General features: G+C 62.7%; 52 protein-coding genes and 1 pseudogene (2 of these 53 cut by a window edge). 28 read left to right on the forward strand and 25 right to left on the reverse strand.

Annotated features, from left to right (window positions below):
* On the reverse strand, positions 1-467 hold the 5' portion of the coding sequence (locus EC912_RS08020; protein WP_132142617.1) for a YceI family protein. It extends 175 nt beyond the left edge of the window; the window shows 467 of its 642 coding nt (coding positions 1-467); it begins with the start codon at positions 465-467; its stop codon lies beyond the left edge, outside the window.
* A gap of 193 nt (positions 468-660) precedes the next feature.
* On the opposite strand from EC912_RS08020, the gene EC912_RS08025 reads away from it, so the two are divergent.
* A complete protein-coding gene (locus EC912_RS08025) occupies positions 661-1,605 on the forward strand; it encodes a winged helix-turn-helix domain-containing protein (RefSeq protein WP_132142619.1) in 945 nt (314 codons plus the stop codon).
* 149 nt (positions 1,606-1,754) lie between these two features.
* On the opposite strand, the gene EC912_RS08030 is transcribed toward EC912_RS08025, so the two are convergent.
* Positions 1,755-2,636 carry a LysR family transcriptional regulator gene (locus tag EC912_RS08030; RefSeq protein ID WP_132142621.1) on the reverse strand — a complete coding sequence of 294 codons (882 nt, stop codon included), beginning with the start codon at positions 2,634-2,636 and terminating at the stop codon, positions 1,755-1,757.
* A gap of 182 nt (positions 2,637-2,818) precedes the next feature.
* Here EC912_RS08030 and EC912_RS08035 point away from each other — a divergent pair, with 182 nt between their 5' ends.
* From EC912_RS08035 to EC912_RS08045, 3 genes are all read left to right on the forward strand, one after another.
* Positions 2,819-5,149: a S9 family peptidase gene (locus tag EC912_RS08035; protein WP_207906789.1), complete on the forward strand. Its 2,331-nt coding sequence runs from the start codon at positions 2,819-2,821 to the stop codon at positions 5,147-5,149.
* 94 nt (positions 5,150-5,243) lie between these two features.
* Positions 5,244-6,023, forward strand: a complete 780-nt coding sequence (locus EC912_RS08040) for a TetR/AcrR family transcriptional regulator (protein ID WP_243649189.1) — start codon at positions 5,244-5,246, stop codon at positions 6,021-6,023.
* Positions 6,007-7,449 carry a nitrilase-related carbon-nitrogen hydrolase gene (locus EC912_RS08045; RefSeq protein WP_132142623.1) on the forward strand — a complete coding sequence of 481 codons (1,443 nt, stop codon included), beginning with the start codon at positions 6,007-6,009 and terminating at the stop codon, positions 7,447-7,449. The genes EC912_RS08040 and EC912_RS08045 overlap by 17 nt, the downstream gene beginning before the upstream one ends.
* On the opposite strand, the gene EC912_RS08050 is transcribed toward EC912_RS08045, so the two are convergent.
* Positions 7,433-8,410, reverse strand: coding sequence for an AraC family transcriptional regulator (locus EC912_RS08050; RefSeq protein WP_207906790.1), 978 nt, complete (start codon positions 8,408-8,410; stop codon positions 7,433-7,435). The two genes, EC912_RS08045 and EC912_RS08050, sit on opposite strands and share 17 nt — an antisense overlap.
* A 114-nt stretch (positions 8,411-8,524) precedes the next feature.
* Here EC912_RS08050 and EC912_RS08055 point away from each other — a divergent pair, with 114 nt between their 5' ends.
* Positions 8,525-9,724, forward strand: coding sequence for an MFS transporter (locus EC912_RS08055; protein WP_132142627.1), 1,200 nt, complete (start codon positions 8,525-8,527; stop codon positions 9,722-9,724).
* A gap of 51 nt (positions 9,725-9,775) precedes the next feature.
* Here the strand turns inward: EC912_RS08055 and EC912_RS08060 are convergent, their stop codons facing one another.
* Positions 9,776-10,129 carry a hypothetical protein gene (locus tag EC912_RS08060; RefSeq protein ID WP_132142629.1) on the reverse strand — a complete coding sequence of 118 codons (354 nt, stop codon included), beginning with the start codon at positions 10,127-10,129 and terminating at the stop codon, positions 9,776-9,778.
* 213 nt (positions 10,130-10,342) lie between these two features.
* Between EC912_RS08060 and EC912_RS08065 the strand changes: the two genes are divergently transcribed.
* Entirely contained in the window at positions 10,343-10,720 is a 378-nt protein-coding gene (locus EC912_RS08065) for a UDP-N-acetylglucosamine-peptide N-acetylglucosaminyltransferase (protein ID WP_132142631.1), read from the forward strand.
* An 83-nt stretch (positions 10,721-10,803) separates the two neighbouring features.
* On the opposite strand, the gene EC912_RS08070 is transcribed toward EC912_RS08065, so the two are convergent.
* Positions 10,804-11,709 (reverse strand): AraC family transcriptional regulator, encoded by a 906-nt coding sequence (locus EC912_RS08070; RefSeq protein WP_132142633.1) that lies wholly within the window; start codon positions 11,707-11,709, stop codon positions 10,804-10,806.
* A 99-nt stretch (positions 11,710-11,808) separates the two neighbouring features.
* Here EC912_RS08070 and EC912_RS08075 point away from each other — a divergent pair, with 99 nt between their 5' ends.
* Positions 11,809-12,555 (forward strand): SDR family oxidoreductase, encoded by a 747-nt coding sequence (locus tag EC912_RS08075; protein WP_132142635.1) that lies wholly within the window; start codon positions 11,809-11,811, stop codon positions 12,553-12,555.
* 302 nt (positions 12,556-12,857) lie between these two features.
* Positions 12,858-13,496 carry a class I SAM-dependent methyltransferase gene (locus EC912_RS08080; protein WP_243649190.1) on the forward strand — a complete coding sequence of 213 codons (639 nt, stop codon included), beginning with the start codon at positions 12,858-12,860 and terminating at the stop codon, positions 13,494-13,496.
* Between the two features lie 14 nt (positions 13,497-13,510).
* Here the strand turns inward: EC912_RS08080 and EC912_RS08085 are convergent.
* A pseudogene (locus tag EC912_RS08085) lies at positions 13,511-13,842 on the reverse strand (YnfA family protein).
* 146 nt (positions 13,843-13,988) lie between these two features.
* Between EC912_RS08085 and EC912_RS08090 the strand changes: the two are divergent.
* Positions 13,989-15,482, forward strand: coding sequence for a serine hydrolase domain-containing protein (locus tag EC912_RS08090; RefSeq protein ID WP_132142637.1), 1,494 nt, complete (start codon positions 13,989-13,991; stop codon positions 15,480-15,482).
* Between the two features lie 78 nt (positions 15,483-15,560).
* Here EC912_RS08090 and EC912_RS08095 read toward each other — a convergent pair whose 3' ends face one another.
* Positions 15,561-16,457, reverse strand: a complete 897-nt coding sequence (locus EC912_RS08095; protein WP_132142639.1) for a LysR family transcriptional regulator — start codon at positions 16,455-16,457, stop codon at positions 15,561-15,563.
* A gap of 111 nt (positions 16,458-16,568) precedes the next feature.
* Between EC912_RS08095 and EC912_RS08100 the strand changes: the two genes are divergently transcribed.
* Positions 16,569-17,444 carry an aldo/keto reductase family oxidoreductase gene (locus EC912_RS08100; RefSeq protein WP_132142642.1) on the forward strand — a complete coding sequence of 292 codons (876 nt, stop codon included), beginning with the start codon at positions 16,569-16,571 and terminating at the stop codon, positions 17,442-17,444.
* A gap of 63 nt (positions 17,445-17,507) precedes the next feature.
* On the opposite strand, the gene EC912_RS08105 is transcribed toward EC912_RS08100, so the two are convergent.
* Positions 17,508-17,960 (reverse strand): nuclear transport factor 2 family protein, encoded by a 453-nt coding sequence (locus EC912_RS08105; protein ID WP_165973537.1) that lies wholly within the window; start codon positions 17,958-17,960, stop codon positions 17,508-17,510.
* A 61-nt stretch (positions 17,961-18,021) separates the two neighbouring features.
* The gene (locus tag EC912_RS08110) at positions 18,022-19,143 is read right to left on the reverse strand and encodes an ATP-binding protein (protein ID WP_132142646.1); all 1,122 of its coding nucleotides are present in this window, start codon (positions 19,141-19,143) and stop codon (positions 18,022-18,024) included.
* A 169-nt stretch (positions 19,144-19,312) separates the two neighbouring features.
* On the opposite strand from EC912_RS08110, the gene EC912_RS08115 reads away from it, so the two are divergent.
* Together EC912_RS08115 and EC912_RS08120 are read left to right on the forward strand one after the other, a co-directional pair.
* Complete coding sequence (locus tag EC912_RS08115) at positions 19,313-19,762, forward strand: helix-turn-helix transcriptional regulator (RefSeq protein ID WP_243649191.1); 450 nt, start codon at positions 19,313-19,315, stop codon at positions 19,760-19,762.
* 34 nt (positions 19,763-19,796) lie between these two features.
* Positions 19,797-20,207, forward strand: coding sequence for a VOC family protein (locus EC912_RS08120; protein ID WP_132142650.1), 411 nt, complete (start codon positions 19,797-19,799; stop codon positions 20,205-20,207).
* A gap of 142 nt (positions 20,208-20,349) precedes the next feature.
* Here EC912_RS08120 and EC912_RS08125 read toward each other — a convergent pair whose 3' ends face one another.
* A complete protein-coding gene (locus tag EC912_RS08125) occupies positions 20,350-21,402 on the reverse strand; it encodes an NAD(P)-dependent alcohol dehydrogenase (protein ID WP_132142652.1) in 1,053 nt (350 codons plus the stop codon).
* Between the two features lie 163 nt (positions 21,403-21,565).
* Here EC912_RS08125 and EC912_RS08130 point away from each other — a divergent pair, with 163 nt between their 5' ends.
* The 3 genes from EC912_RS08130 to EC912_RS08140 all read left to right on the forward strand — a co-directional run bounded on the left by EC912_RS08130 (position 21,566) and on the right by EC912_RS08140 (position 23,395).
* A complete protein-coding gene (locus EC912_RS08130; protein WP_132142654.1) occupies positions 21,566-22,489 on the forward strand; it encodes an AraC family transcriptional regulator in 924 nt (307 codons plus the stop codon).
* A 130-nt stretch (positions 22,490-22,619) separates the two neighbouring features.
* On the forward strand, positions 22,620-23,114 hold the full coding sequence (locus EC912_RS08135) for an ankyrin repeat domain-containing protein (RefSeq protein ID WP_132142656.1): 495 nt from the start codon (positions 22,620-22,622) through the stop codon (positions 23,112-23,114).
* Entirely contained in the window at positions 23,111-23,395 is a 285-nt protein-coding gene (locus EC912_RS08140) for a hypothetical protein (protein ID WP_132142658.1), read from the forward strand. Before EC912_RS08135 ends, EC912_RS08140 begins: the two co-directional genes overlap by 4 nt.
* Positions 23,396-23,402: 7 nt before the next feature.
* Here the strand turns inward: EC912_RS08140 and EC912_RS08145 are convergent, their stop codons facing one another.
* A complete protein-coding gene (locus EC912_RS08145; RefSeq protein ID WP_132142660.1) occupies positions 23,403-24,158 on the reverse strand; it encodes a DeoR/GlpR family DNA-binding transcription regulator in 756 nt (251 codons plus the stop codon).
* 80 nt (positions 24,159-24,238) lie between these two features.
* Here EC912_RS08145 and EC912_RS08150 point away from each other — a divergent pair, with 80 nt between their 5' ends.
* A complete protein-coding gene (locus EC912_RS08150; RefSeq protein WP_132142662.1) occupies positions 24,239-24,871 on the forward strand; it encodes an NUDIX domain-containing protein in 633 nt (210 codons plus the stop codon).
* 31 nt (positions 24,872-24,902) lie between these two features.
* Entirely contained in the window at positions 24,903-26,108 is a 1,206-nt protein-coding gene (fabV, locus tag EC912_RS08155) for an enoyl-ACP reductase FabV (protein WP_132142664.1), read from the forward strand.
* Between the two features lie 262 nt (positions 26,109-26,370).
* On the opposite strand, the gene EC912_RS08160 is transcribed toward fabV, so the two are convergent.
* The gene (locus EC912_RS08160) at positions 26,371-26,661 is read right to left on the reverse strand and encodes a metal/formaldehyde-sensitive transcriptional repressor (RefSeq protein ID WP_243649192.1); all 291 of its coding nucleotides are present in this window, start codon (positions 26,659-26,661) and stop codon (positions 26,371-26,373) included.
* Between the two features lie 35 nt (positions 26,662-26,696).
* On the opposite strand from EC912_RS08160, the gene dmeF reads away from it, so the two are divergent.
* Complete coding sequence (gene dmeF / locus EC912_RS08165; protein WP_132142668.1) at positions 26,697-27,629, forward strand: CDF family Co(II)/Ni(II) efflux transporter DmeF; 933 nt, start codon at positions 26,697-26,699, stop codon at positions 27,627-27,629.
* A 3-nt stretch (positions 27,630-27,632) separates the two neighbouring features.
* Here the strand turns inward: dmeF and pbpC are convergent, their stop codons facing one another.
* The 3 genes from pbpC to EC912_RS08180 form a co-directional block, all read right to left on the reverse strand.
* Positions 27,633-30,014: a penicillin-binding protein 1C gene (gene pbpC / locus EC912_RS08170; protein ID WP_132142670.1), complete on the reverse strand. Its 2,382-nt coding sequence runs from the start codon at positions 30,012-30,014 to the stop codon at positions 27,633-27,635.
* A 48-nt stretch (positions 30,015-30,062) separates the two neighbouring features.
* Positions 30,063-36,119 (reverse strand): alpha-2-macroglobulin, encoded by a 6,057-nt coding sequence (locus EC912_RS08175; protein WP_132142672.1) that lies wholly within the window; start codon positions 36,117-36,119, stop codon positions 30,063-30,065.
* 150 nt (positions 36,120-36,269) lie between these two features.
* Entirely contained in the window at positions 36,270-37,454 is a 1,185-nt protein-coding gene (locus tag EC912_RS08180) for a GAF domain-containing sensor histidine kinase (protein WP_132142674.1), read from the reverse strand.
* A gap of 167 nt (positions 37,455-37,621) precedes the next feature.
* Here EC912_RS08180 and EC912_RS08185 point away from each other — a divergent pair, with 167 nt between their 5' ends.
* The 5 genes from EC912_RS08185 to EC912_RS08205 all read left to right on the forward strand — a co-directional run bounded on the left by EC912_RS08185 (position 37,622) and on the right by EC912_RS08205 (position 41,931).
* On the forward strand, positions 37,622-38,650 hold the full coding sequence (locus EC912_RS08185) for a sensor histidine kinase (RefSeq protein ID WP_132142676.1): 1,029 nt from the start codon (positions 37,622-37,624) through the stop codon (positions 38,648-38,650).
* Positions 38,651-38,870: 220 nt separating this feature from the next.
* Positions 38,871-39,287 (forward strand): YciI family protein, encoded by a 417-nt coding sequence (locus tag EC912_RS08190; RefSeq protein WP_132142678.1) that lies wholly within the window; start codon positions 38,871-38,873, stop codon positions 39,285-39,287.
* Positions 39,288-39,315: 28 nt separating this feature from the next.
* Positions 39,316-39,759: a VOC family protein gene (locus EC912_RS08195; protein ID WP_132142681.1), complete on the forward strand. Its 444-nt coding sequence runs from the start codon at positions 39,316-39,318 to the stop codon at positions 39,757-39,759.
* Positions 39,760-39,769: 10 nt separating this feature from the next.
* A complete protein-coding gene (locus EC912_RS19370) occupies positions 39,770-40,540 on the forward strand; it encodes a YciI family protein (RefSeq protein WP_165973538.1) in 771 nt (256 codons plus the stop codon).
* Between the two features lie 119 nt (positions 40,541-40,659).
* Positions 40,660-41,931 carry an RNA polymerase sigma factor gene (locus tag EC912_RS08205; protein ID WP_132142683.1) on the forward strand — a complete coding sequence of 424 codons (1,272 nt, stop codon included), beginning with the start codon at positions 40,660-40,662 and terminating at the stop codon, positions 41,929-41,931.
* 24 nt (positions 41,932-41,955) lie between these two features.
* Here the strand turns inward: EC912_RS08205 and EC912_RS08210 are convergent, their stop codons facing one another.
* The 6 genes from EC912_RS08210 to modA are packed head-to-tail and all read right to left on the reverse strand — an operon-like array spanning position 41,956 to position 46,779.
* The gene (locus tag EC912_RS08210) at positions 41,956-42,435 is read right to left on the reverse strand and encodes a T6SS immunity protein Tdi1 domain-containing protein (protein ID WP_132142685.1); all 480 of its coding nucleotides are present in this window, start codon (positions 42,433-42,435) and stop codon (positions 41,956-41,958) included.
* A 26-nt stretch (positions 42,436-42,461) separates the two neighbouring features.
* Positions 42,462-43,622, reverse strand: a complete 1,161-nt coding sequence (locus EC912_RS08215) for a serine hydrolase domain-containing protein (protein WP_132142687.1) — start codon at positions 43,620-43,622, stop codon at positions 42,462-42,464.
* Positions 43,623-43,639: 17 nt separating this feature from the next.
* On the reverse strand, positions 43,640-44,620 hold the full coding sequence (locus EC912_RS08220) for a lysylphosphatidylglycerol synthase transmembrane domain-containing protein (RefSeq protein WP_132142689.1): 981 nt from the start codon (positions 44,618-44,620) through the stop codon (positions 43,640-43,642).
* Positions 44,617-45,339, reverse strand: coding sequence for a sulfate/molybdate ABC transporter ATP-binding protein (locus EC912_RS08225; RefSeq protein ID WP_132142691.1), 723 nt, complete (start codon positions 45,337-45,339; stop codon positions 44,617-44,619). The genes EC912_RS08220 and EC912_RS08225 overlap by 4 nt, the downstream gene beginning before the upstream one ends.
* The gene (modB, locus tag EC912_RS08230; protein WP_132142693.1) at positions 45,336-46,016 is read right to left on the reverse strand and encodes a molybdate ABC transporter permease subunit; all 681 of its coding nucleotides are present in this window, start codon (positions 46,014-46,016) and stop codon (positions 45,336-45,338) included. Before modB ends, EC912_RS08225 begins: the two co-directional genes overlap by 4 nt.
* A 7-nt stretch (positions 46,017-46,023) precedes the next feature.
* The gene (gene modA, locus EC912_RS08235) at positions 46,024-46,779 is read right to left on the reverse strand and encodes a molybdate ABC transporter substrate-binding protein (protein WP_132142695.1); all 756 of its coding nucleotides are present in this window, start codon (positions 46,777-46,779) and stop codon (positions 46,024-46,026) included.
* Positions 46,780-46,998: 219 nt separating this feature from the next.
* Here modA and EC912_RS08240 point away from each other — a divergent pair, with 219 nt between their 5' ends.
* Positions 46,999-47,427, forward strand: coding sequence for a DUF2946 domain-containing protein (locus EC912_RS08240; protein ID WP_132142697.1), 429 nt, complete (start codon positions 46,999-47,001; stop codon positions 47,425-47,427).
* Between the two features lie 41 nt (positions 47,428-47,468).
* Entirely contained in the window at positions 47,469-49,748 is a 2,280-nt protein-coding gene (locus tag EC912_RS08245) for a TonB-dependent receptor (protein ID WP_132142699.1), read from the forward strand.
* Between the two features lie 54 nt (positions 49,749-49,802).
* On the opposite strand, the gene EC912_RS08250 is transcribed toward EC912_RS08245, so the two are convergent.
* Positions 49,803-50,633 (reverse strand): PhzF family phenazine biosynthesis protein, encoded by an 831-nt coding sequence (locus EC912_RS08250; RefSeq protein ID WP_132142701.1) that lies wholly within the window; start codon positions 50,631-50,633, stop codon positions 49,803-49,805.
* A 268-nt stretch (positions 50,634-50,901) separates the two neighbouring features.
* Between EC912_RS08250 and EC912_RS08255 the strand changes: the two genes are divergently transcribed.
* Both EC912_RS08255 and EC912_RS08260 read left to right on the forward strand, forming a co-directional pair.
* Entirely contained in the window at positions 50,902-53,064 is a 2,163-nt protein-coding gene (locus EC912_RS08255; RefSeq protein WP_428993091.1) for a glycoside hydrolase family 3 N-terminal domain-containing protein, read from the forward strand.
* 87 nt (positions 53,065-53,151) lie between these two features.
* Positions 53,152-53,937, forward strand: coding sequence for a 3-hydroxybutyrate dehydrogenase (locus EC912_RS08260; RefSeq protein WP_132142705.1), 786 nt, complete (start codon positions 53,152-53,154; stop codon positions 53,935-53,937).
* Positions 53,938-54,233: 296 nt separating this feature from the next.
* On the opposite strand, the gene EC912_RS08265 is transcribed toward EC912_RS08260, so the two are convergent.
* Positions 54,234-54,482: a hypothetical protein gene (locus EC912_RS08265; protein ID WP_132142708.1), complete on the reverse strand. Its 249-nt coding sequence runs from the start codon at positions 54,480-54,482 to the stop codon at positions 54,234-54,236.
* Between the two features lie 410 nt (positions 54,483-54,892).
* Between EC912_RS08265 and EC912_RS08270 the strand changes: the two genes are divergently transcribed.
* Complete coding sequence (locus EC912_RS08270; protein WP_132142710.1) at positions 54,893-55,954, forward strand: alpha/beta hydrolase; 1,062 nt, start codon at positions 54,893-54,895, stop codon at positions 55,952-55,954.
* A 44-nt stretch (positions 55,955-55,998) separates the two neighbouring features.
* Here the strand turns inward: EC912_RS08270 and EC912_RS08275 are convergent, their stop codons facing one another.
* Both EC912_RS08275 and glnA read right to left on the reverse strand, forming a co-directional pair.
* On the reverse strand, positions 55,999-57,192 hold the full coding sequence (locus EC912_RS08275) for an OprO/OprP family phosphate-selective porin (RefSeq protein ID WP_132142712.1): 1,194 nt from the start codon (positions 57,190-57,192) through the stop codon (positions 55,999-56,001).
* Between the two features lie 265 nt (positions 57,193-57,457).
* On the reverse strand, positions 57,458-57,671 hold the final stretch of the coding sequence (gene glnA, locus EC912_RS08280; RefSeq protein ID WP_132142714.1) for a type I glutamate--ammonia ligase. The gene runs 1,199 nt beyond the window's last position; 214 of the gene's 1,413 nt are visible here — the last part of the coding sequence; its start codon lies beyond the right edge, outside the window; its stop codon occupies positions 57,458-57,460.

The following is a 57,671-nucleotide window of genomic DNA, read 5'->3' on the forward strand; positions in this document are numbered from 1 at the left end:
GCTTCAAAACCCACCGCGGGCAAGTTGAGCCTCGGATTCGTTCCAACCTTGTTGATGGTGACGTCGAGCGTCACTGGCCTGGTCACGCCACGCACGCTGAAGTTGCCCGTGACCTTGAGTCGATCCGGCATCGAGGTTTTCTCTACCCTGGTGCTTTCGAAGGTCGCGGTCGGGTACCTGGCCAGGTCGAAGAAAGCGGTCGAACGAAGATTTTCGTCCAGATCGGGCACGCCGCTGCTCACGTTGGCCATCTGGATCGTGGCTTTCACGAACGACCTGGCTGGATCGGCCGGATCGAATTCCAGCGTGCCCTCGACCCGGCTGAACTGCGCGGTCGGATACGAGAAGCCCAGATGGCCCCAGCGAATGGTCCCCTCCGCATGGTTGGACTCCAGCGTATAGGTCGTGGCGCAGAGCGAGAAGGATGCGAGGGCGAACACGGCGGCGAAAGCAGAACGGCGGATCATGCGGCGAACTCCTGTGATGGATAGAGACGTGCCGAAGCACTGTGCTCATGTGCCCACGGGAAGTCCTGAAATCGCTCTGAATCGGCCTGAAGGCTTCTGAATCGCTCATCGCGGATCGTGGTTGTTGTCGTCCAGGAACGTTGATGCGAAGATCGGCGAGCCATACGTTTATGGCGATAACTTATTGAGTTATATGCCGTCTGAAAGGGAGCGCCCAGCCAAGGCAACGCTGCGCATCGGCGATTGGACCGTCCATCCGATGGCCGACAAGATGTCGCGCGGCGAAGAAACCATTCGGCTGGAAACCCGCACCATGCGGCTCCTGCTATGCCTGGCCGACAGGGCCGGCGAAGTGGTCAGCATCGACGACTTGCTGAGCGAGGTCTGGGCTGGCGTTATCGTCACGCCCGACTCGGTCTATCAGGCGGTGACGTCGCTGCGACGCCTTCTGGGAGACGATTCCAGGAAACCGACCTATATCGCGACGGTACCGCGACGCGGATATCGCCTGATCGCGCCCGTCGACGCGCAAGCGGATGAATCCGTTTCGCACGCCGACGCACCGGCCGTCCTCGTCGGAACATCCATGCCGCCGCGTGATGGCATATCGGGAATGGGCGCACGCCCTCTTATGCGTATCGCACTGATCGCCGGAGCCGTTCTGCTTCTGGGCGCCCTTGCTACTTCGTATCTGTTCCTCCGCGACCGCTCCTCCGCCCAGGCCGTTGCCTCGACCGAGGTGGCGCGGAGTTCAAAGTCGATTGCCGTACTGCCCTTTCTCGATCTGACCGATGCCATGAACGAAGAGCCCTTTGCCGATGGCATGACGGAGGAGCTGATCGACAAGCTGAGCAAATATCCAGGCCTGCACGTATCGGCGCCGACTTCTTCGTTCTATTACAAGGACAAGCAGGTGCCGGTGGCCGACATCGCCAGATCGCTCGGCGTGATCTATGTGCTCGATGGAAGCGTGCGTAAATCCGGCAGCACCATGCGCGTCTCGGCGCGACTGGTTCGTGCCGGCGACGGTTTCGTGGTTTGGTCTGAAACCTATGATCGCCCCTTGGGCGATAAGCTGAAGGTGCAGGACGAGATTGCCAATGAAGCCGCCAAAGCGCTGAAGCCGTCCATCGAATGACGATCCCCGGCATACGGCAATGTTCCCTACCCTGAAGCAATGACTTTGCCTGCTTGAAAGGCACCGTAGTCATTCGAATCCGCACCCGGCACTCAGGGATCGCGATTGAAAGCGCTCCTATAAAAGAATCGTCCGCGTTGTCGACCGTTTTATCGGTTACGCATTCTGGCGGCCGCGCAAAAATGTGCCGCTACGGGTGAAAGGGCTTGTCGTGGGTACGCCAGAAGCAACTCGGCACGCTCCGGGATGTCCGGCAGCGCCTTGAAGACAACGCCGCCCGGCAGCACGGCCCTGGCCGAATCGGGTGCGATCGTAATACCCAGGCCCGCTTTGACCAGACTGATGACGGATGGCCAGGAACTCGCCTCATGAACGATATGAGGTGAGAAGCCAGCTTCGATACACAGGCTCGTGATGGTGTCGTGCAGACTGGGCGCCACGTGCCGCGGAAACAGAATGAAGGGCTCAGCCGCCAGCGCGGTAAGCGTTACGCGCTTTTTCTTCGCTAGTGCATGCCCCGCTGGCACCGCCAGCACAAAGCGCTCCCGCGACAACAATTCGACATCGACACCAACGTGTTGAAACGGCGCGCGAACGATCGCGATGTCCAGGTCGCCATTGACGAGTGCCGCACCGATGTCGAGTGCATCGCGATCGTCCAGCCGCAGTACGACATGAGGATGTCTGGCGCGAAAACGTTGGACGATTCCCGGAAGTACGCCGAATGCGGATGACGCACCGAATCCGACGCGCAGCAGACCGGCCTCCCCTTCGGCCACGCGCTGCACGAAGGCTACAACTTCGGCTCGCTTGGCGAGCAACGCCCGTGCCTGTTCCAACAGATGCGTGCCGGCTGGCGTCAGCGTGACGCGACGACTCGAGCGCACCAGCAGCTGCGTTCCCAGCTCCATTTCCAGTTTGCGGATCTGCTGACTGAAAGGCGGCTGAGCCATGCGGACGCGCTCCGCCGCCCGGCTGAAGTGCAGCTCCTCGGCTACCGCAACGAATAACTGCAATTGGCGGAACTCCACGATCCATACTCCCTGAGTATCGATAGATACTCGAGGATATATTGGTACTACATGATGGGTCCACCTAGAATGATTCGCATATCGGGCGAATCGGGGCTGAGTGTCGGTGACGTGTGCGATGCCCACGCCGGTCGACGTGCACCGGTGCGTCGACCGTCACACTTATGCCGTCGGGATTCCTTATGAAGCCTCTACTTTTCGCCAGTTTGTGGATGGCCCTTCTTGGCGCGGTGTCGCCGCCTGCACTCGCCGACACCGGTCCGGTCTCAAGCGCTTCCGCCATCGGCAATAGCGCCGACAAAGACAAAGCACTGCAGGCACGCCTCGACTTCGCCGAGCAGCACTATCGCTACCCCGAGCGGATCAAGGACACGCTGATCAATCCCCAGTGGCTTCGCGACAGCGACCGCTTCGTGTACTGGTCGGCAACAGGGTCGCATCCCGATACCTGGGTGATGGTGGATGCGCGCACCGGTGCGGACGAACCGTTGATCGATGTTGCCGATCTGCACGCGCAGTTGAATCGCATCGCCGGAAAGCAGATAGCGGCGCCGAGCAATCCCCTCTATGCAATATCACCCGACCAGCAACAGATCGTCTTCCGGCATCTGAATCGCACTTATGCGCTGACTCTCTCCAACCGACGCATCATGGCGCTCGCGCCGACCGATCCGCTTGCCCTGGCGCTGTCGCCCGATAGCGTCGCCTCCTCCGACCGGAAGGCCTTCGCGATACAACGAGAGACAGGATTCGCTGTAGTGAACGCCAATGGCCATGCGCTTGTCGAGCGCACCGGCCAGGAAAACCATGAATGGCAGATTCCCCCAAAAGCCTGGTCGCCGGATAGCCGGGTGTTGATGGCCTGGCGCAACGACAGTCGCGCCGTGCACAAAATACCGATCGTCGACTACTCCAGCGCCATCGAGAAGGTAGCGATGGTGCCGTACGCCAAATCAGGAACACCTCTTGTTCGTCAGGAGCTCTATGCCGTCGATCCGGCAACCGGGCGAGTCGCACGAATGTCGATGCCCGATGGTGAAACCTACAACTGGTTAGCCGGATGGCGTCCAGATGGTAGCGAAGCCTTGCTGCTCCAACTATCGCGTGACGGCAAACGGCTGGATCTGTCGGCGGTCGATCCTCGTAGTGGCAAGACTCGCCTTGTACTGCACGAAGAACGACCGCAAAGTTTTGTGGGCGCGCTCGACTTCGCCACGGAAGGCTGGGCGATGCAGGTGACCCCGCTGGATGACAATCGGCACTTCCTGTGGATATCGGAACGTGACGGCTGGCGCCACGTTTATTTATACGACTACAGCGGCAAGCTCATACGTCAGGTCACCCACGGAGACTTTCCGGTGCATCGGGTGATGGGGCTGACACCGGACAAGCAGGCCGTTCTGGTGGTTGCTTCCGCCGACAAGAGCGCTCCCTATGATCGCCTGCTGTATCGGGCGGCCCTGGATGGAAGCGCCATGGAACGGTTGACGCCGGATCCAGGCATCCATCGCATTATTCCATCGCCATCGATGCGCTATTACATCGATGGCCATGCCACGCGTACGCAGCCGCGGGTATGGGATGTGAACGCCGTCGACGACAAGACGTCATTTCGCTATGCGAAGGCGGATGCCAGTGCTTTGGCGAAAATCCACTATGCGCCGCCCGAAGGCATCACCGTACTTGCCGCCGACGGCGTGACACCGTTGTATGGCGTGCTGTACAAACCGTGGAACTTCGATCCGCGCAAACGCTATCCGGTCATCGATTGCATCTATGCCGGTCCGTTCATCGCGGTAGTGCCCTGGTCTTACGCGGGATCGGGCGAAGCCAGCCCTAATGCCGCCGCCGCACTGGCTCAGCTGGGTTACATCACATTGGTGCTCGATGCGCGCGGTACACCGGGGCGCGGCAAAGCCTTTCAGGACGTGAATTACGGCCGGGTGGGTCAGACGGAAATTCCCGACCACGTCGCCGCGTTACGGCAAGCGGCGGCAAGCCGGCCTTATATGGATATGGACAAGGTCGGTATTTATGGTGCTTCCTGGGGTGGTTATTTCGTCCTGCGCGGCATGCTCACCGCACCGGATTTTTTCAAAGCCGGTTACGCGGCAGCACCCGGCGCGCCGGACGAAGATGCGTTGGTCAACGAACCCAATCTCGGGCTCCCGGGAGTCAATCCGGAAGCTTATAAAGCCGGCTCCAACGAACTGATCGCCGACCGCCTTCGTGGCGCGCTTCGCATCATGCACGGCACCAGCGATATCGACGCACCGCTATCGACCACGATGCGCATGGCCGATGCCCTTATCCGTGCGGACAAACGATTCGAGTTGCTGATCATGCCGGGCCAGCCGCACAACGCTGTCGGCCCCGCACGCCGGTATGCCAACGATGACGCGAGGATGTTCTTCCTCAGAACGCTACCGCCGCCTGAAGCTGGGCCCGATATATCTTCTTCGAGCGACGCGGTGACAGTTCTTGAACGCGATGGCGGGATGCTAACCCGATAGCGATCCCCTTGTAGGAGCGCTCTTGAGCGCGATAGCCGACGGAGCGGAGACGCCATGCGTTGCAACGCCAGCCCGTAGATCGGAGCTAGCGAATGTGAGCATCCGTTTCTACGCTCCGTCGGCTATCGCGCTCAAGAGCGCTCCTACGGGGAATCCGGATGCCAGGACTGTGACGGCAAGCAAGCCTTTCACCGATGCCCTCACCCTCAAACAACGCGTGCTACCGACGATTCAGCAGTCGACGCCCGGGGGATTGCATCTCTCTGGCTTTCAAGTATACGCTGTATACATGACTCGCTTAACCACCGCCGAGAAGATCCTTCGGGTTGCGCACAGGCTATTCGACCGCAAGGGCGCGGAAGCCGTGACCATGCGCCGCGTAGCCGACGCGGTAGGCATCACGCCGATGGCGATCTATCGTCATTTTCCTACCCGCGAAGCGCTACTGAAGAGACTCTCCGACGATAGCTTCAATGCGGTCGCACACGAGTGGGAAGCGCGCCGCGCACATAGCCCCGATGTGCTCACGCGGCTGACGGCGCTGGTGGAGCCTTATCTCGATTACGCGCTGGCGCATCCGCACCTTTTCGACCACGCTTTTTCTGTGCGTCGCGACGATGCGCGGCGCTATCCCGAGGATTTTCGTGCGGGCCTTTCACCTACCTTCAATGTCGCGCTCGACGCGGTCATCGAAGGCATGGCTCAGGGCGTGCTGAAACAAGACGACCCGTACGACGTCACGATGGCTATATGGGCGCAGCAGCATGGCCTGATCGCCCTCTATCGCGCCGAGCGCTTCAGTTTCGACGAGGCGCAGTTCCGCGCCTTCTATGCACAATCGCTGAGGAGGCTGATCGATGGCATCAAAGCATGATGGTTTCGTACGGCCGGCCTGGTGGATAGCGACAGCATTGGCGGCGCTGGGCTGGTGGTTCGGGAGTGGGCTGCAACCGATATGGTGGCTGACCTGGCTCGCGCCGCTACCGGTGTTGTGGCTTGCCCCCCGGGTTCGTGCACCCTGGGCGGCGCTGGCAGCCCTTGTGGCATTTGCGGTCGGCGGTCTCAATCAGTGGGCTTATCTGCACACGTACATCGGGCTGCCCCTGCCGATCATCGTGAACGCCATCGGCATGCCCAGTGTCGCGATGACGTTATGCGTTCTGCTGTTCCGGCGACTGCTTCTACGTGGCCACATCGTGGCGGCGGCATTGGCTATGCCGACGGCATGGATCGCCGTCGAATACGTCAACAGCCTGCTTTCGCCGCATGGCACGTTCGGCAGCATCGGCTACACGCAGATGGATGCTCTTCCCATTCTTCAGGTTGCCGCCGTCACGGGCATCTGGGGCATCGGCTTCCTCGTGTTTTTGTTGCCGACCGCTATCGCAGTGCAAGTGGCGCCGCAAGCCACGAAACGCGGCCGCCTCGCGGTCGCCGCGATAGCCGTGTTATCGATCGTCGTTACCGTCGCCTGCGGCAGCTGGCGGCTGCACGCGCCGCCTTTGACGACGCTGCGCATCGGATTGGTGTCGCTGGAAAAACCGATCCGGCCCTCCTTGAGCGATACGGATGGTCAGACGCTGGCAGCGCGCTACGTCGACGCCATCGACCGCCTCGCGAACGAGGGTGCCCGAATAGCAGTGATTCCGGAAACATCCTTCGCCACGACCGATGCGACCGTCCCGATGTTCGTGGCGCTGGCGACGAAGCACAATATGACCGTGGGCGTCGGCATCGATTTCAAGGGCGATCCGCGCGCCGAACGCAACATGCTGACGGTATTCCAGCCCGGCGCCATCTCGCCAGTCACATACGACAAACATCATCTGATACCCGGGTTCGAACACCAGTACACACCGGGCGACAGCTATAGCTTACTTGCCGGCACTCCGCGCATCGGATTGGCGATTTGCAAGGATATGGATTTCCACGATACCGGCCGCGCCTATGCGTTGCGCGATGCGCAATTGCTGCTCGTACCCGCATGGGATTTCAGCATAGACGGCTGGCTTCATAGCCGCATGGCGATCATGCGTGGCGTGGAAAGCGGTTTCGCCATCGCACGTGTGGCCCGTTCCGGCCGCCTTACGCTGAGCGACGATCGCGGTCGCGTGGTGGCAGAGGCTTCCAGCGAGAAGCACGACGCCGAACTGGTGGGCGATCTGCCCCTACACGAAACGCAAACGCTGTATGCGCGATGGGGCGACTGGTTCGTCTGGCTCGACCTGATCGCCCTGGTGGCATGGCTGGTACTGGCCTTAAGGCGCCAGAGTCCGCCAGGGACTAGTCCGCCGCGTTAGCCTGAGTACGCAATGCACCGGGCGGCTGACCCACGATGCGTTTGAAGGCACGACTGAATGCGGCCAGCGAGCCATAGCCCAACCGGAACGCAACGGTTTCGATCGATTGCCGGTCGTGACCGATCCATTGCGTTGCCAGACGCATGCGCAACTCCGTCAGATAGCGAACGGGAGTCATGCCGGTCACGGCAAGGAAGCGCTCCGCGAACACGGAGCGGGAACTATCCATTTCCGCAGCAAGCTCCGCGACGGTCCAGTTTCTCCCCGGATCGCGATGCAGCGCGAGGATGACTTTGCCCAGCCGGGGATCGCGCAACGCTTGCACCCAGCCAGTGGCATCGCCGCAGCCGCACTCCACCCATCCGCGCACGATGAAAGCGGACACCACGTCGGCGAGCCGGGCAAGGATGCCGGCAAAGCCCGCGCGCCTGAACTGCGATTCGCGTTCCATCGCATCGAGCATCGCGCGGAGCTCGGGATAGCGATCCAGAAGCGTGCCGACCAGCATCACCTCGGGCATGGAGGCCACGAGCAGTTGCATGCCGCCCAGATCGAACTCCATGCAACCGCTGAAGATCAGCGCACCGCTGCTGCATGAGGCCGCGTTGTCCGTGTTCGACCTGACGGCGCGAACGGTGGCGCAGAGATCGGTCGTCTCGAACACCGCGATGTCCTGGCAGGAAACCTCCGGGGACGAGAGAAGCGCGTGCGCTCCGCTATGCGGTAACAACGCGGCGTCGCCCGTTTCCAGGCGATGAAGCGCCCCGCTGGCACTCCGCAGAAACACCGGGCCACGGCCGATGAAATGAAATTGCGCGCGCCCCGGCACGGTGCCGAAACCAAGGCCGAACGGCGGTGCCATCTCGATCCGTTTGTACTGCACGCCAACCAGTCGCATCCCCAGGAGCAGCTCGCTGGCCAGGTCGTAGGTGTCGGAAGGCTGGGACAGGGGTGTGGCCATGGGAATCGGACGATTAATCAATAATTGCGGAGTCCACATCATAGACCGTCCGACGACCGCCTCCTACCCTTCGACTTCTTTTTTCGCAAACGCTTTAGAAATGGAAGCCCATAGATGAATGCATGCGTGCAAGCCACCGTGACCCCCGCGGAGGAAAAGCCCGCCTGGGGCGCCGTTTTCTCATTGTCGCTTGGCGTCTTCGGACTGGTTACGGCAGAGTTTTTACCGGCCAGCCTGCTGACGCCGATGGCGTCGAGCCTGGGTGTCACCGAAGGCATGGCGGGCCAGACGGTGACCACGACCGCCGTCGTCGCCATGGTGACCAGTCTGTTGATCGCCACGGCGACGCGAAAGATCGACCGGCGATGGGTGTTGCTGGCTTTCTCCGTGCTGCTGATCGTCTCGAATCTGCTGGTCGCTTTCGCGCCGAACCTTTGGGCCATTCTGGCTGGCCGCGTGCTGCTTGGCGTCGCGATCGGCGGGTTCTGGACGATGTCCGCGGCAACGGCCATGCGTCTGGTGCCGGAGGCATTGGTGCCCCGGGCGCTGTCGATCATGTTCAGCGGCGTGTCCCTCGCCACGATTGCCGCCGCGCCGCTCGGCAGCTACCTCGACGGCATCATCGGCTGGCGCAATGTCTTCCTGCTGGCGGTGATTCTGGGCGTGCTGGCCCTGGTGTTGCAGCTTCTGACTCTTCCCAGGATGGCGCCCAATGGTGCGACGCGCCTGGGCACGCTGATCGAAGTGCTGCGGCGTCCCGGCATGGGACGGGGCATGATCGCCTGCACCCTGGTGTTCACGGGCCACTTTGCCTTCTTCACCTATCTGCGTCCCTTTCTCGAAGGCGTGACAGGCGTGGGCGTGACGGGTGTTTCGGCCATCCTGCTCGGGTTCGGCGTGGCGAACTTCCTCGGCACCTCGCTAGCCGGCCTGCTGCTGGAACGAAGCTTGCGCCTGACACTGATGGTCATGCCGTTGGCGATGGCCCTCATCGGGTTCTGCCTGGTCGCGATGGGGCGGATTCCCGTTGCGCATGCCGTCCTGGTATCGCTGTGGGGCATGGCGTTCGGCGCGGTGCCCGTTGCCTGGTCCACCTGGATTACACGGACTATTCCCGATGAGGCGGAAAGCGGTGGCGGCTTGTTCGTCGCAGCGGTGCAATTCGCCATCTCCATGGGTGCGGCCGCCGGCGGCGTCCTGTTCGACATGAGTGGCGCGAAGGGCGTATTCGGCGGAAGCGCGCTGGTTCTTTTCGCTGCGGCCCTGATCATCTCGCTGAAATTCAGAACCCAGCCGGCGCTTGCTACGTCATGAATGAGGCAAACGCGATCTATTGGGTCAAGGACTTCGCTATCGACGCGTACTTTAGCGATCCCGTGGGTGAAGGGTAATAGTGACGCTTGCCAACTTTACTGCCTGAAAATCCACCTCGCTGTCCGGCCGATAGGCGATATCGAGGTGTTGCGGATTGATCCAGGTCATTGTCACGGCTTCAAGCACAGGATACGCAGCCTTTATATGGGAAAAACTGGCGATCAGCTGATAATCGTCGCGCCCCTTCTGCACGAGCGTAACTTGGGTGGAAACCCAAGCGTTACCCGGGCCGCCTTGCTGGACGGTTTCGGCGTGCGACGTCCATCTTCCATCCTGCGATGTCGAATCCGCTTTCCAGATAACTGCCTGATCGGAGTAGCACCCCGTTAAAAGGGACGACAGCATGATCGCTGCCGCTGCACAGAGAAGTAGCCGGCCAACTGTCGCGCAACTCTTCTTCATACGATTCACATTACCGCCCTGGGACGCGACAGAGCGTCCCGTTCCATTGGTCATTGTAGCCGTGGGTGATGTTCCTGACATTGTCTGCTGGAATGGAAAACCGGGACGCGAATAGTTAAGCCATCTTTACCACCTTCGCCCCTTTTGGGAGAGGCCATGGAAGAAGAAAGAACCAGCGTGACGTCGGCCAGGGCGCTTGTGAATCAGGCATGGTCCAGTCCGATGAGCTACGAACCCTTATGGGAAGCTCGCACCTTGCTTGAGAACGCACTAAAGGTCGATCAAGACAATGTGGTTGTTCTGACGTGTCTCGGCGCCGTGCTCTGCGATCTCCACCTGCACCCGGAAGCACGGACAGTCCTGGAGCGAGCAGTGCGGTTAGGATCAACCGATCGAAATACATTCTTCAATCTTTTCGTTGCAACGATCGATTCCACGACCCGGAAAAATGCGCGCGCCGTACTCGACCGAGGCGCGCATCTCGATCGCAACGAAGCCACCTGGGAGGCGTATTTCGATGCGCAAGCGCGGTAGTTCATCGCGGGGATGGAAGGCTTGCTACCTGGACGAGTTTGGGCTTCGCGTTCGATCCGAATGCGGACATTGCATTACACGCATCACGACTCCATCTGCTCCCGCGCATACCGCGCGGGCGGCCGTCCGACATAACGGGTGAATGCAACACTGAACGTGCTTGCGGAGCTGTAGCCAACGCGTTCCGCAACTTCGGCGATGCCACCTTCCTTCCGACGCAGCAGGTTCTTTGCCAAAGCCATGCGCCAGGCGAGCAGGTACTCCATTGGGGGGACGCCTACTGCGCGGTTGAATCGCTCGAAGAATGCCGAGCGGGAAAGGGCTGCCTCTTTCGCCAGTTGCACAACTGTCCATGACCGGGTCGGACTTTCATGCATCCGTCGTATCGCGACCGCGAGGCGTTCGTCGGCAAGCCCGCGCAACAGGCCTGGCGATGCCGCAGTCCCCGCCGTGGAGCGGAGGGCTTCGATGAGAAGAACTTCCAGGAGTCGTGCGAGGACGACATCCCGTGCGGGCCGCAACGCGCGCGATTCATCTCCTACAAGCTGCACGAGGGTGGCCAGCCTCCTCTCACCACGAACGTGCACGAGTTGCGGAAGCAGCGAAACCAGCAAGGCTGCATCCGGCGAACCAAAGACGCAGTAGCCAACCAGCAATCGAACGTCGGGCGGCCCACCTGGAACGCCGTGCCTGAATTCGCCGTTGAGCAACTCGACGGGAGGGGTATCGATGTCCTCCGATACTGGGGGCTCGAAGCTCGACATAGTGAAGCCATACGCCGAGGGGATCAGAACAAAGTCGCCCTCCCGGAGGCTGATAGGTTCATGCCCGTCGACCGCCACGCGGCACGATCCGTCGAGGATCACGCAATAGAAGGGCCGCCCGGCCTCCGAGCGGCGAACGCTCCAGGAACCTGCGCAGCTGACGACCTTCGAGAACGGGGCACCCGGTTGGAGCAGCACGACTACTTCGGTGAGCGGGTCGACCATTTCCGGACTCCTGCAAACAAAACATGGACTCCTGATTGTAGTAGGTCCGGCTTCCGCGACCTATCGTCTCGATACCGCAAACCATCACCAGGAGCCCCCATGAAAACCGTACTGATCACCGGATGCTCGTCCGGGTTCGGCCTCGAAACCGCCCGGTACTTCCTTGATCGCGACTGGAAGGTCATCGCCACGATGCGCACACCGCGCGAGGACGTTCTGCCGCGTTCCGAGCACCTGCGTGTGCTCGCCCTCGATGTCACCGATCCGGAAAGCATCCGTCAGGCCGTGGAGGCCGCAGGGCCGATCGACGTCCTGGTCAACAACGCAGGAATCGGCATGCTGGGTGCCCTCGAAGGCACCTCGATGGAAACGGCCCGCGATATTTTCGAAACGAACACCCTCGGGACGATGGCGATGACCCAGGCAGTGCTGCCTCAATTCAGGCAGCGCAAGGCAGGCGTCATCGTGAACGTCACGTCGAGTGTGACGTTGAAACCGCTCGCTCTGCTTTCCGTATACACCGCAAGCAAGGCGGCGGTGAACGCGTTCACGGAATCTCTTGCGCTGGAGCTCGAACCATTCAATGTTCGAGTGGGCCTGGTGCTTCCAGGACGGGCTCCGGCGACCCGCTTCGGTGAGAACGCACAGCCCCGGATACAGGGTGGCATCCCCGAGGCTTATGCCGGCTTGGCGCAGAGTGTCTTCGCGGGATGGACGCAATCGTCGTCCGCGGTTACCAGGTCGCTGGACGTGGCGGAAGCGGTGTGGCGTATGGCGAACGATCCATCGTCCCCGATTCGTGTGGCCGCCGGCGCTGACGCCCTGGCGTTGGCTGAGGCAGGTTGAACTCAGAGCGCCCCTTGATCGGGGCGCTGCGGTTTCCGTATCGGAGATGGGAGGGGATGACTATGCCTCGGTTACAGACATCCAGCCACTGCGGGCCGCGATCACCGCGATCGGATGAAATCGACAATAACCCTGCCGCTGCTTTTCTTTGTTGAAGGAGCATTTACGCTTGAGGATCCGGATCGGAATCCTTCCGAGGATAAATTCGGACCAAGCGCTCTGAGCACCTGGACAAACGGCGATCTTTTAACCGTGCATATGCTGGACACGAACCAGGTAAGTCGAGCACCTTCGCCATCTCAATGCTCGACGAAATCAGGAACCATGATCACCGGATACGGATACGCGAGGAGCGCCTTAGCCCCATGAAAGTGCCTGAAAGCGGAATGCCTGAGGAACAGGACTGGGCGCGGTTCTTCGATGTCGAAGGCGCGATGGATGCCTTCCTCGCCGGCGAGCGTGCCGTCAAACAAGCCGTGGAATTCGGTTGCGGCTACGGCACCTTCACCGTCGCGCTCGCGCGCCGGTCGAATGGCCACGTGACCGCGTTGGATATCGAGCCGGAGATGGTCGCGGCTACCCAGGGCAAGGCTGTACTGAACGGCACGACCAATATCCATGCGCGGCAGCGCGACTTCATCACAGGTGGCACCGGACTGGCGGCGGCGAGTCAGACCGATGCGCTGGTTTTCAACATTCTGCACCTCGAACGGCCTCTCGCGCTTTTGCAGGAGGTGCATCGCGTCCTTCAGCCAGGCGGACAGATTTCGCTTATGCACTGGCGAACCGACGTGCCGACACCCCGAGGCCCGCCCTTGTCGATTCGACCGACACCCAGCCAGTGTGAGCAGTGGCTTGTCGAGACCGGCTTTTTACACGTTCATCCGGTCGACCTGACGAAGAGCTGTCCCTATCACTACGGGCTAATCGCCACCCGATAGGCCGGCCGGCACGCTCACACGGTACGGGGCGCGAACAGGATGACCGACGCGCCGGCCAGGCAAATGGCGCCACCCACGACGTCCCAGCGGTCGGGCCGAATGCCTTCGACTAACCAAAGCCTAGCAGCGAGGCGGCTATGTAGACGCCCCCGTATGCCGCGTAAGCGCGGCCCGCCGCATCGGTATCCGTACGGGAAAGAAGCCACGCGAACAGCGCCAACGAGCCCATCGCCGCGACCGCGATCCAGGCCGTTTTGTGTTGTCGTTGCCACACCCAGAAGCCAAAGCAACCGGCTATTTCGGCAATGGCGGCCAGGACGTAAATCAAGACAGCTTTGGACACCATGTGCTCGCGCCGAAAAACGTCAGTCTACCCGCGGTCGACCGTCGCGACGCAGGTACGCAAGCCCGATTGGAAGCGCGACGGTTGCAACCAAATTGCCTGCTCATGCATCTGAGCGCAGGACCCCATGTTGCGATCGCGAACCTTTCATGAAGAATCACCTGCTGCTGCCCTGCGCAACTCTCTTGCTGTGGAACCTGTGCGCCCAGGCTCAGTCGACATCGGCACCAGCTTCCGCCGAAGCGACGCCGTCCGCGCTTCAAGCGCGGATCACCAGGGTTGAGCAGGGACTCTCCACACGCGTCGTGGTCAAGGGTTCGCCGGATCAGAAGATGACCCTGAAGGAGCGCATGGCCTTCTATCAGGTTCCCGGGATCAGCATTGCCCTCATCAATCATGGCCGGATCGAATGGGCACGTGCCTATGGCGTGGCCGATATCGCCAGCCAGCGGCCCGCGACCACGACGACGCTGTTCCAGGCCGCTTCGATCAGCAAGGCGGTCAGCGCCATGGGAGCCTTGCACCTGGTCGAACAAGGCAAGCTCTCGCTGGACGGGGACGCGAATCGCCAGCTTGTGTCCTGGAAGATCCCGCAGAACGAGTTCACCCGGGACAAGGCGGTCAGTCTGCGCATGCTGCTCAATCACAGCGCCGGCATAACGGTGCATGGTTTCAAGGGCTACGCGCAGGGGCAAGAGCTGCCCACCTTGTTGCAGGTGCTGAACGGTGCGGCGCCGGCGAACTCCGAGCCAGTCCGGGTCGACATCGCCCCCGGTAGTACCTGGCGCTACTCGGGCGGCGGTTACAGCATCGTCCAGTTGATGATGAGCGAAGCCAGCGGGCAGTCGTTCGACCAATACATGAAAGCAGCGGTCCTGGATCCGCTGGGGATGGTCCAGAGCACCTTCGTCGCGCCGCTGCCAAGCGCCTGGCGCGACCTGGCGGCCACGGCCTACGACGGCCACGGCAAGACCGTCGCGGGTCAATGGCATAACTATCCGGAGTCCGCTGCGGCTGGCCTCTGGACCACGCCCAGCGACCTGGCGCGTGTGGTGATCGAGGTTCAGCAGGCGGAAGCGGGTAAATCCGGCAAGATCCTGTCGCGCGGCATGACCTCGACCATGCTGACCCGCGGCCTGGGTGAATACGGCCTGGGTTTCTTCGTCGAAGATCTGGGCGACCGCACCAGCTTCAGCCACAGCGGCGGCAGCGAAGGATTCCGCACTCAGCTTTATGGCTACACCCGCTCCGGCCAGGGCGTGGTGGTGATGACCAACAGCGACAACGGCGCCGCCCTCATCGACGAGGTCCTGACCAGCATCGCCGCCGAATACGGCTGGTCCGAGTTCCATGTGATCAAGAAAACCGCGATCGCTGGCGATGCCGATGCAAATAAACAGTTGGCAGGCGATTATCAGTTGGTGAACCTGCCCGCCCACATTGTCGCCGAAGGCAAACGACTCTACTTCCAGAGTGAATTGTTCGGCGCCAAGCCCATGGAGCTGTTTCCGGAGTCGAAGACCGCGTTCTTCATGACAGCACAGGACATGTCGATTCGCTTCGAACGAAGCGACGACGGCGCAATCGCCGGATTCAAGCTCGTTCGTGGGGCGAATACCTACCCGGCCACAAAGACCAGGTAGAAAGAAGCGCCCTCCTGAAGCGTCAGCTGCTGCTTCGCACCGGCCGATAACAGCCAGTTGGGCCGTGGTGGGTAGCGATCAGCGCGACCGGATGAACTCGACAAATGCCCGTAACGGAGCAGGCAGATGGCGGCGTCCGGGGTAGTAGAGAAACGGGCCGGTAAACGTCTGCCACCATGGTTCCAGCACAGGCTCGAGCGCACCGCTGTCGAGGTGGGGGCGCAACCAGTCCTCGAACAAATGGATCACGCCCAGACCCCCCACGGCGGCTTCGACGGCGAGATCGACCGCAGCACCCAGGCGAACCAGCAACGGGCCGGTGGGATCGACGCGTACGATTTCGCCGTCGCGTTCAAACTCCCACGTGGGAATGGCGCCGCTGGCAAACTGCCCGCGCAGGCAGGCGTGACCAAGCAGGTCGCGCGGGTGTTCCGGTCGACCTCTTGCATTGAGATAGTCGGGTGACGCGGCGGTCGCGAAGCGCTGAAAGCGCGGGCCGATAGGCAACGCGATCATGTCCTGCTCGAGCCGTTCGTCATAGCGAATGCCGGCATCGCAGCCCGCCGCCAGCATGTCGACAAAGCTGTCCTCCACGATCACGTCCAGCCTGATCTCGGGATAAGCCTTGAGGAAGGGCGTGACGATCGAAGGAAGGACGAGACGGGCGACGGTGGCGGGTACGTTGAGCCGGAGCGTTCCCGTCGGCCGGTCCCGGAAACTGTTGACGACATCCAGTGCCGCTTCCACTTCGCCAAGAGCCGGCACGAGTCGTTCGGCAAGGCGGGCTCCGGCCTCTGTCGGCAGGACACTGCGAGTCGTACGGTTGAGTAGCCGGACGCCCAGACGGGTTTCCAGGCGCCGCACGGCTTCACTCAGACTCGAGGCGGAGGTGCCACTTGCGCGGGCTCCTTCACGGAAGCCCTTCGCCTGCACCACCGCCAGAAACGCAAAGAGATCCTGGAGCTCTGTCGTCATTGTTCGGCATTCCGCACAACCCGTGCCGATTTCACCAGATTATCGTCCAGCCAGTCAGTGCCTATAGTCGTGTCGTGTCCACATTCCGTCCGCACTTTTCCTGGAGGCAACATGACCAACGTTACGAAATCGGGGACTTTCTCCTTGGGCGACCGCAAGGTGACCCGGCTCGGCTACGGCGCCATGCAGCTGGCTGGACCCGGCGTGTTCGGACCACCGAAGGATCGCGATGCCGCGATTGCGGTGCTTCGCGAAGCGGTGGCCTCTGGCGTGGATCACATCGACACCAGCGACTTCTACGGCCCTCACATCACCAACCAGCTGATCCGTGAAGCACTGCATCCCTATGCGCGGAACCTGGCGATCGTGACCAAAGTGGGCGCAACGCGCGGAGCCGACGCGTCGTGGAATGCGGCACAGAGTCCCGCGGAGCTGACACGTGGGGTGCATGACAATCTCCGCAATCTTGGCCTCGATGTGCTGGACGTCGTGAACCTGCGCGTCATGGGGGATGTCCACGCGCCCAGCGAAGGCTCGATCGAAGAGCAGTTCACGGCGTTGGCGGATCTGCAGCGGCAGGGGCTGATACGGCACCTTGGCCTGAGCAACGCGACCTCTGCGCAGGTGGCGGAAGCGCAGCGCATCGCCGACGTGGTTTGTGTGCAGAACCACTACAACCTCGTGCATCGCGAGGATGACGCGCTCATTGACGAGCTTGCCCAGAAGGGCATCGCCTATGTTCCCTTCTTTCCGCTCGGTGGCTTTACGCCGCTACAGTCCGAGACCTTGTCCTCCGTCGCGCAAAGACTCGGCGCGACGCCGATGCAGGTCGCCCTTGCATGGCTGCTCGCACGCGCACCCAACATGCTTCTTATCCCGGGCACGTCGTCGCTCAAGCACCTGAAGGAAAATCTGGCGGCAGCCGATCTGGTGCTTGCGGAAGACGTTCTCGTCGAACTGGAAGAGATCGGAAAGAAGCGCGGCTGAGGCGCGAACTCCCGAAAGCCTCTGCGATCGCGGCGCCATGTCCGCGCGCCGTGATCGCAGCCGTTATTTTTTAGCGGGCAATCGCGAGGCATGACTGGCTACCAGGACCCAGCCGCTCGGTTTACGCACGTAAGTGTCGGTGAACTGGAAATCCAGCGCATAAGGCTGGCCTTCGCTTTTGCCCTCTACCCGCGTGATGCCGGTGACCACGGCGGCATCGCCGTACAGCCGCACTTTCGAATCGCGGTTGCGGAACACGTCGTATTTCGTACCGCCGCGCAGGTCGGCGACCTCGTCTGCTCGCGAGGTGACCTTGCCGGTGGAGCTGGTCAGCGTGAACGTGGGGTCCAGATGCTGCTCCAGCCAGTCCGCGTCTTCATGCTCGAAAGCCATGCAGATATCGCGTTCGGCCTGCAATATCTTCTGCACGTCCTCTTTCTCCGAGGACATGACCGGCGCGCTTACGAGCAGTAGCGTCGGCAACAACAGCGAAAGAAGAGTATCGGCGATGCGCATGGGCTTCTCCTGCATGAGGCGTCAATTTACCGTATGCGATGCGTGGAAGGCTGGGGTGTAGTCACCCGTTTGTGGTCCAGCGTTTCCGAAGTTGCAGGAGGACGGCGCGGTCGTCAATCTCGTAGTCGCCCGACTTCCTCCCTGTTGCAGCGACAAGGTCGAGCTTTGCCAGCTTCTTGATCGCGGACTGGATCTTCGCGGCGGCGACGACTTCGGATTTCCCGACCGCGTTTTGCACGAACGACAGCGCCTCGGCACTGTAAACGGTAGGGTGATCGCGCTGTGCAAGTAGCTCCATTACCGCGAGCTCAATAGGGCGAAGGTCGCTCAACACGGAGCCTGCTCCTGCTTCTCTATGTGCCTCTTGCCATGCCTCCATGGCGCGATCGATGTTTCCGTCGTTGGCGATGATGAGGTGAAGAATGACTTCATTGAGGAATTCCGGTGTTTTGCCCAAATCGTCGAAGACACGCTCCAGTGCCTCCTTGTTGACCTGGGCTTGGGAGCGCTCTGCGAGGAAGACCAGACGGTCCTCGATAAAGTCATCTCCCAGATCCGGCAAATGCACCGGCATGGCCGAGGCGAAAAGTGGTGCCTTTTGCAGCCGGAACATGCTGTTGAGCCCGTCGCGCGAAGATCCGGTGTAAAAAACTACCAAGTGGCCCTGTAGCTTTTGGATCACGGTGCGGAGTGCGGCGACAAAATCGTCCCTTTTGGCGCCGGCAAGGGCTTGCACCTCATCGAGTATGAGAAGCGTACGGCGATTGCCAACCAACGCTGTCAGCGCAGCGTCGAGACGATTTTCGAGAACTCCCTCGGGACTATGGGAGATCGGTTCCATCGTTGACTCAACCTCTCCACCCGGACCTTTGGCCTTGGCTTTGACCTGTTTCAGCTTCAGCTTGCGTCGAAGCCCCGACTGACGTTGCTCGACGGTCGCTTCAAGTGCTTCGACGAGGGCAAGCTCCGGCTCCCCCCTGCGCTTCCAAAGGTCGACATAGATGGTTTGCCATCCCAATTCCCTGGCGGCGGGTACGAGTTCGTGCTTCACGAAAGAGGTCTTGCCCTGGCGACGCGGAGCGAACAGGGTTACTCCCTGCTTAAATCCGCTCTCATAGACCTTGAGAACCTCCTCCAGGAGGCCGTTCCGAGGGAAGTATGGAAGGTCGAAAGCGAGGCTCATTTATGCACCTTTATGCTTGGTCACATAATTATGTGAGTCGCCATAAAATAGCATAATTGGCACTAGCTCCAGGCAGCGTGGGATTTCCGGAAACTGGCAACGAAGGGTTACCGGATACCTCACATCCACGGGCTTGAGCACTGCCCTGCAACGTGAAACGATCATGCGGGTGAACAGCAGATCCGCCGCAGAGCAGCATTTGCGCGACCTCGCACGACTGCGCCGCGTTCGCGACCGGATCGACCGGGAGTACGCGCAGCCGCTGGACGTCGAGGCGCTGGCCCGTGGTGCGCATATGTCCGCCGGTCACCTCAGTCGCCAGTTCCGGCTTGCCTATGGCGAGTCGCCCTACTCCTACCTGATGACACGGCGCATCGAGCGCGCGATGGCGCTGCTTCGTCGTGGCGACCTCAGCGTCACCGATGTCTGTTTCACGGTCGGCTGCGCGTCGCTGGGCACCTTCACTACGCGGTTCACCGAACTGGTCGGCATGTCGCCCGGCATCTATCGGCGCCAGGAGGCACACGCGACGGTGGGGATTCCGTCGTGCGTGGCGAAACAGGTGACACGACCGATCAGGAATCGAGAAGCGCCGCCCGCCGAGCCGGAATTAGACTGATCGCCATGGACTTCCCCCCACTGAGAGAGACGCCATGGACATCACCATTCACTCGAGCTTCCTCCCGCAGAACGATCCGGACACCGCGCTGGCCTTCTATCGCGACACCCTCGGTTTCGAAGTCCGCAATGACGTCGGATACGGCGGGAAGCGCTGGATCACGGTCGGCCCGGCGGGTCAGCCAGGCACCTCCATCGTCCTGTATCCGCCGGACGCCAGCCCCGGCGTCACCGACGACGAACGCCGCACCATCGCCGAGATGATGGCCAAGGGCACGTTCGGCATCCTGCTTCTGGCCACCCGGGACATCGAGGGCACCTTCGAACAGCTGCAGGCCCGCGACGCCGATATCGTCCAGGAACCAACCGACCAGCCATACGGCGTTCGCGACTGTGCCATCCGCGATCCCGCGGGCAACATGATCCGTATCCAGCAGCTGCACTGAGTCCGTCGTCGATGACCTCACTCCTCCCCAGACAGATGAATCCGGGAAGGCATTTCGACTAAAAGCCGGCTTAGCAGTAGCGTCCGTTTTCAAACCGAAGCGGCAGGCGATCCCTCGGGTCGCCTGCCGCTTCGCTGTTCCATCAGGCTGCGAGCGTCGCCATATCGATGACGAAGCGGTACTTCACGTCGTTCTTGATTAAGCGATCATAAGCTTCGTTGATCTGATCGATCCGCACCATTTCGATGTCCGAAACGATGTTGTGTTCGGCGCAGAAGTCGATCATTTCCTGGGTTTCGGCCATGCCGCCGATCGCCGAGCCGGAGAGCTTCTTGCGGCCGAAGATAAAGGCGACGCCGGTGAGCGGCGGGTCCAGTTCGGTAAGCACACCGACCAGCACCATGCTCGCCTCACGCTTGAGCAGCGCCATATACGGATTGAGGTCGTGCGAGACCGGCACGGTGTTGAGCAGGAAGTCGAAGCTTCCGGCATGGCTGGCCATGGCGACCGGATCGGTGGACAGCAAAACCTCGTCGGCACCGAGGCGCTGCGCGTCCGCCGCCTTGCTCATCGACGTGGTGATCATCACCACGCGTGCGCCGAGTGCCTTGGCGAACTTCACGCCCATATGGCCGAGGCCACCGAGGCCGATCACACCGACCTTCTGGCCGGGCCCCACTTTCCAGTGACGCAACGGCGAATACGTGGTGATACCCGCGCAGAGCAGCGGCGCCACGGCCTTGAGATCCATGCTCGCGGGAATGCTGACCACGAAGCGCTCGGCGGCAACGATGGTTTCGGAATAGCCGCCGAAGGTGAGCTGGTCGCTGCCGCGCTCTTTGCTGTTGTACGTCCAGGTCGCGCCCTGCTCGCAATACTGTTCGAGCGATTCCTTGCAGGAAGCGCATTCGCGGCAGGAGTCGACCATGCAGCCGACGCCGGCGAAATCGCCGACCTTGAGCTTGGTCACTTTGGAACCTACCCGCGTCACCCGTCCCACGATCTCGTGACCCGGCACCATCGGGAACAGCGCGCCGCCCCAGTCGTCGCGGCTCTGATGAAGGTCGGAGTGGCAGATGCCGCTGTAGAGGATCTGGATCTCGACGTCGTCATCGCCCGGCTCGCGGCGCTCGAACGTAAAAGGGACCAGTGGGGAAGTGGGGTTATGGGCTGCGTAACCGCGAACAGTGGTCATGGGAAATATCTCTGGGGGTGGACTGACCCGAAAAGTTTGAGACCTGGGGGCTGGCATATGTAGCCAGATCCTGTCGATTTATTGCCCGATCCTGCAAATCTCGACACAGGGGACACCGGAAGACAGGCATACTGCCCGGCAAGCCCTACTTCGATACATCGCTATGGATTCTCACCACTCCGACATGGCCATGGTCGCTATGTCGGCCGAACTCAGCAGCATCATCGCTCGCTTTGCGCCGGCCGATGGCGATCACGCGACGGTCATGCCGCTGCTGACCCTGCACAGGTATTCGCAGATCGGCGATCTGTCCTGTGGCATGAGCCGGCCGTCCCTGATCATCGCCGCGCAGGGCGCCAAACGCATTATTGCCGCTGGCGAAGACTACGATTACGACGTCCGGCACTGCCTTATCTCCTCGATCGACCTGCCGGTGATGTCCCGGATTACCGACGCCAGCGTCACGCAGCCATATCTGTGCATGGCCATGTCGCTCGATCTGAAGCAGGTCGCCGCGCTGATGGCGGACATGGGTCGGCCCCGCTCCGAATCGTCTCCGATCGGCCGAACGATCGCTGTTGGCAAGCTATCCCGTCGTTTGCTCGATTCTGCACTCCGGCTGGCGCGCCTTCTCGATCATCCCGACGAGATCCACGTACTGGCGCCACTCCTCGAACGGGAAATCCTGTTTCTGCTGCTGTGCGGGGAGCACGGCAGGCGCCTCGGACAAATGGCCGCCGGCGAGAGCGGCGGCAGCAAGGTCGCGCGCGCGATCGACTGGCTGAAAAACCACTACGACAAGCCGTTGAGCATCGACGCGCTGTCGCAGCAACTCAACATGAGCGTCTCGTCGCTGCATCACCATTTCAAGGACGTCACCTCGATGAGTCCGCTGCAGTACCAGAAACAGCTACGACTGCACGAAGCGCGGCGCATGCTGCTCGGCAGCGATGGCGATGTCGGTACGGTAGCTTCGCGCGTGGGCTACGACAGCCCCTCGCAGTTCAGCCGCGAATACAGCCGTCTGTTCGGCGCGCCGCCGTTGCGGGATATCTCGCGGATTCGCGCGACCACTTCCGCCCGCTAGTCGATAGCGCCCACCGCCGTCACCTTTAGCCGCTGGCCATTCGAATAGCTCCGGCCGTCTCGAAGAGTTTTAGTCAGTCGTTGTAGGATTCGCCGAATTGATCCGGACGATCGTTGTTGGAGACGTGCTTATGAAGAACCCAAACGCATGCAGGCTGGTCGTTGCACTGATGCTCGCCGTGGCTTCGTTCCCGGTATGGGCAAGTGGCCTGGGGGCGCTGGACAAGAAGCTTTACACGGCCGCGCTCAATCAGGATGTCGCGGCCGTGAACACATTGCTGAGCCAGGGTGCCAAACCCACGCCCAAGGATGCCGGCCGTGAAATGACGCCTTTCCAGGGCGCTATTTATGTCAAGAATGCCGCCATCGTCCAGGCGATGATCAAGGCTGGCGCCGACGTCAATGACCCGGATCCGTTCGGTAACGGCGGGCAGACTTTTCTGATGTTCGCCATTCAGTGGGGCGACGAAAATCTTGAAGTGGTCAAGGCCCTGATCGCCGCCAAGGCCGACGTCAACGCCGTACGCAAAAGCACGGGCCAGACGCCGCTTTCCGATGCGATACAACAGAACGCCCCGGCGGTCGTCGCTGTCCTGAAGGCGGCGGGCGCGAAAAGTAGAACATGACGACAGGCGCGGTCGAACGCTTCATATCGCTGGCCGACAGCGTTATTCGCGAGCTGGAACAGGTGATCGTGAACGGCGACGATCGTTACCCTAACGCGGCGATTGCCCTGAAGAACGCGCGCGATTGGCGTGATCGCGCAGCCAGAGGGACGTTGCCGTCATCGTTCGGTCCCACGTTTGGACTCTCCAAGTCCGACCTGATGTTCGGCCCTGTGGAAGAACGCATGTACGAGCTTGAGCGGTTATTCGAAACTCGTATCAGACCTTACTTCGAAGGTTAGCTGCCGCTCAGGCCCGAAGGACGGCTATCCCCATGTCCGTAAAGTGAGCGATCGAGGCTTCGGACGTCCCGGACTCTACTACCAGCGTGCTGGCCGCGGAGGCTTCTCCGATGACGAAAGCCGACGCGACGTTGATCTTTTCCGCGGAGGCAGGCACGACGACCTCGGCGGCTCGCGCCGCCAGTGCGCGTTTGACATAGGCTTCTTCGAGATCGCCGGTGCTCAGTCCGGCCGTCGGATGCACACCCGTTACGCCCATGAAATACACATCGGCCCGGATGCTGCCGATAGCCTCGATCGCGGCCGCGCCAACGGCGACCATCGAATGCCGGAACAACCGGCCGCCGATCAGGATGACCTCGATGCCCGGGTGATCTATCAGCTCGACGGCGATGCTCGGACTATGGGTCACGATGGTGGCCTGGAGCGTCCTGGGCAGGTGCCGGACCAGCTGCACGCAGGTCGTACCGCCGTCCACGATCACTACCTGGCCGGGAAGAACGAGGCCAGCGGCCTTACGGGCAATGGCCGATTTGCCGTCCGTGCTGATGCCTTGCCTTTGCGAGAAGTCGACGGCCGCCGGGGAGGACGGCAGCGCGCCTCCGTGCACACGCTGCAATTTGCCTTCCGCTGCCAGCTCCCTCAGGTCGCGGCGAACGGTGTCCTCGGAAACCCCGAACTCTTCGCTCAGGGCCTTGGCCAGTACCTGGCCATCCCTTTGAAGGGTGGCGAGGATGGCCTGTTTGCGATGGGTGGTCAGCATGGGTTTGCACGAAATCCATTGACATTGCACGAAACTGCACGATACGGTCCCGGCCTGTGTTTGTCTACAGCGAGCGAGTCATGAGTGAAGCCGACGGGCGTGTCCGGGTCATCGAAAGCAAGGTGCTATCGGACGATTGGTCCCTGCTTAAAAAGACGGTGTTCGACCTGCGAAGGGCCGATGGCACCTGGCAGCGCCAGCAGCGGGAAACCTACGATCGCGGCAATGGCGCCACCCTGCTGCTGTATCAGCCTTCGCGGCGCCGGGTCGTTCTCACGCGCCAGTTTCGCCTCCCCGCCTATGTCACCGGCCACCACGGCATGTTGATAGAAGCGCCCGCGGGACTGCTCGACATGGCCACTCCCGAAGAGCGGATCCGCGCGGAAGTGGAGGAAGAAACGGGCTATCGGGTGGGAACGGTCAGGCGGGTCTTCGAGGCGTTCATGAGTCCGGGCTCTGTAACGGAGAAATTGTTCTTCTTCGTCGCCGAATACGATGCCGCCTCGAAGATCGGCGAAGGCGGCGGCCTTGAGGCCGAAGGCGAGGACATCGAGGTGCTCGAACTTCCGTTCGACGATGCCATGGCAATGATCGGAACGGGCGAGATCGAGGACGGTAAAACCATCATGTTGCTGCAGTACGCCGCGCTTCATTTGTTCGCGACCGCCGGCGAAACGTCCCGGGAGGCAGCATTTGATGCCCACGCCGATTAGAATTCGGGGTCTTGTCGCGTAGGAGCGTTTCGTGATCATCCATCCCAAGGTTCGTGGCTTCATCTGCATCACCGCGCATCCCACCGGCTGCGAGAAAAACGTGCTGGAGCAAATCGGCATCACCAAGGCCAGCGGCGACGCGGCTTCGGGCCCCAAGCGCGTACTGGTGATCGGTGCCTCTACGGGCTATGGGCTGGCATCGCGGATCACGGCGGCCTTCGGGTACGGCGCGGCGACGCTGGGCGTGTTTTTCGAAAAACCCTCCAGCGAGACCAAGACCGGCACGGCCGGCTGGTACAACTCGTCTGCCTTCGACAAGTTCGCCAAGCAGGCGGGTCTGTACAGCAAGTCGATCAACGGCGACGCGTTCTCGCACGAGACCCGCGCCCGCGCGATCGAACTGATCCAGCAGGAGATGGGTGGCCCCATCGACCTCGTCGTCTATTCGCTGGCATCGCCGGTGCGCAAACTGCCGGATTCCGGTGAAGTCGTTCGTTCCTCGCTGAAGACGATCGGCGAAACGTTCACCGCGTCTTCGGTCGATACCAATCGCGACACGGTCGTCCAGGTGTCGGTCGAGCCGGCGACGGAGCAAGAGATCAAGGACACCGTCACCGTGATGGGTGGCGAGGACTGGGCCCTGTGGATCGACGCGCTGAGCAAGGCTGGCGTGCTGGCCGAGCATGCCAAGACCGTTGCTTACAGCTACGTAGGTACGGAAATCACCTGGCCGATCTACTGGCACGGCACGCTGGGCAAAGCCAAGCAGCACCTGGACAACACCGCGCAGGCATTGCGCACGCGTTACGCTGCGCAGGGACTGGAAGCCTATGTCGGCGTGATGAAGTCGGTGGTGACTCAGGCCAGCGCGGCTATTCCGGTCATTCCGCTTTACGTATCCATGGTGTTCCGCATCATGAAAGAGAAAGGCATCCACGAAGGCACCATCGAGCAGATCAACCGCCTGTTCCATGACGCCCTGTATCGTCAGGACGGTGCGGCGCCGAAGACCGACGACGAAGGCCGCCTGCGCCTGGACGACTGGGAGCTGCGCGACGACGTGCAGGAAGCCTGCAAGGCCATGTGGCCCACGGTGAATACGGAAAATCTGTCGCAGCTGACCGACTACGCCGGTTACAAGTCCGACTTCCTGCGCTTGTTCGGGTTCGCTCGCAGCGATGTGGATTACGACGTGGACGTCGAACCGAATGTGCACTTCGACGTTGTCGAGCTCTGAGGCGCGGCGGAATAGTCAGCCAGCCGACTTTCGAACCGCCTCCACCCCTCACCGTCGTTCCGGCGTACGCCGGAACCTGCGGCGAAGCGGTCGGTTCTCGCGACGGCGATGATCGCTTTCAAGCCGAACGTCGGCGTCCGGACTTGCCCCCGCGTGGTCGCTGCGGACGCCGGGGCGACGGCGAGGAAAATGGTAGCGTGAGGCGGTATTCCGCCCCGTGCCGGACGTCCGTATCGTCACGGCATCGATCGCAAGCGATCGATTACTTCAGGTAACTCTTCAGCACAGCCAGCACAGGCTCCAGCTCGCTCAGCTGCTGCGGATTGCCGCTATCGGCGACATGCGACACCAGATGCCCCTCCATGACCTGCAGGATCAAGCCGTTGACGGCTCCCCGCACGGCGGCGAGTTGCTGCAACACGGCTCCGCACTCCGCATCGCCCTCAATGGCCCGCTCAAGGGAGGCCATCTGTCCGCCGATCCGGCGGACTCTCGAGATGAGCTTCTTCCGGTCTCCGTGAATATGCGACATGGCGGCCTTACCTTCGGTCATATACTATGGGGGAGTATATAACGGAGTGACCAGCCATGCCCGCCCTCGATGTGTCGCCCTACACCCACAGCCATCACTTCAACGAGGTGAATGCGCACGCCGAACGCAACACCAAGCGCGTCGTGCTGATCACCGCTGTGATGATGGTGGTGGAGATCGTCGGCGGCTATCTGCTGAACTCCATGGCGTTGCTGGCCGACGGCTGGCACATGAGCTCCCATGCACTGGCGATGGGGTTGTCGCTGCTGGCGTACGTACTGGCGAGACGCTACGCGACCGATCGTCGTTTTGCCTTTGGCACCTGGAAAATAGAAATACTCGGCGGCTTCAGCAGTGCCATGCTGCTCGGCGTCGTCGCGGCGCTGATGATGTATCAGTCCATCGAACGTCTGTTCTCGCCCAGCGCCATCTACTACAACGAAGCCATCGTCATCGCCGCTATCGGCCTTGGCGTGAATCTTCTGTGCGCATGGCTGTTGAAGGACGACCATCACCACGATCACGGGCATGACCATGGTCACGCTCATCATGGCGGTCACCACCACCATGACGTAAACCTCCGGTCGGCCTATATCCACGTCATCGCCGATGCGGCGACGTCGGTGCTTGCGATCGTCGCGCTTATCGGCGGTAAGTTCTACGGCGCCTCGTGGCTGGATCCCGTGATGGGTATCGTGGGTTCGATCCTGGTCGCCCGCTGGGCATTCTCGCTACTGCGCGAATCGGGAAAAATACTTCTCGATGCCGAGATGGACCATCCGGTCGTGCAAGAGGTGCGCGATGTCATCGACGAACAGTTCCCGCAAGCGGCCATCAGCGACTTGCACGTATGGCGAGTGGGACGCGGCAGCTACGCGTGCATCCTCGGACTGGTATCGAGCACACCGGTATCCGCGGAAGACGTCCGTCGACAGCTTGCCATCCATGAGGAACTGGCGCACGTGACCGTCGAAGTGGCCAAGCCCTAAGCGCTACAAATCCGCCGCAATCGACAGCGGTCGCGAATCGCTGCGGCCCTGATCGTCGACAACGCGAACGACGAACTTACCGGTGCGCTCCGGCTGCCACATCAGCGACTGGCCGGTCGGCGCGCTCCCCAGATACGCATTGTCGACGAACCAGTAAAGCTGGCGGCTGCTTGCGTCCGTGGTCGCGGTGAACGCGATGCGTTCCTCGCCGATACGCGACGCGCGCATGGTGTATGTGGTGCCGCGCACCGGCGATGTGATGCGTGGAGGATCGCCGGCGAACTGTGCACCGCCCTGACAGTCCGGCAGTGGTGGCGGCGTACGGCGCGCCATGCCCGCCTGCGCGAAGACGCGTTGCAGATCCGATGGCCAGTATTCGTAGACTTCGGTGCGGGTATGCGCCGGATCGAAAGGCGGACACGCGGGCTTGCCTGTCGCCGAGTCGATAACTACCGGCCTGTGCACGGTGCTTACCTTGATCGGCGATTTGCCTGGGATGAACCAGGTCGTGCCCAGCTGCGGACACCATGCGTTGGGCAGATCGCCGCTGGCGAGGCAGATGGAAACGCGGCGCAGGTTGGCGGGATTGCGCCGTATGGGCTCGGCGAGTCCGGGGCGTTCCGCGCGCAAGGCGTCGGCGATGCGAAAGAAAAGCGGGGCCGCCGCCTCGACGCCGACGAAGGCGGGATTGCCGCTGCCGTCGAAGTTGCCGATCCAGATCACGAGTACGTAGGGCCCGAAGCTGCCCGCGGTCCACGCGTCGCGGAAACTCCACGATGTGCCGGTTTTCCAGTAGATGGGCAGGCGCGACGACTGAGCGGCGATAGCATCGTCGGGCCGTGGATTCTGCCGGAGCATGTCCATGGTCATGAAGGTCGCTTCGTCGCTAAGCACCCGGGTACCCGAGGTCTGCGGCTCGCTTGCGAGCATGCGCAGCGGCTTCAGGCTGCCGCGATTGGCCAGCATGGCGTAAAGGCCGCCCAGTTCCTGCATCGTCACTTCGCCACCGCCAAGTACCAGCGCGAGACCGTAGTGCGATTCGCTCGCCATGCGGCTGACACCGGCATCGCGAAGGAACTGATACAGATTCGGACTGGCCAGACGCGACGCGACATAGACCGCGGGAATATTGCGGCTGCGGATCAGCGCCTGCGTCGCCGTTACCGGACCGAGGAAGTGGCCGTCGAAATTTTCCGGTGTGTAGGGACCGAACGCGGTCGGCACATCGCGCAGCACGGTCTGCGGGTGCAGAACGCCCTGATCGAAACCCAACGCATAGATGAAAGGCTTCAGCGTCGATCCCGGCGAACGCTTGGCCAGCGTACCGTTGACCTGCCCTGCGATGGAAGAATCGAAATAGTCGGCCGATCCCACCATGGCCTTTACGCCCATGTCCCGCGTATCGATCAGCAGTGCGGCGGCGTTGCGGATGCCCCGGTCGCCGGCGTGTTCCACATACTGGCGCACCTGACGTTCGAGGCTGTGTTGCAGACGCAGGTCCAGCGTCGTCGTGACGCGCATGTCGCCGCCGCCTTCCAGACGCCGCGCGGCGAGAATCTGCTCGACGAAGTGAGGCGCTTCGAAGGGCAGGCGCGAAAGGGAACGCAGGCGCAACGGCAGATCGAAGAGTGGCTGCGCGGATTTGTCTTCCGGATGGCGTGAAACCCAGCGCGCGAACAGGCGATTGCGCGATGCCGCCAGCCATTGGTCGATCACGGCGTCGCCGGATGTCGCGTCGGCCTGCAGCCGGCGCGACGGGTCCTGCGGAATGACAGCAAGGGTCAGTGCCTCGGGAAGGCTGAGCCGATCCGGCGATTTGCCGAAGTACGCGAGGCTTGCCGCACCGACGCCTTCCACGTTGCGACCGTACGGCGCGTCGTTGAGATACGCCTCCAGGATGTCGCGCTTGGAGTAATAAAGCTCCAGCTGCACCGCGCGCGCGATCTGCACGATCTTGCCGCGTGGACTCCGCGTATCCAGCTTCCACAACAAGCGGGCGAGCTGCATCGTGATCGTCGAGCCACCCTGCGGATGACCCCCACGTACATAGGTTACCCACGCGCCGCGCAGCAGCCCAAAGGCATTGAAACCGGGGTGCCAGTAGAACCAGCGATCCTCATGCAGCAGAACGCCATCGGTGACGGCGGACGAAATGTCCCGAAGCGGAACCCACAACCGATACCGCTGATCGCTCGCCAGCGTCAGACGCAGCAGTCGACCGTCGGCATCATAGACAGCCGTGGACGACGGCAACCACGATCTCAGCGGATCGTGCGGCCACACGCGGAAACCGACGGGAATGGCGACGATGAGGAGCACCGCCACCAACGTGTTATGCCATCGGACCCGGCGCAGGCGTTGAATAAACTGTCGAAGCGAGATCATGGCGAGGACAACCGGCGGCGCGTCGCACGATGCGACGCGCCGCTCGCGTTACTGCTTGCGCTCCACGTTGAGGTACGTGCCGCCGATCGACCGTGCCTGGATGCTCCGGTCGTACAGCGACTCGCCGAACGCCGGCGGTACGATGAATCGACCGGCGTTGGTTGCCTTGATCCGGTAAATGAATTCCTGGACGTCGTGTGTCGCGTACCCATAGATCACCACGCGATCCTCGCGTACGTCGGCGTAGTTGGGTGTCCAGGTGGAACCCGGCTGGCCGATAGGCGAACGCCAGGCGGGTGTTTCATCGGCTTCCGACGAATCCGCATTTTCGCTATCCGACGCGTCCGCGGACGAATCGCTGGCGACCTGTGTTTCGTCGGCAACGGGCGGCGGCGTGATAACCGGTTCGAAGCCGCCCGGCAGAAGGTCGGTGATCGCGACGTTCAGCACATCGCTATCGCCCGTGGCGCGGATGCGCACATGGACGTCGATTTCCTGACCGACGGTGACCTTGTCCAGCGACTTGCCGTTCGTGTCGGTGTAATCGCGCACGACTTCGATGCCCTGCTTGATCGGCTTCGTCGGCGAGGCGCGGTCGTAACCGGTCTGTGCCACGCCGTACCACGCGGTGGTGTCGGCATCGTTGACCAGACGCAGACGCGCCGCGGAACCGGACCAGTGACCCTGCTGCGTGACGCCGACAGGTGCGGCGATGGGCTTCAGCGTGCCGTTGGCCGCCACTTCGTTGATCGCAAGCTTCGACACATCGCCGCCCGTCTCGGTCGCCCATGCGTCGAGCGCAAGGATGATCATGCCGGACGACAAGGTGTTGTAGCGACCCTTGCTGAGCGGAGCGAGGAGGTTCTTCATGGCCTGCGGCGGCAGCGCCTTCGCCCGGTCGGGGAAGTGCTTAGCCAGCAGGTAAAGCGTCGTGGCGTCGCGAATGACCGGATCGTAGTACTCGTCGTAGCTGTAATCTTCATCCGTTGCAGAGCGCACTAACCGCTTCTGCAAACCAGCGATCAACGTCGTCGCCTGCGGATCCTGGTGCAACAGCTTGTACGAGGCCGCTAGCCAGCCGGCCGCGAGATCGTCGTGCCATTCTTTCGGAGCCACTTCGTCGAGACGACGCTGTACGGATGCCAGATCGTTGGTGGTGACATTGCCCTGGCGCGTCAGCAGATAGATCGCATAGGCACGTTCGCGCAATGCGTCCAGGTTGTCGCCGGTATCGTCCGCCGCGATCTGGTGCAACGCGCCGTTCGCCGCTTCGAGCATGTCCTGCGGCACGGCCACGCCGCGGTCGCGGGCTTCGATCAGGTAATGCGTCGCATAGTCGGTGACGAATACGTCGGTGTCGGGCGTCGCCGTCCACAGACCGAAACCGCCCTGCCCGTTCTGGCGCGCATGCAGCGTGTCGAACAAGTTCGCGATCGGATCGCCTGCCGGGGCAGCACCGTCCATGACCAATGCCGGCTTCACGTGACCGAACTCGGGACGCTTGCCGAGCACCAGCGCAGGCATCGCGCTGGAAATGACCTGCTCCGTGCAGTAGTGCTGGAAATCGACAAGGTACGCCGCCAGGCCGCGCGCCAGCACCACGGGAACCGTGGAGAACGAGACATCGCGGCGCGCATAGGCGTCGTACATCGAACGCAGATCGGCCACGTCGGTTTTGCCGTGGGCGTCGACGCTGCCGAAAGCCAGCTCTGTACGCAGCGGCGAAGCCGGCCGCACCGAAAGATCGATGCTCTGTTTCGCGCTCTTGTCGCCGTAGCTGGCGGTGAACGTGAAGTTGCCGGAACCCAGCGTGTCGGTGGCGCGCACGCGGAATATCGCGACACCTTCGCGCATTTCGCCAAGGCTCAGTTTCTGCGACGCATCGCCGACGATCTGCAATTGCGGGCCAGTCTTCAGCTGGATGTTGACCGGAACTTCCTTACCGCCAAGTCCCGTCAGGTTGTTGGCCACACCGACACTTACTTCGACTTCGTCGCCCGGCGCGACCGTGGTCGGCACGTTCGGCGACAGGACGAAGTCGCCGCGTACCGTGGTCGATCCTTCGAACGTTCCGATCTTGTCGGGTGACACACTGATGGCCATGACCCGCAGCTTGCCGTTGAAATAGTCGGGCACGCGGTAGGTCAGGTCCTTGCTGCCGTCGACATCCACGATGCCGGACCAGTAAGCCACCGGCTTGTCGCGCTTGCGCTTGAACGGATTGAGCTGGCGACCGATACCGCCGTCGGCGTCGCCACCGGGCGCGGCCATCGACATCACCTTTTCGATATCGGGAATGATGAGATCGAGGATCTGCGAGGTACCGACTTCGAGCATGCGCTTGCGGAAGAAGTAGTCGAGCGGATCGCCGAGCTTGTAGCGCGCGACCTGCAGGATGCCCTCATCCACCGCGAACACCACCATGCGGGTCGGCGTCGGCGCGGTCAGATGGAAGGTCACTTCGTCGCCGGGTTTCACCAGCGCGGGCGACTCGACCGAGATACCGTTCCGGCGCGCATCGCGATCCACCGAGAACGGCACGACGCCGAAGCTCAACGGGCTCATGAAGATTTCGTCGGACGACGGATCGCGGATGTACTGGACGTTGATGTAGCCATTGCCTTCGAAGTCGGCAGGCACGGCGATGTGCTGGACCGAGCTGGTCGAATCGGCATGGAACCAGGCGTGCGCGTAGACCTTGTCGCGTTCGATGGTGATCAGACCGCTGCCCGCATACGGCGCGCGGACCGCGATGTCCACCGTTTCGCCCGGAGCGTAGTCCTTCTTCGAAAGCGTCAGCTGCAGTTCGGCGTTACGTTCCAGCGAGCGCGAGACGTTGCCTTCGCCGGCAACCGAGTACGCAACACGATTGACTTCCTTGCCCGCGGCGTTCTTCACGACCAGCGCGAAGTTGCCCGGCTTGTCGGTCGGCAGCGTGACATCGAGTCCCGCGGCGGGAATCGTCAGGTCCGTTTCGTTGACCGTGGTTTCGCGCGCTTTGGATTCGTACTTGAAGACGCCCGAATCCTGCTTCGTCAGCACCGACACGTAACGCGTCTCGACGATGGCCTGTTTCAGGCCCTTCAGGTCGATCTTCTTCGCTTTCGGATCGATGGCGATCAGGTTGACGATACGCTTCGCATCGCGCGTCACGTACTCGAGATTGTCGACGGCGCGATAACCCACCAGCCAGTCGTTCGACGACACCATGCCCTGCGTGGCCGCGGCAACGCCACGCCCACCCTCGGCCTCGTAGGCCTTGGCGAGGAAGTAGAGCTGATAGGTGGCGTCGGCATACTTCGTCAGGTCGAGCTTGAATTCCGCGTGACCCTTATCGTCGGTCTTCGCGTCTTCCAACGATTCCTCGAAGCCTTCCTTCGCGCGACGGATGTCGTAGAAGTGGTAGTCGCGATAACTGCGGAACGCGGGGAATGCCGGGCGCAGCGTCAACGAACCTTCGACGCGCCTGTCGGCGGCCGGCGTGCCGAACAGGTTCTGCACATCGACCACGGCTTTCAGATCGGCGGGATGGACCCAGCCTTCGGTTACCTGATCGGAGAGCCGTGCCACGACCTTCATGCGGTCGGGCTGGAACTCCTTCACCTGCACGGTGGTGCTGCCGATCTGTGCACCGGCTTTACCGTCCTTGGCGATGTACAGATTCACCGTCCAGTTGCCGGTGGGCGCGGTTTCGGCCGGGGTATAGCTGAGTTCGGCGAAACCCGACGCATCCATGGAGACCGGTTGCTGACGCACTTCGGTACCGCGCGGATCGACAATGCCGGCTACCAGCGGCATACCGGCCACGCTGCGCGTCCAGGTGGATGCACGCACGATCATGCCGATATGGAACAGGTCGCCCGGGCGATAGATGCCGCGGTCGGAGAACAGATACGCCGAAAGCTGACCCTGGCTGCGCGCGTTGGGTTCGCCGCCGATATCGAAGCGGGAGTAATCCAGCACACGGTCGTACGCGCCGATGGGCAGGAAGGACAGATCCTCGCCCTGGCGAACCACGTACATCTCAGGTGTTTTTTCCTGATCGAAACCCTTCAGGCTGGCGAAGTGCACCATGCCGTCGGCGCCCGTGGTCTGCGTGAACAGCGTGCTGCCGTTCTTCGCGATGACCGTTACCGTGGCACCCGCTACCGGCGAGCCGGTACGAATGGACTGAACGAAGACATCCTGGCTTCCGTCGATCGACCGCTTGGCGAGCACGCCCAGGTCGGTAATGACGACAAGCCGGTCGTCCGTCGGCCACTCGGAAGCCGAAGAATCGCTTTCTCCGCCTTCGCTTTCGCTATCGCCTTCCGCATTGCTGTCGGCCTGCGAGTTGTCGTCGACCGAGGCAGCCGCTTCCTCCGGCGTCCCGCCTGCCTGCTGCGCAGCCAGTGCGCGCGCTGCCTTTTCTTTCTCGGCGGCGGCTTTCTTCTCCGCCTTTTCGTCGTAGCCCGTCAGACGCAGCAGGAACACGCCGCGCTTGCCCGACGCCAGATACTTGCCGAGATCGACGCCCTCGTAATGGGCTTTGCCCGGATCGTCCGCCGGGAACGGAATCTTCTGCACGAAACGGTCGACGATATGGTCCGACGTCAGGCCGTACATATGCGGCCGGGTCGTGCTGCCGCCATTCAACGAAACGAGATGCTGTAACTGATCTGGCTGGACGCGGCCAATCTCGAGCGTCATGCCCGGCATGTTGCGGGACACGACGGAGATACGCTTCGAGCCGCTCATCGACAGCAGCGAGCCGTCGGCCATGAAACGAAGCAGCTTGGGATAGTCGGGCACGGTTAGCGTTTCGACGCGCGGCTTGGCCATGATGTAGCCGCCGAACGATGCCAGGCCCTTGTCGACGCGAACGTAGATCCGCTGCCCCGGCTTGGCCTGGTAGCGGAAGCTCTGCATCTGCGCGTACGCGTTCTCGGTCGGGACGACATCGAGCTTCAGCGGTGTGGCCTTGCGCAGCAGGTCTTCGCCGATCTCGCTCGTCGACCAGGCATAGGGCGTGTCGCGGTTCTCGCCCGATCCCTTGGGACCGTCCTGCGGAAGAATCCAGCCGTGGATACGTTTGGCCAGCTCGTTGTCGCTGACCGCGCCGGTCACGTTGAGCACCAGCACCTGCTCGGGCTCGAATCGTGCGTTGTCGACCAGCGTGGCGGAAATCTCGTCGATACCGAGGCTATACAGACCCGGCACGTGGACCGACGTTTCGATGTCCTTGCCGGTACCGTCGCCGCCGCGCGCACTGCGCGCGCCCGAATCGACCAGCAAGCCTACGGAGCCGTCGTCGCGCGGCAGCTCCAGTGGCTGGGAGTGGACGAAGGCGTTGAGGCGGCGCTCGTCATAGGTGACGCTGAACTTCAGGTCGCCCGCCGGCTTCTTGTCCTTGTCGAGCATCCGGACATGCACGCGCTTTTCGAATTGCGCCGCATCGACCGGGTAATTGAAAGCGACCTGGACGATGGTTTTCTTCATCGTCGGGTTTTCGGGATCCTGGTAGAACTCGCCGTGCTGGATGCTTGCCGTGAACGGGGCGGTGTCGAAAGTGAAGTGATCGTCGGCCAGCAGCAGCGCCGGTGCGAAGACCTTCGCCTTATCGAACGAGACTTCGACATGACGGCCTACCGGCCAGTCTTCGGCAGGCACGAACTTCAGCGTCCGGTCGTTCTCCCAGGTCCACTGACCGGCGAGCTTCGGATTCATCACGATGCCGTCGGTGACGGGCTTCTGCAGGCTCTCGATGCGTGCGGCCGAACCGGAGAACCGGACGACCAACGGATGGATGACGACCGGCGTCTGGTCGTAGGCGCTGGGCGCGGGCGCCGGCGCACTGAACGTGATCCGGTTCGGCTCGGGTGCCTTCGGCCGGTTCTGATACCAGTGCCAGCCGAACCAGCCGCCGACGATCAGCACGAAGGCCGCGGCGATGATGCCGGAAACGCGTAGCGGATGACGCCGCACCTCGTTCCCCGCGGCGGGTACCCAGGCCGGAGCATTCCACGACATCTGGCCGAAAACCGGGCGAAGCACTCGCGCCAGCAACCAGAGGAGACCGCGCATGAAGCGCACGGGAAGCAGGGCGATAAAGCGCAGCAGATCCATAATCCGTTTCGATCCTTGCCAGTTGTTTTGATGCTCCTACGCCGCCCGACGGTCTGACCGCGAGCGAGACATAAGAAACACATTCCCCATGAAAGCCTGCCAGTACACCATGGCCGGGTAACGGCGGGATTCTGACATAGCCGGGGCAGTTCAGTTCACCGGGCCGCCTGGCAACCGGAAGGTAAAGGAGGTCTGCTTCGTATCGGACAAGCCGACGAGCGTGCCGCCGTGCGCACGCGCGATCTCGGAAGCAATGTACAGACCCAGGCCCAGACCCGGCTTGGGTTGGCCGGACCCCACACGAGAAAACGGCTGGAAAATCCGCGCCATCGTGTGGGATGGAATCGGCTGACCACCGTTGGATACGGTCAGGTGAAAAACCCCCTGCATCGAGCCGGCTTCGACGACCACGGGCAGCTCGCGGTCGCCATGCGACATCGCGTTGTTGAGCAGATTGGCCAGCAACTGCGCCACGCGTCGCGGATCGCAGGTCACCGGACGCTCGATGGCGATGCGAACGTCGAGCGCACGCGCCGGGTGAGTGGTACGAACCTCTTCGATCACCTGCCGCATATCGTCCGCGAGGCTGTCGCAAGCCCGCAGCGCGAGTGGAATACCCCCGCCCAGACGGCCGCGGGCAAAATCCAGAACATTGTCGATGAGGTCCGACATGCGGTCGCAACTGCGACGCATGAGGCCAACCGTACGACGCATGCGCGCATCCAGGGGCATCGCTTCCAGCGACTCCGCACCCAGCCGGATCGCATGCAACGGACTGCGCAGGTCGTGTCCCACCACGGCGATGAACTGCTCGCGCAGGGTCGCCACGGCATGGGCATCGGCAAGTGCGCTGTCGCTGGCTTCCAGACGGTCTTCCAGATCCAGCTGGGCACCGATCAGCTGGGCCAGCAACGTAAGCGTCTTCAGGATATTCGGATCGTCGAGCGGGGCCGGCAGGGGATCGAGCGCGCACAGCGTGCCGAAGAAACTGCCGTCCGTGCGAATGATGGGAATTGAGACGTAGCTCTCGAATCCATACATCTTCGGTGTCGGATGACCGGCGAACTGGGGCGTCGCGCTCGCGTGACCGAAGATGACCGGCTGGTGGTGCTGGCGTATCTCGTTGCAGATCGTGGACTCGAGCCCGAGCTCGCCACCTGGCTTCAGTCCGAAATCGATGCCATCCCGCACGGCGCAAGCTACCCAGGAGTAGTCGGTGACGCGAGCCACCGCGGCAAAACGCATACCTGTCGTATGTGTAACGACTTCGAGAATCGTCGGCACTGCGGCTATGCGCGCAATCGCGTCGATGTCCCGCGCTATACCCGGCTCCATGACCCTGGATTCACCCCTTTTCGATGGGCGCCAGCATACCGGTTTGGTGGACCATGTCACGGTGTCGCAATGATCGCGTTATTCGTCGTGCACGGGCCACGTAGGGGCGCTAGGATAGAACTCCGGCGCCCGCTACGGATGCGGGGCGACCCTGGAAGGGTGAATCGATGACCGAAGATACCGCCAGTCCCATATTGCGGGCCGCTGAAATGGGCGATCGCGAATTCCGCGAACTGGCCGATTTCGCGCCGGTAATGATCTGGCGCTCCGGGCCGGACAAATTGTGCGACTGGTTCAATCTTTCCTGGCTGGCATTCACCGGACGGTCCATGGCATCCGAACTCGGTTTCGGGTGGGCGGACGGGGTCCATCCCGACGACCTGGAGCGCTGCGTCGAAATCTATACCAACGCGTTCGACGCACGTCAGCCGTTCTCCATGGAATATCGCCTGCACCGTGCCGATGGGGAGTTCGTCTGGCTGCTGGACAACGGCGCGCCTTTTTATCGCGATGGCGCGTTCGCCGGCTACATGGGTAGTTGCGTGGACGTGACAGGTCACCGCGAGGCGCAACGTGCGCAGCGCATCCTGATCAACGAACTGAACCACCGGGTGAAGAACACCCTGGCCATCGTCCAGGCGATGGCGAACCAGACCTTCCACGGCGAGCGCACGACGGCGGAATCGCTGGCCATTTTCGACGCGCGCGTCCGGTCGCTGGCCAGCGCGCACGACCTGCTGGTATCGAAAGCATGGAACGACGTGCCGTTGCGCCGGATTATCGAGTCGGCCGTCGCGCCCCACGACCCCGGCAACGATCGCATCTTCGCCGACGGGCCGAACCTGATGCTCCGTCCCGAAACCGCCGTCTCCGTCGCCATGGCCGTCCATGAGCTGTTCACCAACGCGGCGAAATACGGTGCGCTGTCCAACAGCGCGGGAACGGTCACGATGCTCTGGACCATCGACGATACCCAGAATCCTCCCCGCCTGACCGTGAACTGGAAAGAGCATGGGGGCCCCGTCGTCGTCACGCCGGCCCAACGCGGTTTCGGTACGCGATTCATCGAACGCGTCCTGGCCGGTCAGGTCGGCGGCACCGCTGTCGTCACCTTCGCGAGCGACGGCCTCGAATGCACGTTCGAGGCTCCCATCCGTACCGGGCGCCAGGATCGGAGCGAACGCCGCCGCGCCTGAGTGCGCGCCATTCACCCACGTTGGCGCATCATCTCGTCCGGCGAGGGAAGCCGCACGCCGCTCGATCAATGCAACCCATTGATATAGATGACAAAGACAAGTCGGATTATCAGGGCAAAAATGTTTCGCTCCGATATGTCGATTCCGGTCGCCGTTGTTCGACGTCATCACAAGAGCGCGGGATTCCCCCGCTCGCGCAGCCTTATAAGGAGATACAAACATGCGTTTCATGGTGATAGTCAAAGCCAATGCGGACTCGGAAGCTGGCGTGATGCCGAGCCAGGATTTGCTGACCCGGATGGGTCACTACAACGAAGAACTGGTCAAGGCGGGTGTCCTGCTGGCCGCCGACGGCCTGCACCCCACGTCCCGCGGCGCCCGGGTGCGCTTTACCGGCAACCGGCGCGACGTCATCGACGGGCCCTTCAGCGAAACCAAGGAACTGATCGCTGGCTTCTGGATGATCCAGGTCAGGTCGCTCGCCGAGGCCATCGAGTGGGTGAAGCGCGTTCCCATGGAGGATTCGGAAATCGAAATCCGCCAGGTCTTCGAAGCGGAAGACTTCGGCGTCGAATTCACGCCCGAGGCCCGCGAGCAGGAAGAACGCATCCGCGCCCATCTCACCGCCAAGCACTAATTCCCCCCACGTCAAGGATTCCCCGATCATGAAACTTCAGCCCTATCTGATCTTCAACGGTAATTGCGAAGAAGCATTCACGTTCTACGAAAAGGCGTTGGGCGGGAAGATCGCGATGATCTCGCGATTCAAGGAGATGCCGGCATCGCCGGAGCCCAGTAGCGGCGAGGGCTGCGGTCCCGGCGAGATCCCGGCGAACTGGGGCGACAAGCTGATGCACATCCGGCTGGAAATCGGCGATCAGGTGCTGATGGGTTCGGACAGCCATCCGGCCTATCCGTACAACGGCATCCACGGATGCAATCTGGCCGTTGTCTTCGACGATGTGGCTCAGGCCGAGCGTGCGTTCAAGACCCTGAGCGAAGGCGGTCAGGTTACGATGCCTTTCGCACCGACCTTCTGGGCCAAGGGCTTCGGCATGTGTATCGACAAATTCGGTGCGCCGTGGATGATCAACGGTCCCCAGATCTGAAGGAGTGGCCATGCGATTCCTGATCGTCCGTAAAGCGGACAACGACACAGAAGCCGGCATGCCGCCCAGCCAGGAATTGCTGGAGGATATGGCGCAATACATCGATACGCTCGCCGCGGAAGGCCGTCTGCATACAGGCGAAGGACTGAAGCCCAGTTCGCAGGGCGTCCGGGTCACCTTCGCCAACGGTCAGGCCACGGTCGTCGACGGACCGTTCGCGGAAACCAAGGAACTGGTGGCGGGCCTCAGCATCATCGAAGCGGAGTCCCTGGACGACGCCGTGGATTGGGTGCGCGGCTGGCCCACTATCGACGGCCATGGCGAGGTCTGCCTCGATATCCGTTCGATGGGTTGCCCCGGCGGTCTTCCGGGGTTCTCGAATCCCGACAACGACGACGAGGCGACGAAACCCCGCTTCGCCGTGCTGCTGAAGTCCGACGACGATGCCGAACGCGATGTCGATCCGGGTCCGGTGGTGCTCGGCGCGATGGCCGATGGCATCCGGGCGGGTATCGAGGCTGGCTTTCTGCTTGCCGGCGAAGGCCTGCGTTCGAGCGCCAGCGCGAAGCGCGTACGGTTCAGCGGCGGCAAACCCGAGGTCATCGACGGACCGTTCGCCGAGGTGAAGGAGCTGGTCGCCGGTTACTGGATTCTGCGCATGGCCTCCATCGACGATGTCATCGAATGGGTGAAGGGTTATCCGTTCCCGAACCGCCATTCGGCCCGGGTGGAAATCCGTCAGCTTTACGAGGTTTCCGAGCTGGTATCGGCGGCGACCTGACTGGCTTGTTGTCCGGGATTGTGTAGGAGCGCTCAAGAGCGCTCCTACAACGTAAACGCATGGATATTGCCGCACCGTGCCTTGCGCAACCGGTGGAGGCGGTGGTGTGATCGGTGGCTATGACCGCTACCGAAACCCACCGTGCCATCGATGCGATCTGGAAGATCGAATCGCCACGTCTTATCGCCGGCATCGCCCGCCTCGTACGCGATGTCGGGTTAGCCGAGGAGCTGGCGCAGGATGCGCTGGTCGCCGCGCTGGAAAACTGGCCCAGAGCCGGCGTGCCGGACAATCCGGGCGCATGGCTGATGGCCACCGCGAAGCATCGCGCGATCGATCGCATCCGCCGCGAGCGCATGGCCGGCCGCAAGGTCGAGGCCCTCGCGTACGACGTGGAAACGTTGGCCGAGTCGGAAAACGACGCGCTGATCGACTCGATCGACGACGACATAGGCGACGACCTGTTGCGCCTGATCTTCGTTGCCTGCCATCCCGTGCTTTCGCTCGACGCGCAACTGGCGCTGACACTGCGCCTGCTGGGCGGCCTGACGACGGAGGAGATTGCCCGCGCGTTCCTCGTGCCCGAACCGACGATCGCCCAGCGGATCGTGCGCGCCAAGCGGACCCTGGCCGACGCGGGCGTGCCGTTCGAAGTGCCTCGTGGCGACGAATTGCAGGCGCGGCTCGCTTCCGTACTCAAGGTCGTCTATCTCATCTTCAACGAAGGCTATACCGCGACCGCGGGTGGCGACTGGATGCGCCCCACCCTGTGCGAGGACGCACTGCGCCTTGGCCGCGTGCTGGTCGGGCTGATGCCGCACGAGCCTGAAGTGCACGGCCTGGTCGCCCTGCTGGAAATTCAGGCGTCGCGCGCCGGTGCGCGACTGGGACCGGCCGGCGAACCGATCCTGCTTCTTGACCAGGATCGCGCACGCTGGGACCGACTGCTGATCCGTCGCGGCCTGGCGGCGCTGGAACTGGCCGAGCGGCTGCGCGATGCGCGCGGCCCGTATACGTTGCAGGCCGCCATCGCGGCATGTCACGCGCGTGCGCTGGTCGCCGAACAGACGGACTGGACGCGCATCGCGTCGCTCTATGCCGAACTCATGGCGTTGAACCCGTCGCCCATCGTGGAGCTGAATCGCGCCGTGGCCGTGTCGATGGCCGCCGGTCCGGACGCGGGACTCGCCATCGTCGACACGTTGCTGGACGAGCCTTCGCTAAAGAACTACCACCTGCTGCCCAGCGTACGCGGCGATTTCCTGTTCCGGCTGGGTCGCCTGGACGAAGCCCGGCAGGAATTCGAACGGGCCGGCAGTCTTGCGCGCAATGCACGCGAACAGGCGTTGCTGGCGGCGCGTGCGGAGGCGTGTTCGCGCGGTGCGGCGTAAACTTCGCGAATGAACATCGGACGATTAATGACGGACTTCGAACTCGACGTCCGTACCGTCCGACAGGCCCTGAATCGCTTCGATCAATTCGCCGGTTTCGCTGAAGTGCTCGATGGCGGGTACGGGCCGCATGTTGTGCGGCTCGTAGACGCCATCGGCGAACACCGGCAACGTGACATAGGTGTAACACTCGCCGGGACGCAGAACCTTGCCTTCGTCGCGCAGTGCTTCGATCAGCAGCGGTAGCAACCAGTCGTCCTGTACGTCCTTGCCGCGCAGCAGTTCGTTGAATTCCGGCACGGTCTCCGCGACCTTGTCGTTCTCGCCGGTGCCCGTATTGAGCCAGTACACGCCGCCCTCGTCCGCTTCGTAGAACATATCGCCCAGGGCCGTGAACAGCAGCGGTGTAAACGCGATGCCAACGCGCCATTCCCAGGCCTTCGCAAGGGCTTCGATAGCCTCGGCGTCGGGCTTGCAGATGAGATCGTCCCAGGTGAGGGCCATGGCGGGTTCCTGCGTTCGTCGGGCGTCTATTTTACTCCGCCGTCCACGGCGGCGGTAACCGCGTCGATGAAAGCCTGGCGGGCGCGCGTCTGCGCGCTGTCCGTGGCCACCGGCCATGCGGCCAGCTGCACGATCGCCAGGTGTCGCGAAGGATCGAGATAAAGGACCTGTCCGAAAATACCCAGGCCCGCGTAACGCCCACCGTCGAAGGTCCACCACTGATAACCGTAACCCCGGCCCGGCGCGCCGATGTCGGCATGCTTGCGCGTGGCATCGGCCAGCCAGCCGTCCGCCAGCACCGGCTTGCCGTTCGCGACACCGCCATCGAGAAGGAACTGCCCCATGCGGGCATAGTCGGACAGCGTGGCCGAAACGCCCGAGCCGCCCGCCTCGGTGCCGTCGACGGGGTCTTTCAGCCAGATGGCGTCCTGCGCCATGCCATACGGTTTCCAGATTTTTTCCGACAGGTACGCTGCCAGCGTGCGGCCGGTGGCCCGCGTTACCAGGATGCCGATCAGGTCTGTCTCGCCCGTCTTGTAGACCCACCGGGTGCCCGGCTTCGATTCGGACGGCAATTTCGCCATATAGGAAACGAGGAGGGGCGTGCCCGGAACGCGCGCGCCTTCGTACATCTGCGCGACGTCCGAGTTCGGATCCACATAGTCCTCGTTCCAGCGGACGCCCGACGTCATCGTCAGAAGCTGGCGCACGGTCACGTCGCGGTATCCGCTGTCCGATAGCGCGGGGATGTATCGGGTCACCGGATCGTCGAGGTCGTGGATGCTGCCGTCGCGCAGCGCCGCACCCACCAGCGTGGATGTGAACGACTTCGCGACCGAAAAGGAGGTCCAGTGCTGGGTCGGGCCGAAACCGAGGCCGTAGCGTTCGAGCCGGACCTTGCCGTCCTGGAGCACCATGATCCCCGCCACGTGGTGGTCGGACATATAGCTGTCGAGCGTGGTTCCGTCGTTCCAGCGCGGCAGCAACGGCGCGCCCGCCGGCAGCGCGTGCACGTTCGTGCCATGCGCGATCCGGTTGCTGGCGTACTGCGTTTCCATGGCGCGGAAGTGGGTTTCGCGCTGGCTCTGGTTCCAGAACAGGACGTCGGTGCGGCGAGCCGATGGCGTCGTCGCGCAGGCAGCGCAGAGACCGAGCGCCGCGATGCAGAAAAGTCGATAGAGACGCATGGTTTTACCTGGGTAGTTCAGCGACTGGGAACAGCCGCGGAGTCCCTGCGCAACAGGGCGCGACGGCGGATCTCGAACGCCACCAGCGCCAGCGACGAAAGAAAGAACGGAACCAGGCCGTAGATGACCCGGTAGGCCAGCAGCGCCGCGAGTACCTGTGGCCGTGCCTGCTCGGGAAACGCTACGAGCGTCAACGCCTCGAATGCACCGATGCCGCCCGGTGCGTTGCTGACGATGCCTGCGATGACCGCACCCATGTAGATCGGAATGAAGTCGACGAAATCGCCGGCGATTTCCGGCGGCAGTAAAAGATACATGGCGGCAATCGCGCCGCTCATTTCCACGACGCCGATCGCGATCTGCGCACCGGCGGATCGTGCGGAGGGTACGGGCGTCGAGAATTTTCCGATGCGCAGGTCGGTGTGTTTGCCCGAGAGCCACATCAGCAACGCGCCGAAGGCCGCGATCAGGGCAACGCCCGGCCAGCGTCCCCAGCCGTTGGTGATCGACGGTTCGAGCATCAGCGCGATGCACGTTATCGCGGCGAAACCCATGGCGACGCTGAAGCCAACCAGGCCGACGATGCGCGCGACGTCGGGAGCGGTGACGCCGCGCATGGCCAGCAGGCGATAACGCAGCGCCGTACCCGTGATCGCGTGGAATCCGAGTGCGTTGCAGACGGCATGCGACGTGGCACCGGAGAACAATGCCATGCGCGTGGAAACCTGCCCCGGTACGACGGTGCGAACGGCGAACAGATCGTAGGTGGCGAGCGCGGCCCAGCTGACCAGCGTCGCCGCGACGGAGCCGACGACGTGCCAGCGCGGCGTACGTTCCAGCGCCGCCAGCACGTCGTGCCAGGCCATCTTCGAAATGTATTTGTTCAGCACCCACGCGGCGCCAGCCACCACGAGGATCGCGAGCACGTAGTGCACCGATTTGCCCAGCCAGGCCTTATGGGGTTGGGCGTTGTCCGGAGGACGGGTGGTGCGGTTCACTGGGGTTCGATGTCCGTGCGCAGGGGACCCGCGTCGCGTGCCGGGGGTCGCGCATCTTCCCACAACCGGCCATCCCTGATTTCGATGGTGTGACCGTCGAGCGCGTCCACATCGTCCGGATCGTGGGTGATGACCAGCAACTGGAGGTCCAGGCGCGCCTGTAGTTCGCGCAGTTCGCGACGCATACGGCCGCGCAGGGCCGGATCGAGTGCGGCGAAAGGTTCGTCGAGCAGGACGATACCCGGCTCGCTGGCCAGCGCGCGTGCCAGCGCGACGCGCTGGCGCTGGCCGCCGGAAATGCGCGCGGGGTAGCTGTCGGCGATGCCGCGCAGTTCGAAGGTATCGAGCCAGTGCGCGACGGCCCGGCCGCGCTCGCGACGCGACGGATTCAGGAGACCGCTCGTTAACCCGAAGCCGATGTTCTGTGCCACGGTCAGGTGTGGAAACAACGCATAGTCCTGAAACAGGTAGGCGACCTGACGATGCCTTGGCGCGAGGTCGACCCCCGTCGAGGCATCGAACAGCACGCGATTCCGTACGCGGATATGGCCTGCGTCGGGCGTGAGCAGGCCGGCGATAGCGCGCAGGGTGAGGCTCTTGCCCGCGCCGGACGGACCAAAAAGCACGATGCGCCGGCTGTCCGACGAGAACGCGACATCGAGCGTGAAGCGCCGATCGTCCGCCGAGAGTTCTTTCACGATCGCGACATCGACCGTCATGAGCGATGCCTCCGGATATTCGCCCGATCGGGCGACAGCCAACCGGCAAGCAACAACGCAATCACGCAGGTGACCGACGTCACGAGGACCATCGTACCGGCGGTCGCGTCGTCGCCGGCCTGTACCGCGGCATAGATCGCCACGGAAAGCGTCTGCGTACGCCCCGGAAGATTGCCGGCGATCATCAGGGTCGCACCGAACTCGCCGAGCGCACGCGCAAAGGCGAGCAGCGCACCGGCGGTGATGCCGCGCGCGGCCAACGGCAGCGACACGCGAAAGAACACCGCCAGTTCGCGCAGGCCAAGCACGCGCGCGGCGTCCTCCAGTTGCGGGTCGACGTTCTCGAACGCGGCGCGGGCCGCCTTTTGCACCAGCGGGAACGCCACCAGCGTCGATGCGATCACCGCACCCTGCCACGTAAAAACCAGCTGGATACCGACGCGATCCAGCCATTCGCCGAACACCCCGCGACGACCCAGCAACACGAGCAGGTAATAGCCGAGAACGGTCGGTGGAAGCACCAGCGGAAGGGTAAGGATCGAATCGACCACTTCGCGAGCGGGCGAACGCCAGCGAGACAGGCCGAACGCAACCGCCACGCCCAGGACGAGATTGATCGCCGTCGCCCATAGCGCCACCTTCAACGAGAGCGCGAGCGGTATCCAGATCGCGCTCACAGGAGTCTCAAGGCGCGAGGAAACCGAAGGTTTTCAGGATCGCCTGCCCGTCGTTCGACAGCACGAAGTCTTCGAATGCTTTCGCTTCGCCGGCCTGTTTCGAACCGGCGACCACGGCGACCGGATAGCTGATGGGTTTAGGCGTCGGCACGACGGCGGCCACGGTCACCTTGTCTTTCATGATGGCGGCGTCGGTGGCGAAGACGAAGCCGGCGTCGACCTCGCCGCGCGCGACATAGTCGAGACTCTGGCGTACGTTCTGCGCCAGCACGCCCTTTGCCGACACGGCGTCCCAAAGGCCCGATGCTTCGAGCGCCGCACGGGTATAGCGACCCACGGGCACCGACGCGGGATCGCCATAGGCCACGCGATGCACGTCCGCGCGCTTCAGATCGGCGGCCGAGGAAATCGCCGTCTTGCCGTCGGCCGGAACGATCAGCACGAGGCGATTCGTCGCGAAATTTTTCCGCGTCGCCGCATCGACTGCCTTCGCTTCGACCGCCTTGTCCATCGCCGTCTGGTCGGCCGAGGCGAACACGTCCGCTGGCGCACCGCTGGCGATCTGGCGCAACAGCACGTCGGATGCGGCGAAATTCAATACGACGTGCGTGCCGGGATGCTTCGCTTCATAAGCCTTGCCGACGGCCTGGAAGGCGTCGGTGAGGCTGGAAGCGGCGGACACGACAAGGTCGGCGGCGGATACCGCGGTGACGCCGGCAAGCAAGGCGGCGGCGAGGGCAATACGCGGGAAGATTCGGCGCATGATCCGTGGCTCCGATGGCGAATGAGCGCCATAGTGGGCGGTGGCGTGCGAGGGGTCAATGTGGGGCGGGCGGGAGAGGAAAGGTCGACGAAAACTCCCTCACCGTCGCCCCTGCGCAGGCAGGGGCCCAGTGCGGTGCGGTGCGGTGAGTTTCGCGATCGCGCCCCGACCATGCTCTGAAGACGCGGCCGTTTGTCGCAGCCCCAACGCGACATCCGCGTGCGATCATCCCTGGACCCCGGTCCGGGGTTCAGTTTTCAGGGGATGCGCGTGCATCGTGGCGTAACGCAGAGCCGGTTCATGGCGTGGATGGCGATGTTCGCCATCTGGCTGTCGATCCTGGCGCCGGTGGCCTCCAGGGCCATGCCGGCGGCGTCCGCCTTTCCCGAGCTCGGCGCATGGTGCGAAGGCCGCGCCGGCCTCGTCGACCATGCCCAGCCCGATGGCCACGACATCGGCCACATGGATGCCTGCGGTTACTGCACGCTGCTGGCCCAGAATCCCACGGTCGGTACGGTTGCCTTCGTCGCGCACCTGCTTCCCCTCTCCGGTTTCGTCGCCGCCACGCTGCCGGTCAAGCACGGCATCGATGCACCGCTCGTCCTTCATGCACCGCCACGTGGTCCACCGCGCTTCGCGAACGTCTGATCCTCCCGATCCCCTCGTTCTCCGAAAACCGGATAGTTCACATGTCGATTCGTTCCCTGTACGAAGGCGGCCCACTGGCTGTCGCCATCGCGTGCGCATTCGCGCTGCCGGCTTATGCCGACGAGCCGCAGCGCGCGCAGACCCTTAAGGAAATACGCGTTTCCGCCACCGGCGACGCACCCGCCGTCGATCCCAACATTCCCGCCGTCGTCGAAAGCGTAACGGCCGCGAAGCTCGACCGGCTGAACATCGTCAACGCCGAAGACGCGCTGAAGTACATGCCGGCTTTCGGCATCCGCAAACGTTTCGTCGGCGACGAGAACGCGACGTTCTCCGTACGCGGCACCAGCAACCAGCAGAGCGCCCGTGGCCTGGTCTATCTCGACGGTTTGCTGCTCAGCAACTTGCTTGGAAATACCTGGGGAACCCCGCCGCGCTGGTCGATGGCGTTTCCGGACAACCTCGCGCGTGTCGACGTCATCTATGGCGCTTACTCGGCGCTCTATCCCGGCAACTCCATCGGCGCGACGGTCGTGATGACGACGCGCATGCCCACGAAGCTGGAGATGACCGCCGAAGTACAGGGATTCACCCAAAACGTCGATACCTACGGCGTGAATCGCGACTTCGGCGGCAGCCGGCAGGCCGCGACGCTGGGCGATCGCATCGGCAATCTGTCCCTCCTGATCGGCGTGGCGCATCTGCAAGCCAACGGACAGCCGCTGGTCTATGCGACGCAGAACCTTTCGTCGCGCCCCGGCACCGTCAATCCGGTAACCGGCGCCATCGCCGACACGGGGGCGAACGGCCTCCCGCGCCAGGTGCTCGGCGTCAACAGCGAGGGCCAGGAAGCGACGAGCCAGGACGAAGCCCGGATCAAGCTTGCCTATGATTTCACACCGACCCTGCAGGGCGGCCTGACGATGGGTTACTGGAATCAGGACCTCTCGCATCGCACGGAGAGCTTCCTGCGCGATGCTTCGGGACGTCCTGTTTACAGCGGCACGGTAAGTATCGATGGTCGGCAATACACGTTGCCCGCGAACTTCTTTGCTCCGAGCACGCGACAGAGCCGCAATTATCTTTATGGCGCATCCCTCGGCACGCATAACGAGACGGGCTGGAACGTCGAGGCCAACGCCTCGTACTTCGACATGGACCGCAACCGCGATCGCGTGGCTTCGTCCGTCACGGACAATGGCGCGGGACAGCTCACCGCAGGCGACGGCAGCCGCTGGCGAACCTTCGATCTGCGCGCCAGTTACCGGCCCGAAACCCTCGCGCCCAATAGCCATTGGGTGAGCTTCGGCTATCACTACGACGGCTACGCGCTGAAGAACGAGGTATCGGCTCTCACCCAGTGGCGCAGCGGTGGCGCCGGCGCGGACCAGGGCGGCAACGGCGGCAGCACGCAGACCCAGGCCGTTTACATTCAGGACACCTGGCAGCTCGCCGATCGCTGGCAACTCACGACCGGCGCACGCTTCGAGCAGTGGCGCGCCTTCGACGGTACGCGTGCCACGGCGACGGCGTCGACGAACTATCCACAGCGCAAGGAAACGCACACGTCGCCCAAGGCGTCGCTGTCATGGCAGGCGGCGGACAATCTCGTGCTGCGATTTTCGGCGGCGCGCGCCTACCGCTTTCCGACGGTGAGCGAACTCTTCCAGGGTACGTTCAACGGCATTTCGCTCGTCAACAACGATCCTAATCTGAAACCCGAAAACGATCTGTCGCGCGAACTGACGGCCGAGTGGTACCACCCCAACAGCGTGACGCGTTTCTCGCTCTATCGCAGCGATACGCGCAATACGCTGTTCAGTCAGACCGACACGACCGTGTTCCCCAACGTCACCAATGTCCAGAACGTGGGACTCGTACGCACGCGCGGCGCCGAAGCCAGCTACGACGGCCAGGGCGTGTGGTGGGACCGGCTGGATCTTTCCGCCAACGCGGCGTACACGCAGGCCACGACGGTGCGCAACGAGCGCAATCCGGCATCGGTGGGCAAGCAGTTCTATCGCATTCCGCGCTGGCGGGCGAACCTGGTCGCGACGCTGCATACCTCGGAACGCACCATGCTGACGCTGGCGGGCCGGTATTCCGGGCGCCAGTACAACACGCTGGACCATAGCGACATCGACCCGAATACGTTCGGCGGCGCCAGCGCGTTCCTTACCTGGGATGCGAAGCTGGTTTACCGGCCCACCGATCATCTCGACCTGGGCGTTGGCGTCGACAACCTCACCGATCGTCGTTACTACGTCTATTACCCCTACCCGTCGCGCACGGTGATGGTCGAAGCGAAGTACAGACTGTGAATGGATAAAGGAGCGCGGCGAGCCGCGCTCCTTATATCGGCATCGAAGCGGACGTTACAGACTGACGCTACCGTCGATGCACGTCACCGCCGATCCGCCGATCCAGATGTCGCCATCGATGCTTTCGATGTAGACACGGCCGGCGCGGCCAAGTGCCGTGCCCTGCGCCGCCACGTAGCGGGACGGTAGACGGCCGCTTCCGATCAGCCACTGTGCGATACCCGCATTCAGGCTGCCGGTTGCCGGGTCCTCGGGCATGCCGTCGCCGGGAATGAAGGCGCGGACCTCCACATCCGCGTCGCCGTTCCTCCACGGTGCGACGACACCGACTTTCATGCCGGCGAGGATGTTTCGATCGGGTTTCGCCGCCAGTACATCCTCGCGATCCTCGAGCAGGACGGCCAGCCAGCCCGGGCCGTTATCGACCCAGGTCGCGGCAACGACACGATCGCGGCCGATAGCCAGTCCACGGCATATGCGTTCGATGGTTTCTTCGTCGAGCGGGCCATCGCGACGCAGTGGCGGCGCGGCGAAGGCCAGGCGCTCTCCGTCGAGGCGAATCCGGATGGGCCCGACACCGCATTCCTGCACGACGTGTTTCGCCTTCGGACGCCCGCCCGCTTCCAACCATGCACGACACGATCCCAGTGTGGGATGGCCCGCGAACGGCAGCTCGCCGGTCGTCGTGAAGATACGCACGCGATAATCCGCATCGGGCAGCGTCGGCCGGAGCAGGAAGGTCGTTTCGCTGAGATTCGTCCACCGCGCGAACGCGGTCATCTGTTCGTCCGACAGACCGTCGGCATCGAGTACGACGGCAAGGGGGTTGCCCTGGGTGGGCGTCGACGTGAAGACGTCGAGCTGCTTGAAGGGGAAGGTGGTCATGGGAGGGGATGATAGTGGGACGCCACGCGGGTCTCACGCTTACTGCGAGACCGTGGGAATGGCCCCGCGCGACTGACCCGGCCCGGGGGCATATCCCGTGTCCAGCAATCCGTTGTACCCTTTGCGCCGCAACGACGTAATCGTTTTCACGTAACGCACGTTACATGGCCCGGAAGCGGGTCGATACCGGTATGCTTCGCGGCCTGTTCCCCCGCTGCGGTCGTGACGTGCCGTTGTGCCCCCCCTGCTGCAAGAGTGTTCGCCCATGATTCGTGATCCCCGCATCGAAGACCTCATCGCCCGCATGACCGTCGAAGAGAAGGTCGGCCAGTTGGGCGTGTTCGCCGATGCCGTCCGCCCCTTCGCGCCGGACGTGAACCCGGAAGTGAACGCACGCGGCGCGAGCGAAGTGCTGGATCAGATCCGGGCTGGCCTCGTCGGCGCGCTGTTTAACGGCGTGGGGGCGCTGGAAGGTCGCGAGGCACAGCGCGTTGCCATCGAAGAAAGCCGCCTGGGCATTCCGCTGATCCTCGGCGCCGATGTGATCCACGGCATGCGCACCGTGTTCCCGATTCCGCTCGGCGAAGCCGCCAGCTTCGAACCGGACCTGGCCGAGCGCACCGCGCGGGTCACCGCGGTCGAAGCCACCGCGGCGGGCATCCACTGGACCTACGCTCCCGCCGTCGACATCGCGCGCGACCAGCGCTGGGGTCGCGGTGCGGAAGGTTCGGGCGAGGATGTCGTGCTGGGTAGTGCCTTCGCCGCGGCTCGCGTCCGTGGTTTCCAGGGCACCGACCTGACGGCAACCGATTCGCTGCTGTCCACGCCCAAGCATTTCGCCGCCTATGGCGCGGTGGCCGGCGGCATGGAATACAACAGCGTCGATATCTCCGAGCAGACCCTGCGCGACGTGCACCTGCCGCCCTTCAAGGCGGCGCTCGACGCGGGCGCGCTGACGATCATGAGCGCATTCAACGACATCAATGGCGTGCCGGCGTCGGCCAGTCGCGAACTGATGACGGACATCCTGCGCGGCGAATGGGCGTTCGAAGGCTTCGTCGTCTCCGATTACACGGCCGATTTCGAACTGGTCGCGCACGGCTACGCCGCCGACGAACGCGACGCCGCGCGCCTGGCGTTTATCGCAGGCGTGGACATGAGCATGCAAAGCGGCCTGTATGCCGCGCATCTTCCCGACCTGATCGAGAAGGGCGAAGTCTCGATGGAGATGCTCGACGAAAGCGTGCGTCGCGTGCTTTCGGTGAAATCCGCGATCGGTTTGTTCGACAATCCGTACCGCTCGCTCGATCCCGTGCGCGAAGCCGACGATTCGCTGCGCGAAGCCCACGGCGAACTGGCACGCGATGCGGCACGACGTTCCATCGTGATGCTGAAGAACGATGGCGTGCTTCCGTTGCGCAAGACGGGGCAGCGCGTGGCGTTGATCGGACCCTTCGGCGCGGACCAGGACAACCTCGAAGGCTGCTGGACCCTGTTTGGCGACAAGACGCGTCACGTCGATATCGCCAGCGGTCTGCGCGCCGTACTTCCAGAACTGGTAGTGGTGGAAGGCTCGGGTATCGAAGAGCCCATCGAAGGCGGCATCGAAGCCGCTGTCGCCGCGGCGAAGGCCGCCGATGTCGTGCTTCTGGCCGTCGGCGAGCCTCAGAATTATTCGGGCGAGGCACAGTCGCGCACGCAGATTATCGTGCCGCCCGCGCAGCAGCAGCTGATCGAAGCCGTGGCTGCTACCGGCACACCTGTCGTCATCCTGCTGAAGAACGGACGTGCGCTCGCCCTCACCGGCGCGGTCCGCAACGCAAACGCCATTCTCGTCACGTGGTTCCTCGGCAGCCAGACGGGTCCCGCGATCGCCGATGTCGTGTTCGGCGATTACAACCCGGCAGGTCGCCTGCCCGTCAGCTTCCCGCAGGACGCGGGCCAGCAGCCGTTCTTCTACAACCACCTGCGCACCGGCCGTCCCGAACTCGCCGACCAGCCGCCTGCATTCAAGTCGCGATGGCGCGAGATCACGCATGAAGCGCTGTATCCGTTCGGACACGGCCTCAGCTACACGACGTTCGAGTACACCGCGCCGAAGGTCAGTGCCGCGAGCATCGGCTGGAACGACACCCTTGTCGTCAGCACTACCGTCACCAACACCGGCAAGGTGGCCGGCGAAGAAGTCGTCCAGCTCTACGTGCACGATCGCGTCGCCAGTCGCGTGCGCCCCGTCAAGGAACTGAAGGGCTTCCGCAAGATTCATCTCGTACCCGGCGCGTCGGTCGAAGTCAGCTTCGAGCTGACCCGCGCCGATGTCGCGTTCACGCAACGCGATGGCACGTTCACCGCCGAGCCCGGCGCGTTCGACGTCTGGATCGCAGGATCGTCGGAAGGCGGCGAAGCGGCGGAGTTCACGCTGCGCGGTTGATGGTGAGTCGGGCATACCGACCTTTGGGCAATGGGGTCGCGCTGCATGCAGGCGCATAATCGGCGGCAGTCCCGACGGAGCTTCGCCATGCATGATCTGACCGACAAAGTCACCCTCGTTACCGGTGCCGCCAGCGGTATCGGCCGCGAAATCGCACGCGCCTATGCGCGCGCCGGCGCAAGAGTCGTCGTCGCCGATATCAACGAAGACGCCGCGCTTGCCACCGCGCAGGCGATGATCGCCGAAGGCGGCCAGGCGATGGGTATCGCTATGGATGTCTCCGACGAGGCGCAGGTCGATGCCGGATTCGCCAGCATCGCGTCGGCATGGGGGCCAGTCGATGTTCTGGTAAGCAATGCCGGCGTGCAGGTCATCTCGCCGCTGGTCGACTTCGCGTTCGCCGACTGGAAACGCATGCTTGCGATCCATCTCGATGGCGCATTTCTCACGACACGCGCCGCGATGCGCCAGATGATCCCGACGGGACGCGGCGGTTCCATCATCCTCATGGGGTCGGCGCATTCGCACGTCGCGTCGAAATTCAAAGCGCCGTATGTCACCGCAAAACACGGCCTCCTTGGCCTCGCACGCACGGTGGCGAAGGAAGGCGCGGAGCACGCCATTCGCGCCAATGTGATCTGCCCCGGTTTCGTGCGCACGCCGCTGGTAGAAAAGCAGATTCCCGAACAAGCGAAGGAACTCGGCATCACGGAAGAGGAAGTGATCCGCAACGTGATGTTGAAAGACACGGTCGATGGCGAATTCACCACGGTGAAAGACATCGCGGACGTCGCGTTATTCCTGGCTGCATTCGGCTCGAACGCCCTGACAGGCCAGTCCATTACCGTGAGCCACGGCTGGTACATGAGCTAACCGCCGGTTGAACGTCGCAGGGTTAACGTCCTACTTCCCGACATCGGTGACATCGCTCTGGACCTTCAGGAACATCTCGGTCGGATGTTCGCCCAACGCCCGCTCGAAGGCGACCTCGGGGTTGCTCCGGATGGCGGTGAGACGCCGTGAAGAGGACCTTCGCGAACGTTCGGAAGTTCTCTGGTTTCTCCATGTCCGACCAGATGCTCTGCGACGCAGTATCGGAAAGTGAAACATCGCGGTGAGTTCCTGCTGCCGCACTGACGGATGAGGCCTACACGCCGAGACGAATATGCCTAATCACACTCGATCATTGACCGTCTAAGCTGCCGTGCATTACTCACATGGAAATCCGTATGAAAAGGAATCGTTTCATCGTCGGTGGCCTTGCCGCTCTGCTCCTTCAACAGACAGCTTTCGCTTCGCTCAACGAGGACGTAGCCAATATTGTCTGGACAAGCTGCGGCGATGCCGTACCGGACTCCACGACCGAAGCCCTGGGGGATCGTTTGCAATGCGGCACGTTGATAGGCCCCATCGATCATCTCCGCCCCGATCTGGGCCGGGTTGAGCTGGGCGTTGTACGCGTCAAAGCCGAAAATCCGGCCATGCGCGAAGGCACCATCTTCTTCAACCCAGGCGGACCGGGTCAGAGTCCCGTAGCATCCTTCCGGCGTTCGTCGATTACTGGGGGCTCATCGAACCCGACGATGTTATCCATGGCGATAAGAAGCGCCTCGTCGAGCGATACGACTTTGTCGGTGTCATTCCACGCGGCCTCCCGGGTACACAGCTATTCAATTGTTCGCCGGAGCCAGGTCCATACAATGTCCTGGCGTCCGATCTCAGTTCCGACAATCTCCATGCCGCCGATCAGGCCGCGCGCGACCTGGGCTTCCACTGCACGCGGGATTCGTTCCATTGGTATATCAGCTCGGAGCAGGGGGCATACGATATGGATCTCGTACGGCGTTCTCTGAATGAGCCGAAGCTCAATTTCTACGGTGGCTCCTACGGCACGTGGCTGGGCTCATGGTACGGCGCGATGTTCCCCGGGAATGTCGGGCGCATGCTTCTCGATTCCAGCATGGATTTCACTGGTAGTTTCGACGATGCCGTTCTCGCCAGCGCCCAGGAAAAACACCGCAGCTTCCTGCGTCTCGCCGTAAAGCCCGCGATCGCACAACCCAATCTCTATGGCCTCGGTAACGATGAGGAAGCGATCGTCGAACGGTTTGGCAACATGCCACAGCGCGCCCGTGCGGAATGGGCGACGAGAGTAACCTCACCCGAGGCGCTCGCCGCCGCACTTACCCTGGCCGAATGGGCTCGTGCCGAACCGTTGATGGCACAGCCTGCTTTCATGGCTCGCGTGGAAGCGCACCGATTCAGCTCCGTAAACGGTATCGACATTGCCATAAAGTCGTTCGCCCGCGAGCTTGTCGCCATGTATTACGGCGACCGTCCCGAGGCGAGTCCGCTTACCTCGCCGGAGAGCCTGTCGGTATATATCGCCGTACGATGCAACGACACCGCCAGCAGAACCGAGCCGGATTACTGGAATGGTGTGGCACGCGAGAACGCTCGACGCTATCCCGGCGGCAGCACCAACGAAGCATTCAATCTGTGCGGCTACTGGGGCGAGCGGGTCACGCGCCGTCCGTCAATGGAGCCGCTGCATTCCGCAGGAAAGATTCTTATGATTCACGCGGAGCACGATACACATACCCCGCTAACGAACGCCACGAAGGCGCTGAACGACTATAACAATGCCTATATGGTCATTGCCCGCAACATGAACGGTCACAGTATTTTCGGGCAATCCGATACGCCGTGCGTAGAAAAGGCGGCGGGACGGTATCTCCTCACCGGCCAGGTTCCGGAGAACAAGCTTTCCGGATGCGATTTTGTTCGCGAAGACACCGGGGAACGCTCTGGACGCTCGGCTTTCAGCAACCCGGTCAGGGCACGCGCCTTGCGCGCCTATCTCAGGCGTTATCTCGGAAACTCCCTCTGAGTGCGCCGACCGGATGGGATGCCCTCCATCCCATCCGGTCATTCTCAGAACATGACCTGCGCCCGGACCTCGACGACGTTCGGATCGATGCGCACATCGCGTCTGTCGCTGGTCGCGTGAACGTAGTTACCCTGCAATTTCAGATAGCGATTGATGTACCAGTTGGCCCCGAACGTCCAGTCGCGCTCCGTGCCACCCAGAATGGGACCATCGTCCAGATCGAGTTCGCTGTAGCGCACCGCGAGTTCTACAGCGCCGTACGGCCCTTTCGGTTTCAGGTCGGCGACGTTGCCCCCGCTATATCCCCGCGATTCGCCCGTGAGTACCCAGCTACCGAACGCGTAGTAACCGCTTGCGTGGTAAGCAGGACGCGCGTCGTCGAGATTCACTTTCGCCGTCAGGTATTCGCCCTGAAGCGAATACGGTCCACGGATCCACAACGCTTCGAATCCACGACGATCGACATAGTCGGTCGGCGTGAGCGCACCCGAGTCGATCAACCGCTGATCTACGAGGCCGGCTTCCGGTCGCGCGCGCAAGCGTGACGTCGGAGGGTGATACACGCCACGACCGTCGGTAGTGCCTTCGGGCTCTTCGCGCGAAGCGGACACGCCGAGGTGAAGCACGTCGCCCGGCTTGTTGAACGGTACCCACGCCGCGCGACCCGCGATCATGCGTCCATCGGCATCGCCTTGCAGGTCGCCGCCGGAGTAGTAACCGACGTTCAACACGTAGTGCGGGCGCTGCAACGCCCAGTCGACGCCGATGCGCCGACCGGCATAGATCGCCTGGACCGGAAGCGCGGTTTCGAGGAAGGTCGTCGAGCCGGTACCTGTCACACCTTCGAAACCTACCGGCGTCTTGTCGTAGCCGAAACGAATCGCGCCAGCGTCGGTTCCGAACAACGCCTTGGTCTGCACACGCATATAGACGTCCAGCCAGGTCTTCGCCTGAAAATCGAATACGGCGGTGGCGTCGTAGACATCCTTCTTGCGGACGTAAAAGCCGAGTTCCTTGCGGCGATTCGTCTGACTGTCCTCGAACGTGCCCCCGTCGTGGGAGAAGCGGTCGATGTCGTACTGATACTTCACGGCAAGGCCGAGGTCGGTACCGTCCGCGAAAACGTAGTGCGTAGGCCAGTTGTTGCCGAAGCTATACGGCGTGCTGTCGCCATCGGCCGCAACGGCGGCGACGGGCGCGAGCAAAGAAAGCAGGAGCACCGGAAGGCGCTTGGTCATTATGAGTCCCCGGAGGCAGGCGGCGGCACGCTCGCCTTTGTATACCGCAACTTATAACGACCGGACTGTGACGTTCTTGAGGTTAAGGACGATCGGCCGCCTGCAGGCGGCCACGAGCGCCGTGGCGATCACTCCACTTCGGCCGCGTTGCGGTACCGTGGGGTTCCGCTGTTGACTCGCTGTTACCCGCCCGCTCGTTCGTCCGCTCCTACAAAAAAACGGGCGCCTGGGCGCCCGTTTTTTTACTCATCCCCGCGAAGCGGAATCAGAGTGCGTAGTACATCTGGAACTCGAGTGGATGCGTGCTTGCGCGGTAACGGGTCACTTCCTGCATCTTCAGCGCGATGTAGCCGTCGATGAAGTCGTCGGTGAAGACGCCACCGGCCTTCAGGAAGTCGCGGTCCTTGTCGAGCGAAACCAATGCTTCGTCGAGGCTGGCGCAGACCTGCGGGATGTTCTTCTCTTCTTCCGGCGGAAGA

Source organism: Luteibacter rhizovicinus (genome assembly GCF_004342265.1).
Lineage (GTDB): Bacteria > Pseudomonadota > Gammaproteobacteria > Xanthomonadales > Rhodanobacteraceae > Luteibacter > Luteibacter rhizovicinus_B.

Bases quoted from the DNA above. Each gene is read 5' to 3' on its own strand.
- EC912_RS08025 (WP_132142619.1), top strand. From the start codon at position 661: ATGCCGTCTGAAAGGGAGCGCCCAGCCAAGGCAACGCTGCGCATCGGC.
- EC912_RS08035 (WP_207906789.1), top strand. From the start codon at position 2,819: ATGAAGCCTCTACTTTTCGCCAGTTTGTGGATGGCCCTTCTTGGCGCG.
- EC912_RS08045 (WP_132142623.1), top strand. From the start codon at position 6,007: ATGGCATCAAAGCATGATGGTTTCGTACGGCCGGCCTGGTGGATAGCG.
- EC912_RS08050 (WP_207906790.1), bottom strand. From the start codon at position 8,410: ATGGCCACACCCCTGTCCCAGCCTTCCGACACCTACGACCTGGCCAGC.
- EC912_RS08055 (WP_132142627.1), top strand. From the start codon at position 8,525: ATGAATGCATGCGTGCAAGCCACCGTGACCCCCGCGGAGGAAAAGCCC.
- EC912_RS08060 (WP_132142629.1), bottom strand. From the start codon at position 10,129: ATGCTGTCGTCCCTTTTAACGGGGTGCTACTCCGATCAGGCAGTTATC.
- EC912_RS08065 (WP_132142631.1), top strand. From the start codon at position 10,343: ATGGAAGAAGAAAGAACCAGCGTGACGTCGGCCAGGGCGCTTGTGAAT.
- EC912_RS08070 (WP_132142633.1), bottom strand. From the start codon at position 11,709: ATGGTCGACCCGCTCACCGAAGTAGTCGTGCTGCTCCAACCGGGTGCC.
- EC912_RS08075 (WP_132142635.1), top strand. From the start codon at position 11,809: ATGAAAACCGTACTGATCACCGGATGCTCGTCCGGGTTCGGCCTCGAA.
- EC912_RS08080 (WP_243649190.1), top strand. From the start codon at position 12,858: ATGCTCGACGAAATCAGGAACCATGATCACCGGATACGGATACGCGAG.
- EC912_RS08090 (WP_132142637.1), top strand. From the start codon at position 13,989: ATGAAGAATCACCTGCTGCTGCCCTGCGCAACTCTCTTGCTGTGGAAC.
- EC912_RS08095 (WP_132142639.1), bottom strand. From the start codon at position 16,457: ATGACGACAGAGCTCCAGGATCTCTTTGCGTTTCTGGCGGTGGTGCAG.
- EC912_RS08100 (WP_132142642.1), top strand. From the start codon at position 16,569: ATGACCAACGTTACGAAATCGGGGACTTTCTCCTTGGGCGACCGCAAG.
- EC912_RS08105 (WP_165973537.1), bottom strand. From the start codon at position 17,960: ATGCGCATCGCCGATACTCTTCTTTCGCTGTTGTTGCCGACGCTACTG.
- EC912_RS08110 (WP_132142646.1), bottom strand. From the start codon at position 19,143: ATGAGCCTCGCTTTCGACCTTCCATACTTCCCTCGGAACGGCCTCCTG.
- EC912_RS08120 (WP_132142650.1), top strand. From the start codon at position 19,797: ATGGACATCACCATTCACTCGAGCTTCCTCCCGCAGAACGATCCGGAC.
- EC912_RS08125 (WP_132142652.1), bottom strand. From the start codon at position 21,402: ATGACCACTGTTCGCGGTTACGCAGCCCATAACCCCACTTCCCCACTG.
- EC912_RS08130 (WP_132142654.1), top strand. From the start codon at position 21,566: ATGGATTCTCACCACTCCGACATGGCCATGGTCGCTATGTCGGCCGAA.
- EC912_RS08135 (WP_132142656.1), top strand. From the start codon at position 22,620: ATGAAGAACCCAAACGCATGCAGGCTGGTCGTTGCACTGATGCTCGCC.
- EC912_RS08140 (WP_132142658.1), top strand. From the start codon at position 23,111: ATGACGACAGGCGCGGTCGAACGCTTCATATCGCTGGCCGACAGCGTT.
- EC912_RS08145 (WP_132142660.1), bottom strand. From the start codon at position 24,158: ATGCTGACCACCCATCGCAAACAGGCCATCCTCGCCACCCTTCAAAGG.
- EC912_RS08150 (WP_132142662.1), top strand. From the start codon at position 24,239: ATGAGTGAAGCCGACGGGCGTGTCCGGGTCATCGAAAGCAAGGTGCTA.
- EC912_RS08160 (WP_243649192.1), bottom strand. From the start codon at position 26,661: ATGACCGAAGGTAAGGCCGCCATGTCGCATATTCACGGAGACCGGAAG.
- dmeF (WP_132142668.1), top strand. From the start codon at position 26,697: ATGCCCGCCCTCGATGTGTCGCCCTACACCCACAGCCATCACTTCAAC.
- pbpC (WP_132142670.1), bottom strand. From the start codon at position 30,014: ATGATCTCGCTTCGACAGTTTATTCAACGCCTGCGCCGGGTCCGATGG.
- EC912_RS08175 (WP_132142672.1), bottom strand. From the start codon at position 36,119: ATGGATCTGCTGCGCTTTATCGCCCTGCTTCCCGTGCGCTTCATGCGC.
- EC912_RS08180 (WP_132142674.1), bottom strand. From the start codon at position 37,454: ATGGAGCCGGGTATAGCGCGGGACATCGACGCGATTGCGCGCATAGCC.
- EC912_RS08185 (WP_132142676.1), top strand. From the start codon at position 37,622: ATGACCGAAGATACCGCCAGTCCCATATTGCGGGCCGCTGAAATGGGC.
- EC912_RS08190 (WP_132142678.1), top strand. From the start codon at position 38,871: ATGCGTTTCATGGTGATAGTCAAAGCCAATGCGGACTCGGAAGCTGGC.
- EC912_RS08195 (WP_132142681.1), top strand. From the start codon at position 39,316: ATGAAACTTCAGCCCTATCTGATCTTCAACGGTAATTGCGAAGAAGCA.
- EC912_RS19370 (WP_165973538.1), top strand. From the start codon at position 39,770: ATGCGATTCCTGATCGTCCGTAAAGCGGACAACGACACAGAAGCCGGC.
- EC912_RS08205 (WP_132142683.1), top strand. From the start codon at position 40,660: ATGACCGCTACCGAAACCCACCGTGCCATCGATGCGATCTGGAAGATC.
- EC912_RS08210 (WP_132142685.1), bottom strand. From the start codon at position 42,435: ATGGCCCTCACCTGGGACGATCTCATCTGCAAGCCCGACGCCGAGGCT.
- EC912_RS08215 (WP_132142687.1), bottom strand. From the start codon at position 43,622: ATGCGTCTCTATCGACTTTTCTGCATCGCGGCGCTCGGTCTCTGCGCT.
- EC912_RS08225 (WP_132142691.1), bottom strand. From the start codon at position 45,339: ATGACGGTCGATGTCGCGATCGTGAAAGAACTCTCGGCGGACGATCGG.
- modA (WP_132142695.1), bottom strand. From the start codon at position 46,779: ATGCGCCGAATCTTCCCGCGTATTGCCCTCGCCGCCGCCTTGCTTGCC.
- EC912_RS08245 (WP_132142699.1), top strand. From the start codon at position 47,469: ATGTCGATTCGTTCCCTGTACGAAGGCGGCCCACTGGCTGTCGCCATC.
- EC912_RS08250 (WP_132142701.1), bottom strand. From the start codon at position 50,633: ATGACCACCTTCCCCTTCAAGCAGCTCGACGTCTTCACGTCGACGCCC.
- EC912_RS08260 (WP_132142705.1), top strand. From the start codon at position 53,152: ATGCATGATCTGACCGACAAAGTCACCCTCGTTACCGGTGCCGCCAGC.
- EC912_RS08265 (WP_132142708.1), bottom strand. From the start codon at position 54,482: ATGATCGATGGGGCCTATCAACGTGCCGCATTGCAAACGATCCCCCAG.
- EC912_RS08270 (WP_132142710.1), top strand. From the start codon at position 54,893: ATGGATCTCGTACGGCGTTCTCTGAATGAGCCGAAGCTCAATTTCTAC.
- EC912_RS08275 (WP_132142712.1), bottom strand. From the start codon at position 57,192: ATGACCAAGCGCCTTCCGGTGCTCCTGCTTTCTTTGCTCGCGCCCGTC.